Origin of the sequence: Halomonas sp. ATBC28 (assembly GCF_005937175.1) — a bacterium.
Taxonomy (GTDB): domain Bacteria; phylum Pseudomonadota; class Gammaproteobacteria; order Pseudomonadales; family Halomonadaceae; genus Vreelandella; species Vreelandella titanicae.
In genome coordinates, this window is record NZ_VCQL01000017.1 from 55,480 (window position 1) to 113,150 (window position 57,671).

The window sequence follows — 57,671 nt, forward strand, 5'->3', positions numbered from 1 at the left end:
CATGGACATGACATATAGGTTCTCGCCTTCATCTGTTTGTGGCCGTGTGTCCGGCTGTACTCTTTGCCTACGAACGCTGGCCAATAGATGCTTTAGACGCTGTTCATCCTTTGGGCTTAGTCCCGCAACAGCCGCGTAGCGTGTCACTTCACAACGTTGTCGTTCTTGTACAAAAACAGCAAAACCGTAGTCGGGGAAATGGGAGTGTAGGTGGTTTAATGAGTCATCTAACAGGGTATGGATATTGGTCGCACGATTTGCCACCGTCCCGAGATCAAGCAGCGCGTGAAAGACTCGGTTCTGAAACTGAATCTCGCCAATGCTGCGGCCGATCTGACGATTCTGACTGTACGTTATGCGGCCTATGGTTAGAAAATAGATGACTGCCCCCGTCCATTGGTAGATGTCTAAATTGTTGCTCACATAGGGGCGAAACTTGAATCCCGTTAAGGCGCTTCCAATCAAGGCTGCGGTTGTGAAAAGTACGGCTGAAATAAGCATCTTCCGTACTCCGCCGACCACTAAATTGTTCATCAAACAGGCAAGCCCAATGGTGATGGTGGCTAAAACGTAAAAATCCAGCACGCTGCACCAAAAACCAAATAGCAGGCTGTCATAGAGGAGATTTCTGAACTCGGCACGCTTGGAGTTCTGGGCGCTTACAGCAAGCGCATAGGCAACACCGGGCCATAGCAGCAGCAAAATCCCGGGCAGAATAAGTGTCCAGCCGCTACCTTCTACCACGGCAATCCATACGGTGAGTCCGAAGGTATGGCAAAAGGCAAAAATTCGCGGGGCAATTGTCGCCAATGCAAGACGGTGTGTGCGCCTTGATGAATGTTGCATTTGTGAGTCTGTATTCAAAGTTATTTGATTAACAGACTAGCACTTAAGAGGCTAAGAAGCCTTATCCTTAAAATCAGGCGAATAGCGCCTTCATTATCTCCCAGGTTTTAGACTGTTTCAGGGCGTATCTGTTGAATATGGTGAAGCGCTCTCACAACTTGCTAGTAAATGGTTGGCGTGTTCGCGAAGCGCCTCTTTGAGGCCGTCTGGTTTGAGGATGGTAAATTGAAATGGGAGCTGTGCCAGCCAATAGGCAAACCACTCGAAACTATCCGTGCGTGTATGGAGCAGTAGTCCACCTTCAACCTGTTCGAACTGACCTGTACAGAAAAATTGGTTTTCAAAGCCAGCGGACGCGGCATGATCAATGTGTAGCACCAGTGATACTTCATGAGTGGGGCCCCAGGACATGAGGCTTTCGCTCAAAAAATCGGCTGCATCAAAGCGGGTGGGGCGTATGAAGGTACCTGAGAGTAGGTGCACGCCGCTGATGCGATCTAACCGAAATGAGCGCATGGCTCCCCGCAGATGGCAAAAACCGACGGCATACCACCTACCTTGTTGGAAAACTAGCCCGTAGGGGTCGATCTGACGCTCAATCGGATCATGCTGCGGGGAGTGGTAGGTAAGCCCCACGGTTCGCATGGTCTCTGTGGCTTTAGTCAGCGTCTCAAGGGCGCGGTCATCACGGCTGGGTTCGCGCCGGGGTAAGATCACCTGAGTGGTCTCACTGATACCGCGAACACGGCTTTTTAAATTAGCTGGCATCACTCGCTCGAGCTTCGCTTGTACGCTGGCAATGGCGGGCGCTGCGTTTGTTAGTCCCAGCTGGCTAGCGGCCAATAAGCCTAACGAAACGGCGAATGTCTCTTCGTCGGTAAACATCATGGGTGGCAGCTTGAAGCCAGCCACCAATCGGTAGCCACCGTAGCGCCCTTGCTCGGTCACTATCGGCACGCCTATATCTTCCAGCGCCGTAATGTATCGCCGTATAGTGCGCCGATCCACGCCCAGGCGCTCGGCCAATTCAGCGCCGCCCATTTGGCCATTAGCTTGCAGCAACTCAAGCACCGCAAGTACGCGTGTTGTGGGGCCTGCCATTACTGCCTCCCTACTGAAGCCATCGTTAAAGTCTTGCAGAAAAATGCATTGTTGCTTTTATTTAGGGCGGATTCTCACCTATTAACAAACTAATCTGATCTGGCAGTACCTTGTGTCACCGGAAAATTGACTGAAAAAGGAGCCTAATATGTCAGAGCTAACGTTTTACACCCACCCTATGTCCCGCGGGCGCGTTGTGCGCTGGATGTTGGAAGAAGTAGGCATAGACTACTCGGTAAAGGCGATGGAGTTCGATTCAGAGATGAAATCTGAGGACTACTTGGCCATAAACCCCATGGGCAAGGTGCCTGCCATCAAACATGGCAACACTGTTGTGACGGAAGTGGCGGCTATCTGCGCGTACCTGGCGGATCAGGTTCCGGATAAAAAGCTTTCACCACCCCCGCAATCTCCCGAACGTGGAGTTTATTATCGCTGGCTTTTTTTTATGGCGGGTCCGTTTGAAATGGCTACTAGTGCAAAGGCCTACAATTGGAAAATCGACAGCAGCAACATACAGGCCGTTGGTTGTGGCCAAGTGGAAGACAGTATCAATACGCTTGAAAAAGTACTCAGTGAAAACGCTTATATTTGCGGCGATCAGTTTACTGCCGCAGATATATTGGTTAGCAGTTATCTCTGGTGGGAAACAATGCAGGAGAATATCCCACCAAAAGAGGTGTTTAAGCATTACATAGAGCGTATGGAAAGCAGGCCAGCAGCCAAGCGGGCCAATGAGTTGGACGATGAACTGGCTAAGAAAATGAAGCCTTTGTCCGTCTGATGGCTTAATTGCATTACCGCTTTTGTATTAAGTTGGCAATTGCTTTCAAGGTAGATGAACCCTATCTGGTTGCAGTTTTTGCTACAGATAATAGCAGTAAAGCCTCTGGCCAACGGCGTGTGCGGAAGGTATCGGCGCTGGCCAGCCTACCCATATATCGCTACTGTATTCGCCTATGCTAAATAATAAGATAGGGCGCCATTCATGCAAAGCGATATCACCCTCCAGCGGCTAAGAGCTGACGCCCCTAATCGCGGCAGCTGGGGCTTTAAGGGGCGCTTATGATCAGTGGCCGCGCATTACGCTATTTCGATACTGTGGCCCGGTGTCGTTCGCTGCGCCAAGCTGCCGCCCAACTACATATTGCCCCCACAGCGATTAGCCGCCAGATCGATTTACTGGAACACCAGCTTGGCGCACCACTCATCGAGCGTGGCCCCAACGGCATTAGCCTGACGGCGGCGGGGGAGTTGTTGGCTGCCCAGGCGCAGCGTACCCTCCGTGACCTAGAGCGGGTGCAGGAACATATTGCCGATTTGAAGGGCTTGCGAACTGGGCGGGTCAGTTTGCAGGTGGCGGAAGGCGTTGTCGCTGGCTTGCTAGCGCCTACGTTAGCCAAGATGGGGCAGCGCTATCCCCATTTGAGTTTTGATATCGGGATCGTCAGCGCTAGCCAAATGGTGGAGGCGCTGCGCCGAGGCGATGCCGATATTGGCCTGTCCTTCTTTATGCCCCGGCATGATGACATTGTGCCCTTTGCTAGTGCCGAGTTGCATCACCATGCAGTGATGGCTCCAGGCCATCCATTGGCCGCGGCTTCTGAGGTGAGTCTTCACTCCCTGGCAGCGCACCGGCTGATCCTGCCTGATGAATCTTATGGCGTGCGCCAAGCGCTGGAGCGCGCCGCTCATCAGGCCGGGATAGTTCTGGCCCCCACCTTTAGAACCGCTTCACTGGAAACTCAAAAAGCACTTGCCCTTAACGGCGCAGGCGTTCTGGTATTGCCACCGATGGCGGTAGCTCGGGAGTGCCAATTAGGTCAACTCATTAGCATCCCCTTGGCTCCTTCAGAGCTTGAGGCCGCGCGAATTGATCTCTGCGTTTATCGCCATCGCCAGCGCAGCTTTGCCACTGAAGCTTGCCTTTCGCTGCTGGCAAGTGCCCTACAGACACTGCCAGTCTAATCATCCTGAAAGATTTTAAAAGCGAAGAGTGCACACAAAAAGTGGACACGCTGAGGTCAAGATTGAAATAGCAGAAGACACGGTGTGGGTTCATGCTGAGCTTGTTAATAACGTCAGCCTGATAACAACAGCAAAAGGTAATGTGATGCCTGCACTACACCAACTCACCGCCACTCAATTAATTGATGGCTACCGAGCTTATAGGTTCTCGCCAACTGAAGTAGCCAGCGCCCTGGTTGAGCATATCGACGCCTGGGAGCCGCAAATCAATGCGCTGTATGCCTATCAGCCTGATGCGTTCATTAAAGCAGCCGAAGCCTCCACCCAGCGCTGGGCTAGGGGGCAACCTAGCGGCGCGCTAGATGGCGTGCCAATAACCCTTAAAGAGTTGATTGCCACCAAAGGGATGCCAGTGCCGGGGGGAACCGGGCTTGGCGAGCAGCCTGTTGCCACCGAAGACGCTCCCCCCGCTGCTCGATTAGCGGAAGATAACGCTCTGCTGCTGGCGAAAACTACCTGCCCCGACTTTGGCATGCTCTCATCCGGGCTCTCGTCGTTTCATGGTTTGACCCGCAATCCATGGGATTTAGCTTGTAATACCGGCGGTTCAAGCGCGGGCGCGGGCGCTGCCGCCGCTGCTGGGCTTGGGCCACTGCATGTGGGCACCGATATTGGTGGCTCGATACGCCTTCCTGCGGCGTGGTGTGGTGTCGTCGGCTTTAAGCCCACTTTGGGCCGGGTACCGATAGACCCTTATTATGTAGGCCGCTGTGCCGGGCCAATGACCCGAAGCGTAGCGGATGCCGCGCTGATGATGACGGCGCTTACCCGCACAGATCGACGCGATGCGATGCGTCTGCCGCCGGAAACGATTGACTGGATGGATCTGGAGCTCGACGTTAAAGGTTTGCGAGTGGGTGTGATGATGAAGGCGGGCTGCGGGTTACCTTTGGATGATGAGATTCGCCACCACGTGGAACAGGCCGCAAAGCAGTTGGAAGCCGCTGGGGCAACGCTGGTGCCGATGGCGCCAGTGCTGTCCCGAGAAATGTTAGATGGCCTGGATCACTTCTGGCAGGCCCGTCAGTGGGGCGAGCTGTTAAAGCTCTCGGCTAACGAGCGTGAGCAAGTGTTGCCTGCCATTTTAGCCTGGGCCGACGGTGGTGCACACTTAAGTGGCGTAGAAGCAGTGCATGGTTTTCAGCAAACCATGGCGATGCGACGCGCCACCGAAGCCGTATTTGATGAGGTCGATGCGGTGATTTCACCCACCACACCCAATATCGCCTTCCCAGCTGAGTGGCCATCGCCTACCAATGATCCGCGTCGGCCCTTTGAGCACATTGCTTACACCGTGCCGTGGAATATGGGCGAGCAGCCTGCGATCTCGCTTAATGCTGGGTTTAGCCGTTCCGCTAGTTCCGTCAATATGCCGATAGGTGTGCAGTTGGTTGGCCCGCGCTTTGGAGATCACTTTGTGCTGAAACTGGCAAGGCTGCTAGAAACGCGTTTGGCGTTGCCCATGCGCTGGCCGATGCTGCCAGTGATTAACGCTGCAGTTAAATAAGAGGAACACTCATGGAACGTTTATTGGTACTCCCTACCTCCCGGGCGGGCTGGGGTCTGTTAATTGCGTTTGTGGTGCTGGTGCTGGCGGGAACGTGGCCGGTGATTGGTTGGGTAAACAGAGCCACCTTAGTGATGGGGTTGCCTCTGTTAGTGGTGTGGAGCTACCTGGTGATTTTTGCCTGTGTAGTGGTGATGCTGATCGGCAATCGTATTGTGGAGCGAGACGACCATGAATAGCCCTTGGCCACTGTTGATAACCTTGACCTATGTCGCCATTGCCATGGTGATTGGCCTACGCGCCAGAGCAGGGCGTTCCATGAATAGCTTGGAGGAGTGGGGCGTAGCGGGCCGCAGCATGGGGCCGGTGACGCTCTACCTACTGATAGCCGCCGGTAGTGTGAGTGCTTACACCTTTATGGGAGCGCCCGGATGGGCTTATTCCAAAGGGGTGGCGGTGTTTTATGTAGCGATTTACCTCTCGTACCTGGCCCTGGTCGCTTGGTATTTCGGCCCTAAAGTGTGGCAGTTTGGTGAGCAGTTTGGTCACGTGACCCAGGCAAGTGCCATATCCGACCGCTACCAGAGCCCCGCGCTAGGCGCACTGGCGGCGCTTGTTATGGCGATCGGCTCTATTGCTTATGCGGTGCTGCAGACCATAGGTTCGGCTTATATTCTGTTTGTGATGAGCGGCGGTTTGATTCCGATTTGGTTGGGGGTCGTGCTGGTACTGGCCTGCATTGCCGTTTACCTCTATGCCAGTGGTCAGCGGGCGATTGGTCGCACCAATGCCTTTCAAGGCGTGTTGATGCTGATTGTGGCTTGGGCCGTTGGCCTCTGGGCCGTTCATAGCGCCACCGGCGGGTTGAGCTTTGCGGGCGTGTTCGAGCGTATCCAAGCCGAGCATAGCGAGTTTCTCACTCTGCCCGGCGCAGGCGGCGATATGAGCTTTAGTTTCTGGACAACCTCGATCATCGTTTCCATGTTCTCGTTTATGCCGCCGGTGTGGACGCAGTGGATGAGCGCCTCCTCGGCACGAACTATTCGCCGCAGCGCGACGTGGCTACCCACGTATTACGTGGTTATTCTGCCTATGGTCGTTGTCGGCTTTATTGGCATTTTTTCGCTACCTGAATTGGCCCGAGCCGATACCGTGGTACTTGAGTACGCCATGCAGCACTTGCCGGTAGTATTGGTTGGATTACTTGGCGCGGGTACTTTGGCAGCCTCAATGTCTTCCAGCGAGCCGTTTATTCATTCGGTATCGTTGTCACTCAGCAAGGATGTACTACAGCCGGTGCTAAAACTCTCGGATGGCGTTACCGGAAAACTTGCACGGCTGCTGATCCTGCCCATTATGTTCTTGGTGGTCGCGCCGCTCGCAATTGCCGAGCCCGGCAGTTTGGTAATGATTCTGTTAGTGGGGCTCGGGTTTGCCTCCCAGGTGCTGCCTGCCTTTATCGGCATGTTCTTCTGGCCGCGGGCTTCTCGCTTGGGCGTAATGGCGGGGATCGTGGTGGGCTTTCTGATTACCGTGGCGTTTACTACCTTTTGGCCACACCCAATGGGTATTCACGCGGGCTTCTGGGGGCTGATGCTCAATCTGCCGGTATTTGTCGCCGTCTCTTTGATGACGCCTGCTACCCACGCTGAGGTGGTGGAGCGCTTCTTTCGTATTGCCGCTCCACGAGGTTTTACCCAACGGGGACGTCGAGCTGCGGTGTGAGTGCTGACTTAATCTATTCATGGTTATCGACTACCTTTGTACTAAAGTGTTTTTTGCATCAACAAAGGTAATTCGATGAGTCATGCATTGACTGGACATAACCGCCCTCAGCAGGTGATTGAGGCCACCCACCAGGCGAATAACGCCTTACCAACGGCCATCCGCCAAGCCAAGTACGCCAAAATGGCTGCGTCGCCCTACCGCTTTTATCGCGGCAGTAATCATTTGTACTGGAATGATGTATGGCACGATTGGCGTTTTTCCCTGTTTGGTGGCTGGCCGGAGACCCAAACCTGGTTGCAGGGCGACGCCCACGTCTATAACTTTGGCGCTTATGGTCACCACGATGACCAAGTGCGCTACGGCATGGATGACTTCGATGATGCGCTGATTGGCGACTACCAATATGACCTGTGGCGGCTGGCTATCAGCGTCGTATTAGATGCTCGTGAAAATGCTGAGCTGGATCCAAAAGCGATTGATAAAGCGCTTAAAAAGTTAATAGAGGGCTATTACCAAACGCTGGTCGATCACGTTGATAGTCAGCCCGTGCAGGCCGTGACCCTTGATAGTGCAAAGGGACTGCTTAAGCCCTTTATGAGTAAAGTCGCCGATAAGCAGAGCCGTGCGCGGATGCTCGAAAAGTGGACGACCCTAGATGGGCAGAAAGGCCGCCAGTTCGCCGAACGGCCTGGCAAGCTCGCTAACCTGCCTGCGGATGTGGCCAGCCAACTACGCCGCTTAATTGAGCAGGAGTATCAGCAAACGCTACAACACGCTATTAAAGAGAGTGATCCCCACCATTTTCGCGTCAAAGATACGGCACGGCGTTTGGATGCAGGCACCGGTTCGTTGGGTGTCGAACGCTATTACGTCTTGATTGAAGGCGGTGTCGAGCACGAGCACGATGACATCATCCTGGATGTTAAAGAGCAGGTACCTCCAGAAGCATTTCGATTAATGGATAAAAAACAGCAGCAGGCGTGGCGTAAGCTGTTTCCTAACGAAGCCATCCGTCATGCAGCTGCCTTCCACGCCATTGCTGAGCACCCAGATGCCTATCTCGGCTGGCTAACCATGAACGGAAAGGTGTTTTCGGTGCGTGAGCGCTCGCCGTTCAAGAAAGACTTTCCGACCCATAAGCTTTCTGGCGGTAAGTCATATCGAAAACTGGCAAAGCAGTGGGGAGAAATTCTCGCCCGTGAACACCTGCGCGGTGCCCAGGCGCTTAACCAGGGTGACTCAACACGCTTTGCCAAAGCCGTTTGCCAACGATTAAAAGGGCGTGAAGACCTGTTTATTGAGGTGGTTACAACACTGGCGGTGGCTTACGCCGACTGCACAGAGCAGGATTACGCTGTGTTTATTGATCACTTCCTGGCGTCGGGGGCTGCTTAATTAACCAATACCATGAGTGGTTATTGCGGCTGTTGCCTACCGAGCATAAATCCCTGCTCTTCAAGTGTCTCTTCCCATACTACACAGCGGTTACGGCCGCTGTGCTTGGCTTGATAAAGCGCTTCATCGGCAAGGCGCAGCAATTTCTTAGGGTCTTGAGTGTGATCAGGATATGTTGCGACACCGCAGGAAAGCGTGATTTTCCGCAGAGAAGAGCCTTGATGAATAAATGCCTGATGAGCAATGGATGTTAACAGCGCCTTTGCGCGCGTCTCGGCAGCGATTCGGGAGGTAGCAGGTAGCAAGGCAACAAATTCTTCGCCCCCAAAGCGACAGATCACATCCAAATCTCTTAAGTGGTGCCGCAATAACAGGGCGATTTCGACCAGCACGGCATCTCCTGCGTCATGACCAAAATCATCGTTAATCTGTTTGAAGTGATCCACATCCAGCATTAGCACGGAGAGTTGACTGTCATGCTGCTTAACTCGCTGGCAATGGTGCTCGAATGTCGTGTCGAAATGGCGTCGGTTGTGCAAGCCTGTTAATGGGTCTTTGCGTGATAGCCCTTCCAGTTCTTGAACTAACCGGTCGAGGTCGGCAGTTCGCGCTGCCACCTGCTGCTCTAGAGTCTCATTGGCCATGGCGAGCTGTTGCTGTGTATGCCGGTAGTGCCACAGAAAAATAGCCGCGTTCGCTAAAGAAAAAGCCAGTGTGCCGTAGCTCAAGGGCACGATGCGCCAGCTCACAAAGCCGTGGGCGACCACCATATCGGCGAGTAGCAGCGGGGCAAAAAAAGTAAAACTTACTACCAGAAGCCGTTGTTCAAGGGTGAGTTTTTGAAAGCGCATGAGCGCAAGTGCCAGCATGACGGGGAGCGTTAAGGCCAGCATGACATCAAAAATGGGGAAGGTTAATGAAAGGCTCAGCACGCCCAATTGAACCAAACCAATCGCCAGCACCAGATACACCAAGTGAATAACCCAAAGGAGAGTTATCCAGCGCTTAGCGGTGCCCTCCAACCAATAGCTGAGTAACAACCCCAGTGCCACCGGCAGGGTGTAGTAGCTGGCTGCTCGGAGTGTGTCCCAGGCCAATGGCCCATCGGCAATGAGTTGACGGGCTGGGGTCTCCGCAAGCAGCATTAGCCCTGAAGCATAGGCAAACAACGCAATAGACCCGAAACCTCGGCGTTCGGGGCCTATTAACGCGAAAATGGTGGCCAGGATAGCGAGCACCAATACCAAAGCACTCACACCGAGATCCTGAGCAGATTCATGGATAATTTGCTTTAAAACCTCAATGCGTTCCATTACCTGGACTTGGCCCCATAAGCCAATACTGGTGTAGTAAGAGTAAAAGCGAAAGGTGAGCGTCTGACCGGCGGCATTTTCTGGTAGGTCAATCATGTGCCAGGGCCAGCCCGCAAAATCGCCTTTTCCCTGTTCGTCAAATTCACCATATTGATAGATCAGTTCATCGCCTAGATAAACTTGCCCAATCAAGTTGATACTGGTGATAAAAAGTACTGGATCGTTCCAATCACCGGCGGGCACTGTCGTGCGTAACCAGAGGTGTTCGTGCCCGTTGCGGCCAGGCGGGTTCGAAGGAGAGTCAATCGACTGCCACTCTGTCGAGTCGCTTTGCAGCCATTGAGGATGGCTATCGGCATCGTAAGGAGAGTCGCCCCAGCGATACTCCCAATTATGGAGCGGTTTGGGAGAGGTATCAGCTAGTAGGTAGCCTGAATATGCCAACAGTAACGCAAGCGTTAAGAGCAGTAGAGTGCTTCGGCGAATGGCGAACCCACTAGGCGGCATGGTGAACGTCCTAATCTCTTGGTCGCGATCTTGCTATTAATAAGTGCTACATAGGGGCCATCACTAACGACGCTACGTGCACAATAAAAGTGAGGCTGAGCATTAAACGTAGAGTTTAACGAATATGAACCTTACGTAGGTGATGTTTTCTTCAACGCTTGCTAGCGGTTAGCTTCCTGCACTTAACCCAAAAGCCTGGCTACTCGGGCCAGGCTTTGCAAAGCATATAAATACTCAAGTACGCTTTTAGTTACCGCTAGCGGCTCCGCCTACCAGCCCACTGCGAAAATCACTGTCACCGTGATTACGGCTTTTAAGGTGGTTTGCGACAGTATCTTCTGGTGAGCCGGCCATTTCGCGGAACATGCCCATTGAGCCAAGCAGAGCAGAGGACTCGTAGGGTACGAATACTCGCTCACCATTCTTCGCCATATTGGGTAGTACCTTGATATAGCTCTGGCCCAGCAGGTAGCCCACTACGGTGCGCTTATTCTCTTCACTATCGCCAATGGCACTAAGCACCAGTTTAATCGACTCCTGCTCACCCTGAGCACGTAGAATGGCCGACTCTTTGTCACCTTGAGCGTTGAGGATCGAGGATTCACGTTGGCCCTGGGCCATGGCAATCGCCGCTGATTTCTCCCCCTCGGCCTCGGTGACGGTGGCACGGCGCTTACGCTCGGCGGCCATTTGCAGGCGCATTGCGGTTTCCACCTCTTCCGGCATGGCGATGTCCTGCACTTCGACGCGGGATATTTTGACCCCCCATTTAGACGCAGGCTCTTCCATCGCGGCCTGAATCTCATTATTCACTTCCGCACGGGATTCAAACAGTTTATCCAGTTCCATTTTACCGACCACTGAACGTAGCGTGGTTTTGGCCAGTACTTCGACGGCCTGGCTCATATTCTCTACCTCATAGACGGCCCGTTTGGGGTCGATGATTTGGTAGTAGAGCGCGCCATTGATACGAACGGTGACGTTATCGGTGGTGACGACCGGCTGACCGGGGAAATCCATCACCGTTTCGCGGCGGTCAATGCGGGTTTCGTCGGTGGTGATAGCGGTATAGTCCTCACCCATTTTGCGATAACGCAACATGGTGATCGCGCGGGGTTGTTCGATAAATGGAATGATAATGTTAATGCCGCTTTCTAAAACGCGGTGAAAAGAACCTAGGCGCTCAACCACCATTACTTCCGATTGGCGAATAATAATTAGGCCTTTAGAGATGATCAGTACTGCGATCACGACAATAATGAGGCTTATTAATAAGCCGGGGCTTATAGGTAGATCCATGGTTAAGGCTCCTTGCGTTGGGAATTGTCATCTTGAAAGGCTGTGTCTTCAGGCTGATGTAATGCGACTAGCGCAGTGGTGCCTTCAAATCGTTTAAATATGACCAGCGTACCGCTGGGTAGCTCGGTTTCACCGCTTTCAAGTACGCGCAGGCGGTAGAAATCGCCGTTGACTTTAATGCCCGTGGCATCATCAAAATCCCGGCGTAGAGTAGTGTAGCGATTACCTTTTTCCACACCTGTGCCTGTTGTGCCATAAGCAACGCCGCGGGGGGAGAAGCGCGGGCGAATGACCATAATGCATATTGGCAGCAGTACCCCGGTAAAAATAGCCATGCCAAGCAGTTGCCAAGGAAGCGTTAATCCTAGCGCTGTAACGGCCGCTGTTAGCGCAGCGGCAATACCCAGCGCTAGCAGCACCATCGCGCCAGAAGTCAGCTCTGCCAAACTTAATAGTAAGGCGAGTACCAACCAGCTATAAGCCGGGCTCCAGTCCATAGCAGTGTTACTCCGTCGTGAATGCAAGTGTTAATGACAATTCGGTCAGCGTAACCTAATTATGTGAACTTATCTTGCTTAGGTCGCAAGCGTGTTCTTGGGTGCGAGCATATCCTCTGAAGGGTGCTATCCTGCCTGCCTTTAAAGATAGCGAGCATAAAAAAGGAGAAGGGCGTGTTGTCGGGCGTGGTCTATTGGCTGGATATGGCGGGTGTCATCGTGTTTGCGCTTTCGGGCGTGATTTTGGCGTGCCGGTCGCGCATGGATCCTATAGGTATGCTGGTGCTGGCAGCGGTGACCGGCATTGGTGGAGGCACGCTGCGTGATTTAGTGCTCGGTGTAAGGCCGGTGTTCTGGGTGACGGATCCAACCTACCTGTGGGTGATTTTAGCCACCGTGGGTGTGTCGTTGATGGGCTTTCACTATATCCACCGGCTGTCGCGGGGCTTTTTACCGATCGCTGATGCGTTTGGCTTGGCACTGTTTACTGTGATTGGGACTCATAAAGCACTGCTGCTGGGCACGTCTGGAACGGTAGCTGTCTTGATGGGCATGATGACCGGCGTAGCAGGCGGCATGATACGTGATGTATTGGCCCAGCGAGTGCCCATGGTGCTTCGCGAAGAAATTTATGCGACGGCAGCGATGGCTGGGGGAATCGTTTACGTGGCGCTGCATGCCCTGGAGGCGCCGCTAACCATGGCGATTGGCGCCTCACTAAGCGTCACCCTCGGGCTGCGTTTGGCGGCGATCCATTGGCACTTGGCGCTGCCGGTGTTTGCCTGGGTCACGGTGCCACCGAAAACCCATGATGAGGCGGCAGCACCGCTCTCTACACCGCAAAAGGCTAAAGAGCGGGTGAGGATGATTCGCCGTGAGCGCAAAAAACGCTAAGGGCTAATCATTAGAGGCTAATTATTAGGGCTTAGGGAACGGTTCATCTCACGCCAGCGGTCAAACCAGCGGCGGGGTTGAATAACGTGCAAGGTTGGTTCGCTGTCCTCAAGTTCAACCCCTAATCCAAGCACGCCAAGGCGGGCATAGAGCGCGCCGTTTGCGCTTCGGTCTGCCAGAGCGACATCGGAAAGCAGCAGCAGCGGGCCACCAGCGAGCGTCAAGTCGCTAAGGCTGATCTGCTTGCCGCTGATCTCTAGCTGCGCCGTGCCCTCGATGTCGTGCACATTTAGCAGTCGCCCTAACCAGTCGCTATCCCTTGCGCGTGCGAGAAATAGCCGGGCGAGTAAACCGGTATCGCGCATCTCAAGGCGGAGCTGGCTGACGAGACGAATAGGGTCTTCCCACGCCAATTGCGCATCCAACATGGAAAGCGTTACCCACCAACCGGCATCGGCAGAGCCATTTTCACTTTGTCGGCTAACGTTCTCCAAGCGTAAGAATGAGTCATCTGCGTTAAAACGACGCGTTTCCAGGTCGCCGTCGGTTAGGTGTAAGTCGAGATGAACGTCGCCGCGAAGCTGCTGATCCAACAGCACTAACTCTGCGCCGAAGGCGCGCAGAGTTAGTTCGCCCTGTGCGTTTAATCCTTCCAACAGCCATTCGCTTTCCAGGCTGGCTTGCCCATCCAGCAACCTAACACCCGCGCCTTCGGGCAGGTAGCGGTTGTAACGGGTGAAGTCGGGCACCTCGGTAATCGGCAGCGCGATGCGCGTGGTGAAGTGATCGGGCTGGGGAGATTCAAGCACATCGCTAAAACGCTCGGTTTGCGTGGTGAGAGCAAAGTGGCGTCCTTCCAGGTGCGGGCTATCATCGCCTTGGCGACTCAAGGCAAAGCGGGGGATGCCAAGCGAGAGCTGGGCCCGCTCGGTGCTATCCAACTGGGCGGTGAGCTCGCCCCGTCCGGTGGCGAGATAATCTAAAAACGTGACTTCTAACTGGTCGGCGTTGACCCGCAGCCGAGTGGGTGCCAGCAAGCGGTTATCGCGAAAGGCGCCCTGAGAAAAGAGTTGTCCTTCACCCGCGATGGCTAAACCGTGGGCGTCAGGCAAAAACGCATTTAAAAAGCCTAGCCGTTGCACGCTTCCCTCGAGTGAAAATTGCCCGCTTGGTACGTCACCTCTGCGTTGAAAGCGACCATCATTTAGCACCAATATGCTCTCTAAGCGTTCGCTCGGTTGGTCGATATCGGCCACTTGCCAGCTCAACCGGGTGCCGCTGATGTTCAGCGTTGAGCCATCCATTGCTGCCTGCTGAATAGGCAGGAAAAGCTGCATATCACTGGTTAACGTGCCGACTTGTTCGCCATGTTGCCAGCGTGTGGTAAGCCCGTTTCCGGCTAAATGTACCTCTCCGCTGAGCTGTTTTGACGCCATGGTGAGCTGGCCGTGGCTGGCGGCTTTCCCGCTAAGCAACTGCAGTGGCGCGGGGTCAGGTAAAATGGCGCCTAAGTAGGTTTGTAAAACGCTGATATTAGGCAGTTGCGCGGATTGCCAGCTCAATGTCGCGGATGCTTCTTCGCGGGCCTTTTCTGGATCAGCTGGGCTCGATGCCGAGACGTTGATAGCGGCATCGTCAAGCAGCAGACGCTCCTGGTGGTGCAGCGTGGCGTTGGCAAAGTAAAGCGTTGCTTCGATAATTTCTTGTGGCGTTAGCTGGGCATCTAATGAGCCGCCACCTCGGGCAATGAAGCCACGCGTATCTGCCATCAACTCAGTTGCTTGAATACTTAGTTGGGCATCAAAAAGGCGCGATTGGCGAATGCTGGCAGAGGCCTCAATTTGCCCATGGCCGGAAAGACTGATGCCTTCCAGTTCAGAGTTCTCACGTTCAGAATCCTGTCCTTCAGAACTCTCTCCTTCAGAACCCCGTTCTCCTATACCGGGCGAAAGATATCGATCCAGCATATCCAGGCGGGTGATATCGCCTTGCAAGGCGAGTGTCGCTGAGGTGGGAAGGTCGAGTTGATCCAGTCGCTGATTAGGAATTTGGGTCGCAAGGCGTAGCTCGGTATGCTCTGCGTAAGGGTGCGTGTCGGCTAGCTCAACATCGGCCAGCTGCGTTGAAAAATGCAGTTGATCGTTCTCAACCGACAAGCGCACTTGGCCCTCGCCCGTAGCCGTGTGACGAGGCGGAGGGGTATCCGCCAGTATCCAGCGCGGCGAGTCAGTCGGCGCATGTAAACGTTGCTCATCAATCGCTAAGCGTAGCAGGGGCGCGTTCAGTATAAGCTTGCTGCCGGGCTGTAATTCTCCTGCGGTGAGCTCCAGTGCTCCAGTTAGCGCCCCGCGCCCTTCAATGGTTAGCCAGGGCAGGGTGCCTAGGTAGGGCATAAAGACATTCCAGGCATCCGCCTGGGCATCCAACTGAAGCTGCGCTGAGAGCGCTGCTAGTAGGTTGGGGTTCAGCTCGCCGCTGGTAGCGTCGACAGGAGTTATCGAATTGAGCGTTGCATCAGCGTTAAGGTTAATATCACGCACTAAGGTCTCTTGATCACTCAAGCGAACTAAACGACCATTGGTAATGGCGAGGGAAACGTTAGGAATCGCTAGGGTGTCGCGACTTAGCGTGGTCTCCGTTACCTGCAGCTGGCCGTCAGCTTCAAGCGCGATGTCACCAACGGTCAGGCGGCGAATACCCTCGGCATCGAGTGTGTCGATATGCAGTTCGCCGCGTAATAGAGCCATTAGCGAGAGCGAAAGGGTGGCGCGTTCGGCTTCAATTGAGATGGGCAGTGCTTCATCTTCACGAGCGAGATAGAGTCCCTCTACTTCCCAGCGGCCTGGGTGGCGGCTAACGCCTTGCTCCCAGCGGATGTCGATGCCCTCGAATTGTGAAATGCGCTCGGGCAGCCACTGGCTGTTAAGCAGCCAATAGCTGCCCGCCACCCAGGTAAAGAGGATAAACAGTAGGCCAACCAACGCCCTTCGCAGCAGGCGAGGTAGGCGATTTTTACGAGTGTTCGCGTCTGACATAGTGGCTTCCCTAGCAGATAACTCCTGTTGGGGCGTGTTTTATGGCATTATGCGCGGCGTTGGGCAGTGACGGGTTTTCGATTTCAACGCTAGGCAGGCAACAAACGCCATGTTCAATGATTTTTACGCGCAGCGCGGAGAGTATGTAGTGATCTCCGCAGAGCAGGCCAGTCGCTTCGCCAAAGGCGTGGCGGGTGACTACAACCCTATTCATAACCCGGATGCACGCCGTTTTTGTGTGCCCGGTGATCTACTGTTTGTACTGATACTCACAAAGTTTGGGTTGTCGCGGCAAATGGAATTTCGCTTCACCAACATGGTGGGCGCTGATACGCCGCTTAAGTTTAGCGAAGCAGACAACGGTGCACTTCACGTCTGTGATGAGAGCGGCAAATGTTACTTACAGGTGGTGCGTAGTGGTGACATTACCCACGATCCTGCGGTGGTGGAAGCCTTTGCGCGTTGCTATGTCGCGTTTTCAGGCAAAAACTTTCCGCACTATCTCAAACCGCTGATGGAAGAGCACGGGGTCATGTTTAACCCTAAACGTCCACTGGTGATCTACGATAGCATGGGGTTTTCACTCGAGCGTTTGGATGGTTTTGCTCCAGGCTTGACGCTGAATCACTCTTCGCTGGAGGTTCACGGTAAACGCGCCGATGCACTGCTGGAGTTCTCTATTGAGTCCGCCGGAGAGGCCGTAGGGGTGGGTTCCAAAAAGCTCGTAGTGAGCGGCCTTTGTGACTATGACGCCGATGAAATGGCCGCTATTGTAGAAGAGTTCTATCGTCTCAAGGCCGCTTACGAGACGGCCTCGACTTGAACACTGGTACTTAGCATCTTGCGAGGCTAAGTATGGATAAGACGCTTATTGGTCAGGTTTGTCCTGCACCGTCAAGCCAACCGTGGTAATACGGCCACCGAGTGTCGCCAGTACCGCCAGCATGATGCCATCGAGCTGAAGTGAGTCGCCTATCTCCGGTTGGCTGGAGAGTGTATTGCGCAGCAGCGCATCGAGAGTCGTCTGGCCATCCTCCCCTTCGATCAACACGCCATACGAGTGGCGTAAATCGTCTATCCTGGTACTGCCCTTGAGCTTCAGCTCCTGATCGGGCAGCTCGTCACTGACCACGCCCACCGCATCTGAAAAGACACAGTCGATAAACGGTCTCGTCTCTGGACGCAGCACCACGAACAGGTGATCGCCAGCCATTAGCTCTGTCGAGCCTCGCGGGGGAATTACGTCCTTACCCCGGGTAATCATTGCGACGACCGTCGTATCGGGTAGTGCCATTTGTGAAAGCCGCCGACCCGCTGCGCGTGGATGGTCGCTCAGGGTGTACTCCACAATATCGGCATCTACCTCTTCCAGCGCGGTAATCTCAAGGCTGGCCGCCGGTACCGCTGGCGGTTTTTCAGTCAATCCCAGCTTGCGGGCCACCACTGGCAGAGTGGTGCCCTGGATGGTTGCCGAGATCAGCACCACGAAAAACACCACATTGAAGATTAACTCTGCACCCTCCAGCCCAAACATCAGCGGAAAAATAGCCAGGATAATAGGGACGGAGCCACGTAGGCCTACCCAGGCCACTAAACTGGCTTCACGGGCATTGAAGCCGAACAGTTTCATGACCGGCAACACGGCGATTGGCCGGGCAACCAAAATCAGTACCGCAGCAATCACCAGCCCTTCCAGCCATACATCCAGCAGAGACACCGGGTTTATCAGCAGCCCCAATACCACGAACATCACGATCTGGCTTAGCCAGGCGAGCCCATCATGAAACAGGAATGTGCTGCGCTGAAAGGCGATACGGTGGTTGCCAATGAACACCCCGGTCAGGAAAATGGCCAGGAATCCGCTCCCCCCTGCGTTGGCTGAGATACCAAAGGAAAGGAAGCCACACGCGGCCACCATTACCGGGTAAAGGCCCGAGGCCACCAGATGGATGCGGTTAATGATCTTGACCGATGCCCATCCTACGCCAAGCCCTACCAGGCCCCCTACGCCCATCTGCATGACGAAAAGCTCAAGCAGCCCCGTGCCTGGTTTCATGCCATTGACCAGCACTTCCAGCAACCCGACGGTAAGGAAAATAGCCATCGGGTCGTTTGAGGCGCTTTCGATCTCTAGCGTGGATTTCAGTTTTTTATTGATATGTATGCCGGCGTTTCTTAACAGCGAAAATACCGCTGCGGCATCTGTGGAGCCCACGATAGCCCCTAGTAGCAGGCCTTCCAGCAGCGGTAAGTCGAGAATGTAGGCGGCTGCCACGCCGGTGATTAGAGCCGTGATCAACACCCCGAAAGTGGCGAGCAGGGAGGCGGGTTTCCAGACTTTTCGAATCGATGAGGTAGGCGTTTGAAGCCCGCCGTCAAAGAGGATCATTGCCAGCGCCAGCGTGCCTAGGGCATGTGCCCCCGCTGGGTTGTCGAAGGCGATCCCTCCAATACCACTCTCACCGGCCAGCATGCCAATGACCAAGAACAGAACCAGGACAGGTAAGCCAAGGCGGGCAGATAATTTGCTCGATACAATGCCCACCAATATCAAAATGGCAGCAAGTAAAATGAGCTTGTCAACGGGAAACATAAACGGAGAACCCTTCTAAAAAGGTACTGATAGTTTGAATGGCAGCGTGTCTCTAAAGCGGTGCCACTAATGAATAACTGAACAACTACGTAGTTAGCTCTTTGCGAGGATAGGCGGTGCCCGACCGGGGGGAAGAAGGAGGGCACAGCCGCTGGTGTCGTTTGAAACGACACGGCCAAGAATTGCCTGGTGGGAGATAGCTGAATGCAGCGAGGCGAAAAAGCTAACGGGTGGGGGATCGTCGGCTGACCATTCGATGGCCTTCAAAAGCTCTTTATCTACCTGCCGCTTGGTGGCAGCGTTTCTTATTCGTAGCTTGGTGGGGAGTGGCGCGAAAGCGTAGTGACTCGAAAGACTTTTCAGGCTTTCATCGGTCTGTTGCAGCTCGATGAAATGTGGCTTGTAAAACTGTTCGACGGCACCCGATAGCAAGACCAGAAAACAGCCCAGAAGCAGGATCTGGGATGCCCAGAGAGGCGCATGCCCGACGTTTTTTCCATCCCCACCCCCTTGCTGCATCGAGTCTTCCTTGAACAAGCCAACTATGTAGCTGTTATACCTTAGGTGGAGTTGGTTTGCATCAGCCCACCAGTGGCATGACATCCACTTCGACTTCCAGGCGGTGTTCGCCGCCCCCGTTCATGACGCCTTTTAGCGGGGCTACGTCGGCGTAATCTCGCCCCCAGGCCAGTACAGGGTGCTGTTCACTGGCCACGGTGCCATTGGTGGGGTCTAGGGCCAGCCACCCCCATTCGGGAATCCAGGTCGCCAACCATGCATGGGAAGCATCTGCGCCGATCAGGCGTGGCTGCCCGGGCGGGGGCTGGGTTTCCAAATAGCCACTGACATAGCGCGCAGCAAGACCTACCGAACGCAATGCACCAATCGCGAGATGAGCAAAATCCTGGCAGACACCCCGCCGGTTGGCGAGTACTTCGCTTAGCGGCGTTGCGAGTGTGGTAAAGCTGGGGTCGTACTCGAAGGTTTGATGAATCAGTTCATTGAGCGCGAGAGTCGCCTCGACTATTGGCCTGCCTGGGGTAAAGCAGCTGTGGGCAAAGGTGGCCAGCTCATCATTACGGCGAATAAACGGTGAGTCGAGGCGGTAAAGTTGAATGTCAAAACTGTTGTTCTGGCTAAGCTGCTGAGCGACTTGTTCCCACGTCGTTGAGGTGGTGGGTAGCGCTGCTAAGGGGTGTGTACTCAACTGCGTTACCACCGTGACATCCAAGGTTTGATGAACTTCCTCCATGGCGAAATAGAGCACTCGATTGCCGAATACATCGCGGCGCTCCATCTGTACCTGCGGCGTGGGGCTGATCTGCAGTTCCGAGGCACCACAGTGCTGATGCGGCGTTTTACGTGGTAGTACCCGAGCTTCACTATGGCACAGCGTCACGGGGGCGCTGTAGTGGTAGCGGGTGGTATGGCGCAGCGTGTAGTTCATGCATCAGGCTCCATGCTGACTAACTGGCGTGGCCGCTCCACGTGGCTGAAATGACTCTGACTGATGGCTTCAGAAAGCGGGCTTAAGGGTTCAATTAAAGCATCCAGCAGTTGCTCTAAGGCATCCTGTGCCTCCGGTGTATCGGCTAGATGACTTAAGCGATCAATGTCGGCCAGGTGCAGTGCCGCATTGGCCTGAATTAATAGCCGCCGTTCGGCGTTACGGTAGGGCGATGAGCTGCCCGGCAGGCGATCCACCTGTCGTTCAATGCGCTTGAGCATATAGCCCACCGAGCGAGGATTGGTTTCATCGAACAGCAGTAGATCGAGAATCGCCGCAGGGTGAAGCTCACTGCGGTAGCGGCGGCGATAGGCGGTAAAGTTATCGGTGGTGGCGAGCACGACTTCCCACAACGCCAGCCCCGGCGAGTGCGGCGCATTGAGGGTGAGCTTGAGCAGCGAGAGCAGTCCCAGCACGCGATCCAGGAAGCGGCCGATATCCATAAACCGCCAGCCGTAGTGATGGGGCATGGTTTCGTTACACAGCCCGAAGAAGGCGGCTAGCTGAGCAGACAGCCCTTCGCAAGCGCGCCGCGCCGCGCTTGCCCCCAAGCTGGGGTTGAAGGTAGCCATGCGCTGACGCAGTTGATGCACCACCCGCCAGGAGTCATCGCCTAAGTGGTCACGCACGCTGCGTGCGTTGCGCATTAGTTGGGCAAACAGTGGCTGTAAGGCCTGGGGATCCACGTCATCAAACTGCGCCAGTAACGCGGCGCGCTTTAGATCAAAACCAATCAAAGGTGCCTGTAGTCGCTGTTGGTCCTCTTCGTTTAGCGTGGTGATATCCAGTGCCAGCAGAAGTTCATCGAGCAGCTGATCGGCGATCTCATCCTGGTCGTACTCCATTAGCCTCATTAGCGCTTCACGCAGAAGTCGCGCGCGGGTGTCTAAGCGCTCGCCGTAGCGGCCTAACCAAAACAGGCTTTCGGCTACTCGGCTGGGTAGGTCGGTGCCGTCACGGGTGGCCACCACCGGGCCGCGGGCCTGGCGGAGCTGGCTGACATGGGGCTGAGGAGAGGCTGCCGTAACCCAGACATCTTTAACGATGGTGCTGCTTAGTGATGGCAAGCCAGGTTCGCCAACCCAAGCTAAACCACCGGGCATTACTTGGTACTCGCCAGCCGCACTATTTTTAGCAGCAGTGCTGCTTTTGGCAGTGGCATTGGGGGTGCGTGTTACAAAGCAGCGTAGGTTGAGCGTGGTGGGCTCCAGGCGCTGTAGGTGGCTATCAAAAACCGGCGCGGTGGCTGGCTGCGTCGTGGCATTGACGTTGGGCAGCAGCAGGGTCTCACCCAGAAGATGCTCGCACAGCATCGGTAAGTAGTCCGCTAACACCGGGGCTTCCAAAATGCCTACCCCCAAGGCGTTAGATAGCGCCACGCCGCCTGAGCGCATGGCCTGGAGTAGCCCGGGTACGCCCAGCTGCGAATCGCCGCGCAGTTCCAGCGGGTCGCAGTAAGCGTCGTCGCAGTGGCGCAGTATCACATCGACTGGCTGCAACCCCCCCAGGGTGCGCAGCCATACTTGGGTATCGCGTACGACTAAATCCTGGCCTTCTACCAGTGCAATATTGAGGTAATTGGCTAAATAGGCGTGCTCAAAATAGCGTGGGCTCCCCGGCCCCGGCGTTAATAAGATAAGCGTGGGGTTATCGCGATGCTGATAGGCCATGGCGATCAGCGTGCGGTGGTGTAGGTCAAGAAACCCCGCTAGCCGCTTTAAGGGCGCATTGCGATACATATCCGGCAGGGCGCGGGCCATCAGTATACGGTTTTCGAGCGCAAGCCCAGTACCGGATGGCGCCTGTAGGCGGTCTGCCAACACCCGCCACTGGCCCTGAGTATCCTGAATCACATCCACACCGTGGAAAATAATCGGCGCGCGGTCATTGGGCAGCGACTGGTGGCAGGGCAGTAATAAATGCGCTGAGGCAAGCAGCTCTTGGGTGGGGAGTAGTCCAGCCTCAAAGAGCGTTTTGGGCCCATAGATATCGTCGTAGAGGGCGCTCAGCAGACGACTGCGCTGGATTAGCCCCGCTTCTAATGCTTGCCACTGTGGTTCATCAATCACCCAGGGTAGCGGGTCGAGCCGCCACGAACGCCCCTGGGTTTCATCATGCATATTGAAAATTACGCCGTTTTCAGCCAGTAGGCGCTGAATCTCGTCATGCTGCTGGTGACGACCCGTCGGGCCCAGGCCCTCCAATGAGCCGAGTAAGCTCTGCCAGCCAGGGCGTAACTGCCCCTGGCCATCGAGCATGGCGTCGAACGTGCCGGGCTGTCCCTTGCCTAGCTGGTGTAAGTAATCCTCAATGAGCCCGTTAGCCACGGGCGCGAGAAGTGAGGGAGAGACAGGGGCCGTCATTATCCTTGTAATCCTAAGCAGTAGGAGGCGGATTATCCTGCACTAGTCGCTAAGAGAAAAGCATTAGCTAGGCGTCCAGCGCAGGTCGAGGGTCTGCGGCAGTTCCAGGCTGGGGGGTTCCAGCTTGGGAACCTGATGGCCATGACTATGGCCGCTGTCACTAAAACGCCCCAGTCTTCGCGCTTCGGCTTCAAACGCATTGACCGGGAAGGTATCGAAATTACGCCCTGTGGGGTGCACTACGTAGTAAGTACAGCCCGCGACTGAGCGCTGGTTCCAGGTGTCGATCACATCAAACACCAGCGGCGCGTGAATGGGGATCTGCGGATGCAGCGCCGAGGGCGGCTGCCAAGCGCGGTAACGCACCCCGGCCACCGATTCGCCGTTTCTGCCGGTAGCTGAAAGGGGCACCCGGCGGCCGTTGCAGGTCACCACATAGCGGTCACCGCTCATGCCACTCACCTTGACTTCCAGGCGCTCCACTGAGGAATCCACGTAGCGGGCAGTGCCGCCAGCTGAGGCCTCTTCGCCCAATACATGCCAGGGTTCGATGGCTTGGCGCAGCTCAATATCCAGCATGGGGGTGTGCAAGCGTCCGTGCAGCGGGAAGCGAAACTCCAGGAAGGGGGCGAACCACTCTAGATCAAAATCGAAGCCGTGGTGGCGCAAGTCACCCAGCACGTCGTCAAGGTCGCTCCAGAGGTAGTGGGGAAGCATCCAGCGATCCTGCAAGGCGCTGCCCCAGCGCACCGGTTTGGCTCGGTAGGGCGTTTTCCAGCAGCGGGCTACCAGTGCGCGGATCAGCAGCATCTGCATCAGCCCCATGCGGGCATGGGGTGGCATCTCAAAGCCGCGTAGTTCCAGTAAGCCGAGGCGACCGCTGTCGCTATCCGGCGAGTAGAGTTTGTCGATACAGAATTCGGCGCGGTGAGTATTGCCGGTTAAGTCGGTGAGCAGGTGGCGCAATAAGCGATCGACCAGCCAGGGCTGCACCACTTCGCCTTCGGGCATTTGCTGTAGGGCGATCTCCAGCTCATAGAGGGCTTCATGGCGAGCTTCATCCACCCGCGGCGCCTGGCTGGTGGGGCCAATAAACAGACCCGAAAACAGGTAAGAGAGACTCGGGTGGTGCTGCCAGTAGGTGACTAAACTGGCGAGCAGGTCCGGACGACGCAAAAACGGTGAATCGTCAGGCGTCAACCCGCCCAGGGTGACATGGTTGCCACCGCCGGTACCGGTGTGGCGGCCATCGAGCATAAATTTTTCAGTGCCCAGGCGGGTTTCCCGTGCTTCAGCGTAAAGCCGTTCGGTTTGTGCCACCAGGGTTTGCCAACTGGCCGCAGGCATAATATTCACTTCGATCACGCCTGGGTCGGGGGTGATCATAAAATTTTCCAGACGCGGATCCCGAGGGGGCGAGTAGCCCTCTATCATGACCGGGCAAGCGAGTTCCTTGGCGCACTCCTCAACGGTGCTAAGTAGATCCAGGTAGTGCTCTAAGCCGGTCAGCGGGGGCAGGAAAATATTTAGGCGACCATCCCGTGGCTCCACACATAGGCTGGTGTGAATAACATTACTTTCCCTATCGCTGTTTGCCTGGGGCTGCTGTTGAACGGATTCGCCCTCGGGGTGTGATGGGCTCGGGTGGCTTGAGCGCCCCAAGCGTTCGGCATCACTGATATGCAGCTGTTCGGCGTTGCGGCGGGCAACTTCACCGTGAATATCACCCAGTTCAGGCCGAGGAGCGAACAGCGATTCAGGCTGCGGCTGCTCCTCTGGGTCAGCCCAGGGAAGCGTTGAAAGGGGTAAGCGTAGGCCCATGGGCGAATCGCCGGGCACCAGAAATAAGTGGTCGCGCTTGAGCGGCCAGCGGCCGCTCTCCCAGCGGTGGGCTTGGCTGATCGAGTGGCGCAGCGGCAGGGCGTAGCCCACGACTTCGTCTAACCCCTGCTCCAATAAGCGAGCTAAACGGTGGCGTTCGGCGTCATCTTTTAGATTGGCTTCGCGTGGGTCGACATTGACCGGCAGCGATTGCTCTTTCCAGAGGTAGTAGTAGGCATCTTCATACGCCGGAATCCAGTAGCGCTCAGCCACGCCCAGGCGTTCGCTAAGTGCTTTGGTAAAGCGTTGGGCAGTGGTGTCATCCACGGCTACCTTGGGGGCGCCTTCCATACAAGCTAGCCATTTTGGATCTCGCCATAGCGGCACGCCATCTTTCCGCCAATAGCAGGCCAGCGCCCAGCGCGGTAACGGTTCACCGGGGTACCATTTGCCCTGCTGTTGCTGAATAGCGCTGCCGGGCGCATAGGCGGCTTGCAGCCGGGTTAGCAGTGCCTCGGCGCGCTCGCGCTTGTGCTCACCTAACGCTTCGGTATTCCACTGTGGGCTCTCCATATCGTCGACGGATACAAACGTGGGTTCGCCCCCCATAGTAAGGCGAACGTCCTGCTGTAAGAGTTCAGCGTCCACTTGGTCGCCCAGCGTGCAGATACGGTGCCACTGTTCATCGCTATAGGGCTTGGTGACCCGTGGGTCTTCATGGATGCGCTCGACCTCCATGGTCACATCAAAGGTGACTTCACACTTATCCGAAAATCCGGTGATGGCCGCGGCGCTACCCGTCGTCGGAGTGGCGGCGAGGGGAATGTGTCCTTCGCCAGCGAATAGACCTGAGGTGGGGTCAAGGCCTACCCAGCCGGCGCCGGGCAGGAAGACTTCGGTCCAGGCGTGCAGGTCGGTGAAGTCCACCTCGCTGCCGCTCGGGCCGTCCAGCGCTTTAACATCTGACTTGAGCTGAATGAGATAGCCGGACACAAAACGAGCGGCGAGGCCCAGATGGCGGAAAATTTGCACCAGCAGCCAGGCACTGTCGCGGCAGGAGCCGCTGGCGAGTGTCAGCGTCTCTTCGCAGCTCTGGACACCGGGCTCCAGGCGCACTAGGTAACCGATGTCATTCTGCAGACGTTGATTAAGCGCGACCAGAAAATCGACGGTGGTAGTCGGTTCACGGGGAACGGCTTTGAGCCACTCCATCAGCCGTGGCCCTGATTCGGTTATTTCAAGATAGGGGCTTAGTTCTTGGCGCAGCGCTTCTGGGTAAGCAAAGGGAATCGTTTGCGCAATGTCGTCCAAGAAGAAATCGAACGGGTTAATCACCGTCATCGGGACGATTAGCTCGACGGCAATGGTTAACTCTTGGCGCGGTTCAGGGAACACCACGCGAGCATTGAAGTTGCCGAACGGATCCTGTTGCCAGTTTAAAAAGTGGTCATCGCCGGAGAGTTTGAGCGAGTACGCTTCGATATGAGTACGGCAGTGGGGCGCTGGGCGCAGTCGAATAACATGGGGCGAAAGACGCACCGGGCGGTCAAAGTGGTAAGTCGTACGATGATACAAGGCAACGCGAATGGTCATGAGCCACCCTCAAAAGAACCGTTATTAACCGGCTGGTCGGTTGGGTTAAGGAATAACCGAACGTTTCGCAAGTATCGTTCCACTTTTACTTTTTTGCAGCCGCTATCTTAACTAAGACGTTTAACTAAAGTGGAAAGCGCTTTGCGCACCAATTTGACGCCACTTTTATGCACCAATGCGGCGCATAAAAGCGCTTTAATTTTCTCGTGCTCTCTGTCAAGTAGCGTTTAAGTAAGTGAACGTTGAAATATCGCAAAAGATGGTACGCATTTTGCTCTCAATTGTTTGATTGTTTTGCACGCGGCAGGCCTACACTGAGCATTGAGGAAGTTGCCGCTTCCACCCCAGCGCCAGGAGAGCGCCCATGAGCCAAGTGAATTGGAATAACTATGCGTGTCGTGATTACTACGATGAGCTGATGGCCGCTCCCGGTCAGCCACGCGAGTCAGCGGGTGAATTGTGCAACATGTTGGCAAGGTTTAGCGCCGAGGAGTTAGCGGAGCGAAAAACCGCGGCGGAGATCGCTATTCGTACCATGGGGATTACCTTCACCGTCTACTCTGAAGGCGCGATGATTGACCGTGCCTGGCCCTTTGATATTGTGCCGCGAATCATTCCCGCCAGTGAGTGGCGTAAAACCGAGGCAGGCCTTAAGCAGCGCGTGCAGGCGCTGAATCTATTTATCGATGACCTTTACCATGATCAAAAAGTCATTAAGGACAAAGTACTGCCCGCCGAGGTGCTGGCACAATCGGTTAATTTCCGCCCCCAGTGTGTTGGCATTAACCCCCCTCACGGCGTATGGGCTCATGTATGTGGCTCTGACCTGGTGCGCGATGGCGACGGGACGCTCTACGTGCTGGAGGATAACTTACGCATTCCTTCCGGTGTCTCCTACATGCTGGAAAACCGCAATGTCACCAAGCGGGTACTGCCGGAGTTGTTCGCCTCAGGCAAGATTTTGCCCGTTGATGACTATGTGGCTCAGCTTTACGACATGCTGGCGGCGATGTCGCCAAGGCCAGGTGATGACCCCCAGGTAGTGGTACTGACCCCCGGGATCTACAACTCTGCCTATTTTGAGCACGCCTATCTTGCCCAGCAAATGGGCGTCGAGCTGGTGCAGGGAAGTGATCTACTCGTTGATGACGATGATGTGGTGTACATGCGCACCGTGGAAGGGCTACGCCGGGTCGATGTTATTTACCGCCGTGTAGACGATGAGTTTCTCGACCCGGAAGCATTTAACCCGGAATCCATGCTGGGGGTGGCGGGCCTAATGCGCGCCTGGCGGGCGGGGAAAGTAGCACTTGCCAATGCTCCGGGGGCCGGCGTGGCGGACGATAAGGTCGTTTACGCCTTTGTTCCCGCGTTGATTCGCTACTACCTCGATCAAGAGCCGCTGATCCCCAACGTGCCCAGCTACCTGTGTATGTTCGAGGACGATCGCCGCTATGTACTCGACCACCTGGATGAATTGGTAGTGAAACCGGCCAATGAGTCGGGGGGCTACGGCATGCTCATTGGCCCACGCTCAACCAAAGAGACCCGCGAAGAGTTTGCCCGCTTGATTAAGGCGAACCCGCGCAACTATATGGCTCAACCGACCCTGGCACTGTCGACCACGCCTACGCTGGCGAATGGATTACCGCAGCCGCGCCATGTGGATTTGCGCCCCTTCATTCTTTCGGGGCCAGAAATCCATGTCACCACCGGTGGACTAACCCGCGTGGCATTGATAGAGGGTTCGTTGGTGGTGAACTCTTCTCAAGGTGGCGGCAGTAAAGACACCTGGATTGTAGAAACCGACGATAAGGCGGCAGCGGCCGCGGTGAAAGGAGCCTAACGCCATGCTGTCACGCGTTGCAGAGAACCTCTACTGGATGGCGCGCTATATTGAACGTGCGGAAGACACTGCCCGTTTGCTGAGTGTCAATAGCCACCTTATGCTCGATTTGCCGGGTCGCTTACCGCTCGGTTGGGCACCCCTTATCGAAATGACCGGCAGTCTGGAAGCCTTTACCGCACGCCATAAAGACTTTGATGAACGCAATGTGGTGCACTTTTTATGCGCTGATACTGACAATGATATTTCGATTATCTCTGCGCTTGCCAGTGCCCGTGAGAACCTCAGAACCACTCGGGATGTGGTGCCCCGGGAGATTTGGGAAGAGGTTAACCAGCTCTATCTGAGCGTGGCTGATCATGCCGAAAACGGTGTTAGTCCACGCCGTCGCGATAGCTTTCTCAAAAGCGTCATCCGTAGCTGCCAGGCGTTGACGGGCCTGATTGAAGGCACGTTAAGCCATGGCCCTGCGCGTACCTTTATTGAGCTGGGGCGTCAGTTAGAGCGGGCCGATATGACTACTCGCATCGTGGATGTGCGCTCTGCCAGCCTGCTGCCGCAAAACCCTGAAGAGCTACTGCCGTTTGAAAACCTGCAGTGGATGAGCGTACTCAAATCGCTCACCGCCTACCAAATGTACCGTCAGCAGGTACGCTTACGCGTTCGGGGCCCGGATGTGCTGCGCTTTTTGCTGCAAGATCCTAATCTGCCACGCTCCATTGCCTGCAGCTTGGAGACGCTGGGCCATGAGCTGACGCTACTGCCAAGACAGGATCGACCGGCAGCGACCGTTTCACTGGTGCGCGCCGATGTGGTGGATGCCGATATTCAAGCGCTGGCCCACTCACCCAGCAAGCTGCACCTGTTTATCGACGAACTGCAGATCGGCTTTGCCGCTATCCACGATACGCTTAGCGCAACCTACTTTGTGAATGACGACAGCGTGCCCCGCGTTACCCAAACTCAGAGTCAGAGCCAGAGTCAAAGCCACGCGGGGGATAACGATAACGACTAACCAGTGGTGGAGTCGCTTTCTAGCGGGCTGGCGGCCTGTACGATTTGATGCAGGTACGCCAGCTTCTCGCGCACCGCCGGGGCAAGCACCCCTGGGGCCAAATCGAGCAGGCCCATATCCCGGTTGAGCTCATTCACTGCCATCCCTACATGATGAAAGGCAATCAGCATGCTCTCCAGACTGCCGTCGTACTCAACGTGGGTAATGCCCATGTGCAGTGCGGTATCCAGTACGGCGACCATGTCCAAGTAATAGGCGAACGTTTCGGCAAAATCCTCCCAAGGGTGCATGGTGGCGTAGGCGGAGATGAAGCGGTTGGGCCAGTCGCCGGGGGCTCCCTGCTGGTAGTAACGCTCTAACGCTTCGGTATAGCTTGGCCGGTGGTGGTTGCCAAATACTGCACGACACGTTTCTTCATCGCGATCCTTAACCAATAGATCCCAATAGTAGTGGCCGATCTCATGGCGGAAGTGGCCAATCAGCGTGCGGTGGGATTCATTCATATCAACCCGCAGGCGCTCGCGTTCAACGTCGTCGGCTTCTTTGACGTTGATGGTGATGTGCCCCGATGCATGGCCGGTATACACCTTCTCCTGCTTGGCGGTGGAGCGCCATAAGCCCTGGTCGGGCAGGGCATCGGCCATAAATGAGAAGCTTAACGGCACACTAATGTCATCGTCTTTGGTGCCGTGGGGAAGTTTAAGTAGATCCAGAGTATGAAAAAGGCGCCGTTTCGCTGCCTCTAGTGCCGCCCAGCGCTCGCGATGGCCGGCAATAGTGAGATTGGGTATTACTTCATTGTAACGGCAGCAGTCGCAGAGTGTGTCTGCTTGGCCGTGCTCCATCACTACTAGGCGATTGCACACATTTTCAACGGCGTAGTTGTGGCACTTCAATAGCGCCGTATTGCAACCTGGGTGGGTACAGCGATAGCCGCCGTTATCCAAGGGCTCAATGGCCACGATATTGCTACAAGCAGGGCACCAACCTACTTCTGACTGACAGGCAAGGCAGTGGGTATTTTCGTAGAACAGCGGATTGCCACAGCGGCAGCTAAAGGTCTGCATAGATAATTCCCTGTGTTTAAACACGAGCTTTCGCCGTGGGCGATCCGCAAGCCTGCGGCGCACTGATTAGCCGAAGCATAGCCAGCGCGGTATCACAATGGAAAGGCTAATTGACGTTCTGGCGTAGATTTTGTTTACTCATGAGATACTTGGTTGACGTTAACGTCAACTTGCTGCTATACCCTGTGTACTTGTCTTACCGCGATGCGTTTTAAAAACAGCTTTTTTTAATACTTGCAACCATAACAACCACAACCATAAATAGGAGCAACGCTATGTCCGTTCGCGAAATTCCCATGTATATCGATGGCCAGCCTGTCCAGTCACAGAGCCAGGAGTGGCGCGACGTGGTCAACCCTGCGACGCAAGAAGTAGTGGCTCGAGTGCCATTCTGTACCGCTGACGAAGTAGAACGCGCTATCAGTAGTGCCAAAGAAGCGTTCAAGGAGTGGCGTAAAGTGCCGCTGGGGAAGCGCATGCGCATTATGCTCAAGCTGCAAGCGCTGATTCGCGACAATACCGCTGAACTCGCGGCACTGATTACTGAAGAGCATGGTAAAACCCTGCCCGATGCGGAAGGCGAAGTGGGTCGTGGTCTGGAAGTGGTAGAGCACGCTTGTTCGATTACTTCGTTGCAGTTGGGTGAATTAGCCGAAAACGCTGCCAACGAGGTAGACGTTTACACCATGCACCAGCCGCTGGGGGTGGGGGCTGGGATTACCGCCTTTAACTTCCCGATTATGTTGCCCTGTTTTATGTTCCCGCTGGCGATTGCCACCGGAAATACCTTTGTGCTTAAGCCCTCCGAACAGGATCCCAGCTCCACCATGCGCTTAGTGGAGCTAGCCCATGAAGCGGGTATCCCAGCGGGCGTGCTCAACGTAGTGCACGGTGGCCCGGACGTGGCCAATCAAATTGCCGATCATCAGGATATCAAAGCGCTCTCGTTCATCGGCTCTACCCATGTGGGGTCGCTGCTGTATAACCGTGCAGCAGCAGCGGGCAAGCGCATGCAGGCGATGATGGGCGCCAAGAATCACTGTGTGGTTATGCCTGATGCTAACCGTAGTCAAGCGATCAACAACCTGCTGGGCTCAGCTTTTGGCGCTGCGGGCCAACGCTGCATGGCTAACTCGGTAGTAGTGCTGGTGGGCGAGGCGCGTGAGTGGCTGAGCGATATCGTTGATGCGGCGCGTGAAATGAAAGTCGGCCCGGGCACCCAGCTCGATGCGGACTTGGGCCCGCTGGTGTCACCTGCTGCCCGTGATCGTGTACTACGTTTAATCGATGCAGGGGAGAAAGAGGGCGCCAAACTGATGGTTGATGGTCGCAAGGTTCAGGTAGAGGGTTACCCCAACGGTAACTTCGTGGGGCCGACCCTGTTTGCCGATGTAACCGCCGATATGAGCATTTATCGCGAAGAGATTTTTGGCCCCGTGCTGTGTGTGGTCAGTGTTGAAACCCTGGATGAGGCGATTGCCTTTATCAATGCCAACCCTAACGGCAACGGTACCTCTATCTTTACGAACTCGGGTTGGGTAGCGCGCCGGTTTGAAACCGATATAGACGTTGGCCAAATTGGTATCAACGTGCCAATTCCGGTACCGGTTGCCTATTTCAGTTTCACCGGCTCGCGGGCTTCGAAACTAGGTGATTTAGGTCCTAACGGTAAGCAGGCGATCGCGTTCTGGACACAAACCAAAACCGTAACGGCACGTTGGTTTGAACCCGAGAATGTTTCCAGCGGTATTAATAGCACGATTTCGCTGGGTTAAACAAAATGGCGCTAACTGGCTCCGCTTTGAGCGGGGCCAGTTGCTAAAGGGGGCGGTTAACCGCCTGGCAAAACTTCAAGCCAGGCGGCTAGCTTAAAAGTTATCAAACAGCGGGAGGCTCTCTTCAAGCAGTTGCTCAATGGGGCCGAGTTGGCTTTCATGCAGCACAAGCAGCGACTCTCCCTGCATGAAGTGTTCAGCGGGGGGGACGAGTAGAGCAAACTCACCCTCTTCAAGGTGAAACTCATGTATTTCGCGCATTCCCAGCGGAGTTACACACTGCGTGCAGCGGTAGGTGTCATCTTCGCCATAAATCAGCCGATGGTACATTTTAAACAGCGTATATAGTGCCAAACCACCCTCAAAGGCTGGCCAGCGCGCAGGGGTCTCGCGAATATCGTTGGTAAGGTTTTGCCCTTCGGCTTCGGCGTCTGCAATTGCATTGGCGAGTGGGGCAGCAAGAATGGCGCTTTTGTCGGCAGGTAGCGGCGTGTTGTGCTTTGAGGCGTGTTCAAAAGCTTGTACCGCGCGCTTAAAATCAGGTACTCCACCCAGGGGGTAGTCGACATGCTGTAGGTCTTCGGGCTCAAACCCGCCGTTTTCCCAGCCATGGATAACACGAAGGGTCATCTGATCACGCTTCATTGGGCGGGCAAGTAGCATATGCAGCATGATACGAATGTGCAGCTGACGCTCATGGGTATCATTTTCAAATGCTCGGTAAGGGTCAGTAAACAGCTCGTTTAGACGACCGGGGGTATGTTCCTTGGCTTCGTTATGGCTCATGACAGTGTCCCTTTGAACGAACTGTTTATTAAGAGTAGCGCATGTTTTTTTGTCACAGAACGAATCTTCAGTATGGCGATTAGGGCGGCTTAATAAAAGCCTCGTAATTTAGCTTTTTGTTACGCAACCGCTAAGCCGTTTTTATGAGATGGCTAAACTTAACAATAAAGAGGTGAGCATGTCTTCATCATTAAGTCGTTTTAACGTACCTGAAACATTGGATGACCTGCCTGACGATATTCGCAGTACCATTTTGGCCGTTCAGGAGAAAGCGGGTTTTGTGCCCAATGTCTTTTTGATGTTGGCCCATCGCCCTGCGGAGTTTCGGGCTTTCTTTGCTTATCACGATGCGTTGATGGAGCGCGAATCAGATACCCTCACCAAAGCCGAAAAAGAGATGATTGTAGTGGCTACCAGCGCGCGTAATCGCTGCCTATATTGTGTGGTTGCTCACGGGGCACTGGTGCGCATTTACAGTAAAGACCCGCTACTCGCTGACCAAGTGGCGATCAACCATCGGGTGGCGCCGATTAGCGAGCGCCACCGGGTGATGCTCGATTTCGCCATGCACTGTGCCATCGATGTGGGTGAAATGACCGATGAATGGCTTGCCCGCCTGCTGGAAGTAGGCTTTAGCCAAGAGGATTGCTGGGATATAGGCGCGATCGCGGCGTTTTTTGGCTTGTCGAATCGGTTGGTTACCCTGGCAGGTACGCCACCCAATGAGGAGTTCTACCTGATGGGGCGAGTGCCTCGCTAAGAGGCGACCAGCGCCCCTTAACTTTACTAAGCTATGATTTTGATTGAGAATAGTTCTTGAGACAGCGCTTCGAAAAGTACCCAAAAACGTACTTAGAAAAAGCGCTTAGCAAAACACCTACATTCACTGTCGCCAGGGGAGCCCTGCATAAAAGGGCTGAGATGCGGCTACGCAGACCCTGGAACCTGATCCGGTTCGTACCGGCGGAGGAAGTGCGACATGCTTTACCTAACGTTAGCCGTGCTTGGTGCGGCGCTGTGCTGCTTTGCTTACTTAGGCCTCCGGGCTCGCTGGGTGAATGGCCCACTTGATGACTATGTCACCGCCCGTAACTCGCAAACGGCATCTACCCTGGGGCTCTCCTTCCTTGCCTCCGGCATGGGCGCATGGATTCTCTTTGCTCCTCCTGAAATCGGCGCCTTTGTTGGCCCGATGGCCCTGGCAGGCTATGCATTAGGCTCTGCGCTGCCGTTTATCGTCTTAGGACTGTATGGGCCGAAGATTCGCCGGGCGCTGCCCGAGGGGCGCAGCATCGCCGAGTTTGCCGAAGCGTGCTATGGCCCTGGTGTAAGGCGCTGGGTAACGCTGGTATCAATCGCCTATATGGCGTGTTTTTTAGCTGCCGAGCTAACCGCTATTGGCGCCATTACCGCGCTGCTTTCCGATGTGCCCCCCGCACTGGTGATTATTGGCGTGGCGCTTACCACGCTCATCTATACTGCGGCAGGTGGTCTACGGGCCAGCCTTGCCACTGACCGTTGGCAGGCGTGGTTGTTACTGGTACTGCTGTGTGTGGTCGGTGGCATGGCCCTATGGCGGCTTCCCACTATTCCCAACGAGGCTGCGCTTTCTGCCATTCCCATCACCAGTGCGCTCAGCGTAGCGTTAACGCTAGTGATCGCGGTTACCGCGGCCAATCTCTTCCATCAAGGCTATTGGCAGCGCGTGTGGGCCGCTCAAGACGATCAAAGCCTGGGGCGCGGGGCATGGTTAGGTGGCGCAATGACGGTAGTCGTCGTCATGGTGATTGGTGGTCTGGGTGTATTGGCCGCGATGAGTGGTGTGCCATTAGGCGAGCCGCCGATGCCATTTTTTGCCCTGTTAAGTGATGCTCCTGTTTGGCTGACGCTACCCGCCTTGGTATTAGCGGTGACCTTGGTGGCCTCCAGCGTTGATACGCTGCAAAATGGTATTGCCTCGTTGGTGGTCGCGCGCAGCGAGCAGCAGGGCGTATCACTGGTGGCTGCCCGCTGGGTGACAGTGGTAGTAATGGTACCGGTGGTATTAATTGCCTTGCAGGGGTTGTCAGTACTGCGTCTGTTTTTGATTGCCGACCTGCTGTGTGCTGCCATTGTGGTACCTGTGCTGTTGGGCCTGTGGCAACGAATGACGCCACTGGCCGCCATTGTAGGTGGCATCGCGGGGCTGCTGGGTGCCATTCTCCCAGGGTGGTTAAGCCAAGGAAGCTTGGTCGCCGGGATGGTGGCCGCCAGTTTTCCGGGCAGTGTCCCTACCTTGGGGCCATTCGTCGGGGCGTTAATCGCCTCAACGCTGGTGAGTGTGCTGTTAGCCTACTTAACGCTAGCTATTCGCAAGGACATCCATGATTCGAACTCTTCTGACTACCCCTGAAGGTGAGACCCACGAGGGGGATGAAAGCCTGTTGGCTGTCTGGCAGGAGACGCCTGGCAGCCATATCTGGATCGATATGCAGGGCGAGTCCCAACAAAGCGAGCGGGCGATTTTAGAGGCGTTTGAGTTTCACCCCATGGCGATTCAAGATGCCCACAAAGAGCGCCATCCGCCAAAAATTGAAGAGTTTGATAATCACACCTTGATTATTTATCGTGGCATCTCCTCCTTTGATGCCGAACTAAACTATCTGCCTCAACAGGTCTGTTTCTTTGTGGGGGAGCGATTTCTGGTCACCCTCCATCCCGGCCAAGCGCTCTCCATAGAACGGCTATTCAACGAGCACGGTAAAGCCTTGCTGGCCCATTCGCCGGAACATGTCGCGCTGCGGGTGATGTATATTTCTGCGGGCTTTTATATCGATAGCCTGCTTGAGTTCGAAACGGCGTTAAGCGATCTGGAAGACGAGCTGCTGGAAAATGGTAATGATGTGCTAATGCGCAAGATCATCACTTACCGTTCCCGGCTGGTTAAAATGCGCCGCATCTTTAGCTACCACCAGGGGATTACCCAAGAACTCACCGCTTATGACTATGAGCATTTACCGCGGGAAGAGAGCGAAACCCTGCACGCCATCAACGATGTAGCGGATCGCTTCGAACGCCTCTACACATTGACCCAAATGTACTACGACATTTGCGGTGACCTAATCGATGGCTATATCTCTATTTCCTCCCACCAGCTAAATATCACCATGCGGGTGCTCACGGTGATTACCGCGATTTTTGTGCCGCTCACGTTTATTGCCGGGATTTACGGTATGAACTTCGAAAATATGCCCGAGCTGCGTTATCAGTATGGCTACTTTTTTGTCTGGGGAGCCATGTTGGGTATTGCGGGAGTCATGATTTGGCTATTTAAGCGCAAGCATTGGTTTTAAGGACAGGTTTTAAGGACAGGTTTTAAGGACGGGGTTTAGTCTCCCCATAGAACGACTCCAGGAAACAAAAAGTTGACCCATGCATAGGTGGTCGGTGGCTGAGTGTGGCATCCTCTCCAGCGACCAAGACTATAAGGCATAAAGCCGTCGACTAGCGTTTTCACTGGGAGTTGTTCCATGACGATTATGATTATCGGGCTGCTGATTTTTTTAGGCAGCCACTCTGTACGTATCTTTGCTGAAAACTGGCGTCAGCAGCAGATTGCGAAACACGGCGAAACCACTTGGAAAGTCGCCTATTCGGCGGTATCCATCGTTGGCCTGGCCATTGCTATATACGGTTTTGGCCAGATGCGCCTTGATCCCATCTATATCTGGTACCCGCCAATGGGAATGCGCCATGCGGTGGCGCTGCTGATGGTGCCGGCCTTTATTATGCTGATGGCGGCATACATTCCGCATAACGCGATTAAGGCCAAACTTGGCCATCCGATGATGCTGGCGGTGAAAGTCTGGGCTTTTGCTCACCTGCTGGCCAACGGTCGCTTGGGTGATATTATCTTTTTTGCTGCCTTTCTTATCTGGGCTATCCTGGCGTTCAAAGCCGCCAAAAAACGTGGCCGTCTTGCACCGCCCGCGCCCATCAGCACCCATAAAATGGCCACCATTGTTACCGTACTCGTCGGCTTGGTAGCGTATGTGGTGTTTGCCTTTTACTTGCACACAGTACTGATTGGCGTCCCTGTTTTTAGCTAATCTATTTTTAGCAGTTTGACGTTAGCCCAACCTAGGAGTCACTCCATGGCCGAGACAACACACACGGTGCCCACCACAATGGCTGCTATGCTTTTGATCGGACATGGCGGTATCGAAAAGCTGGAATACCATCAGGATGTCGCCACGCCGCAGCCCAAGGCGGGCGAAGTGCTGGTGCAGGTGACCGCCACGGCGAAGAACAACACGGATCGCAAGGCGCGTGAAGGGCTGTACCCTACCAAGGACAAAGGCGATGTTACCTCCTTTGCCATGGGTGGTACGCCAACCTTAACTTTCCCGCGTATTCAAGGCGCTGACGTCGCAGGCCGCATAGTGGCGGTGGGAGAGGGCGTTGACGCCGGGCGCATTGGTCAGCGAGGTTTGCTGGATTTTAATATTTACGCCGATGAACGCCGTGATATTAATCTAACACCGGATTACTATGGCCATGGAGCCGACGGCGGCTTTGCTGAGTATATCGCTGTGCCTGCTGATCAGTTTTATCACGTGCCCAACCCCGAGCTTCACGACGCTGAATTGGCCTCAATGGGCATGTGCTCTTATCAAACGGCTTACCACATGATGACTGCCGCCAAGGTGAGTGCTGGCGAGCGTGTGCTGGTCAGTGGTGCTAGTGGCGGTGTGGGCACCGCGCTCATTCAGCTCTGCCGTATTGTGGGAGCGGTTCCGTATGCCGTTAGCCAGTTAGATAAAGCCGAGGCGCTCAAAGCACTAGGCGCAGAAGCGGTCATTGATCGTGGCGACCTGCCGACGTTTGTTGACCGAGTGCTGGAAACCACAGGCGGTAAGCCAATCGATGCGGTGATGGACTTGGTCGGCGGTGAGATGACCAACCTGTTTATCGACACCATGATTGTCGATATGCAGGGGCGTAAGAGCTACCCCCGTCTCTCCATTGCTGGTGCCAGCGGTGGCAACCTTAGCGAAATGATGTGGACCCGCGTGTACCTTTACCAAGTACAGATATTTGGCGTTTCCCATGGCACCCGCGAAGAGGCCGAACAGCTGGTGGCGTGGATTCGCAGTGGGGAATTAAATCCGGTACTTCACGCCGCTTTTAAGCTTTCTGACCTGCATGCCGCCGAGCGCTATTTTGTTAACCGGGGCAGCAATTATCTGGGCAAAATTGTGCTTGTTCCCGATGCTCAGTGGGCATCTCACGGTGCGCCGTTCGCCCTTGAAAATCCTTCTTCTGCCGTTTAGGAGCGCCGCTAGTGCATAACCTTCATACCATCCAGCTAATGGACACTCATGCCGGTGGTGACGTTAGCCGTATCGTCACAGGGGGGATTGATATTCTGCCTGGCGCCACCGTTCGCGAGCAGATGGAGTACCTGCGTGATGACGCCGACGGTTTGCGCCACCTGCTGCTCGAAGAGCCCTACGGCATCCCGGAAATGTCGGTCGACTTGTTGGTGCCGGCCACTCACCCTGAGGCGGTGGCGGGTTACATCATTATGGAAGTGATGGGGTACCCTATTTACTCTGGCTCCAACACGCTGTGTACCGCCACGGCCGTGCTGGAGAGCGGCATTGTGCCCAAGCAGGAAGGCATACAGCGCTTTAAGCTTGAAGCGCCGGCGGGGCTAGTGCAAATCGAAGCGAAGGTGCATAACGGTGTGGTGGAGTCGGTTACTTGTGGCGGCCTTCCCAGCTATATCGATACCTATCGCGATACGATTCAAGTGCCGGGGATTGGCGAAGTCACCTATTCGATCGCCTATAGCGGTGGCTTTTACGCCTTGGTCGATGCAACCGAGCTGGGCTTTAAGTTGGTGCGTGATGAGGAGCGCGCACTTTCAGAGTGTGCCTACAAAATTGTTGAGGCAATAAAAGCGCAGCGGGGCTTTTCTCACTACACTCTGGGCGATGTGGGGCCTCTGCCATTTTTGCACTTTATGGGGCCTGAAGAGCAGATAGGGGAGGGGTATACACGTTCACGGTCAACGACCTACGTTCATCCAGGCGTTATTTGCCGCAGCACAACGGGCACCGGCACCTCGGCACGTCTAGCGCTAATGAACTACGAAGGGCGTTTGAATGTAGGTGATAAGCTAGAGACGGTGTCACTGCGTGAGACGGGGTTTATCGGCACCTTCATTGGCACCCATCAGGAAGGGGCTTACCAGGTAGTGGAAAATACCATTACTGGCCGCAGCTATGTATTGGCCCACTCGGATATTGTGATTAACTGTGATGACCCGATGGTCGCGTGTGGCGAGCTACACCATATCTTGCGCGACCGTCACTCGCCGGAAGCCCTGCCTTTAGAAACATAGCCCCTAGAAACATAGCCTTCGGCTATTAAGCGTTCCCATACCGGGGTCTTTTCGGCCTCGGTCATGCTGCCCCAAACCGCAATTTCATCCAGCGTGCGACCACACCCTTCGCACACCGATGTTGTTGGTTCAATCTGACAGATTTGTATGCAGGGCGAAAGGGGGCGCTGAGCAGGAGGTGCGGCGTCTTTAGTCATTAAGAGGCCGACACCTTACCGCGCAGCGATTTAATTTTGCCCTTACGGGTTTTGTGATCGACGCGGCGGCGCTGTGAACCTTTGGTGGGCTTAGTGGCACGGCGTGCTTTTTGCTGCTTGGTGGCACTCTGTATCAGTTCTTTTAAGCGTGCCAACGCATCCTCTTTATTCAGCTCAAGCTTACGATGGCTCTGGGCTTTAATAATCACCACGCCATCTTTACTGATGCGCTGATCGGACAGCGCCATTAAGCGCTCTTTGTACAGCGGTGGCAGTGTTGAGCTAAGAATATCGAAGCGCAGATGTACCGCTGAAGCGACTTTATTGACGTTCTGGCCGCCCGCGCCTTGGGCGCGAATCTGGCTAATATCAATCTCCCAATCAGCCAGGGTAACATTGCTAGAAATGGTGAGCATTAATGATCCCTGTGTTACTCGTGAACCCATAAGGCTAGCACAATTGGCATAGTGGTGGTGCTCGTTAGGTACTTAGCTCAAGTTTTAGCGTGCCTAATTAACTGGCTAGATTGTTGACCGGCTGGCCATTGATGTAGGCCAGCAGGTTACTAAACGCATCGCCAAAGTAGAGTTCGTAGCTATCCTTTTCCACATAGCCAAGGTGTGGTGTGGCGACCAGATTGGGCAGTCCCAGCAGTGAGTTTTCGAATACAGGTTCTGCATCGAATACGTCTACCGCAGCTTGACCGGGTCGCCCGACTTTTAGTGCTTGCTCCAGCGCCCCAGGTGCCACTAGCTGAGAACGGCTGGTATTCACCAACAGAGATGTGGGTTTCATCTGGTCTAGGGTTTCAGCGTTGACGATACCGCGAGTATCGTCGTTTAAACGAAGGTGTAGGCTGAGCACATCCGCACGCTGGAACAAATCAGCCTGATTTTTGGCTACCTCTAGTCCAGCATCTGAAGCGCGCTGGCGGGTGCCTTCTCTTCCCCACACCAGAACGTTCATTTCAAATGCCTGGCCATAGCGCGCTACTAAGCTGCCGATTTTGCCATAGCCAAAAATGCCTAGGGTGCGGCCTTTAAGGCCCGTGCCTAAGGTACGCTGCCAACGGCCCGCTTTCAGGTTCTCGACCTCTGCGGGTATATGGCGCATCGCGGCAAGCACCAAGCCCCAGGTTAATTCTGCCGCCGCATAGGGCGAGCCAGTTCCCGTCATGACAGTGATGCCATGACGGCGGCAAGCCTCCATATCCACGTGCGCTGCACCGCCACCTGTTTGGCTAATGACTTTCAGGTTGGGCAAGCGTTCAAGCAGGGCGGCCGTGATAGGCGTGCGTTCACGGATGAGTACCAACGCCTCGGCATCCTGAAAGCGCGCGCTCAATGCATCCAGGTCAGTAAGCGTATCGTGATAAACCTTTACCTCTTGACCTTCTAGCTGCTTGAAAGCGTCTAAACTGCGCACACAGTCCTGATAATCATCAGCAATGACAATCTTCATTGAATCGGTTCCTTGCTGGGCAGCATATGTTTGTAAAACGCGTCTATGCTGGCAATGCTGTTGTAAAGTGATAGCTGTTATAGGTTGATAATACGCTTAAACCCATTACTCAGGAGTCAAAAATGAGCGACTACCTATTGGATGATTCCCCACTAAGCCCAGGGGTTATTTATCGGTTGCTGTCGGGCACTGTTTGCCCCCGGCCTATTGCCTGGGTGTCTACCCAGAATAAGCTAGGAAATGCCAATTTGGCGCCATTTTCCTTTTTTAACGTGGTCAGCGTGAATCCACCGGTGCTGGCGTTTTCTCCACTGCTGAATGGTAGCGGTGAACTTAAAGATACCGTGCGCAATTTAAAAGAAGTACCTGAATGTGTCGTACATGTGGGCAGTGAAGGGTTGATAGAAGCGCTCAATACCACTAGCGCCAGCTTGCCGCCAGGAGAGGATGAGTTTGCGCTGGCCGACCTTGAAAAAGCTGAAATGCCTGGGGTCAGCGTGCCACGCATTGCCAACGCTCCCGTGGCCTTTGGTTGCAAACTGTTCGATATGATTAGCTTTGGTGACCAGCCGCTAGCAGGTACTTTGGTGCTGGCTCAGGTTGTCTCCATCCATATTGACGATTCGCTGTGGGATGGTCGCCATGTAGATATGGATCGACTCAAACCTGTTGGTCGGCTTGCAGGCAGTGATTACATCCGTATCAGTGACCGTTTCGCCATCGAAAGACCTGCTTAAAAGCATAATTTTGCGCTAATGGCGGGCATGATATCAACTGTTACAATCTAAGTAATATTTGTTACTTGGTAATCGACGATAATTAATCTTTAGTCGTATATCCTCCCGCCGATAGAGATAAGAACTGGTTGGTGATTTCGAACGCGTGCGATGTTAACCATTGCACGTATTCGCTATTGCCATTTATGTAGTGGGGAAATGATCTAGCCAGCAAGGAGCAGGTCAATGCAACGATTGGGAATCGGGTTATTAACAAAAGCCTTGTCAAAAAAGGCCTTATTAAGAATATACTTATTAAATATAGCATTAGCAGTTGGGATGTTTGTTCCACTTCTTGCGCAGGCAGAGCTGAGTTTCGGTATTGTTGCTCCTTCCAGCGGTGGGGCCGCACCGCTAGGATTGGGTATGCAAAAAGGTATCGAGACCTACTTTGCCGAGGTCAACGAGGCAGGCGGGGTTAATGGTGAAACCCTGGCGTTAATTGCCCGGGATGATCAGTACAAACCGCTGCAGGCCGCCAGTAATACCCGACAGTTGATTCAAGAGGATGAAGTGCTCGCGGCGATCGGAAATGTCGGCACTCCGACGGCCACCGTTACTATTCCCATCTTTAACGAATATGAAACGCTGCTGTATGGCGCTTTTACTGGCGCGGGTGTGCTGCGCAAGACGCCGCCTGACCGCTACGTGATTAACTACCGGGCAAGCTATGTACAAGAAACCGCCGCCATGGTGGACGGGCTGTTGGAGGCAGGTGTTTTGCCCGAGGAGATCGCCTTCTTTACGCAGAACGATAGCTTTGGCGATGCAGGATACAATGGCGCCACCCAGGCATTAACTGCCCATGGCGTCGACAATATCGCGGCACTGGCCCATGGTCGCTTTACGCGCGGTACACGCAATATTCACCAGGGCTTAGCGACGATTCTGGAAGCACCAGTAACACCTCGCGCTGTTATCATCGTCGGTACTTACGGCCCCGCAGCGGACTTCATTCGTGAAGCGAAAAATGACTTGCCAGATACGGTATTTCTGAACGTCTCCTTTGTGGGCAGCCAAGCCCTTATGGAAGAACTGGGCGATCTGGCCGAAGGCGTCATTATTACCCAAGTCGTCCCTCCGCTAAATGCTGACCTACCCGCCGTTGAGGCCTACCGCAAAGCGCTGGAAACCCATGCCCGTGGTAGTGAGCCTGACTTTATTTCCCTGGAAGGTTATTTGGCGGCAAAACTCTTTGTTGAGGGCGTAAGAGCGGCCGGTGCTAACCCTGACCGTGAGGCGATTGTGGATGGTCTGCTTGGGTTGGGCTCGGTTGATATTGGTTTGGAAGAGCCGTTGAGCTTGGGGCCAAATGACCATCAAGCCAGTGATGCGGTATGGCCAACCATTATTAAAAACGGCCGTTTCGAGTCGGTGGAATGGGCAAGCCTGTTGCCCTAAAGCTTACGTTACCTGTCTGTCCCCTGACACAAGTGAAAACAGATAATGAAAAAGACCTTAAGTATTCGAGCGATGTTGATCAGCCTGTTTTTGGCTGCAGTACTAGGCGCTGTGGTGCTGGCGGCAACCGGTTGGGTGACCAACCAACGGCTAATCAACTCCCAGCGTTATATTACCAATGATGTGTTGCCGCTTCAGGATGCCAGCATGGGCATGGTGTTAACCATGGGGGCATTTGGTCAACGCCATGCGGATTTGCTGGCCGCAGGGAGCGTGAATGACCTCAACGAGGTCACGACTCAATCGGCATTGGATGCACGTTTTCGTGATGCACGGAAAGGCCTTCAGGGGGTCGATCAAGCGCAAGGGCTGAGTGACCTGGATAGCCATTATGAGACGTTACTAGAAGGCGATACGGCGCTGGAAGCAGTGCGCCGTGAAGAGCTGAGCCTACAAACCCAGATGGCCGAACGCATCAGTGCGATGCAGGCGCTTATTTCTCAAGTGATGCTGAGTGCTGAAGATATTGCCGGCCGTACGGCGCTGGCACAGGTTCGCAGTGACCGCGAACAGCGCGAGTTAATGGAAGCCTGGCGCGAAGATGGCATGACCACGTTACCGACCCAATTGCTCGACAATATGTTTACCGCGCAAGCGGATATTGGGCGCCTGAGTGGTAATGCACGCATGGCATTAGCGCAATTGTCAGATCTTGGCCGCCAGATGATGCAAACGGATAGCGCCGATGCGCTGGTTAACTTGCGCCACAATGAAATTGCCCAGCAGGTGGGGCTTGCTCGCCAATCTCTGGCGGCGATCGCCGACGCGCCAAGCACCGAAGTAGATCAGCGCGCGCTAATCAGTGATTTGGATGCTGTCATCGTAGAGTTGGATGGGTTGATGGTATCCGATGACAACGCTGTCTATGAGCTGCGTTTACAGCAGCTAGAGTTAAATGCCCAGGTGCAAGCGGCACTCACTAATGTTGCCCAGGCCATGGCGCAGATGCGAACGGCGCTAAGTGATGTCGAAGCTTACACCGTTGCCCAGGCAGGTAGTGCGGCAACGCAAGCAGAGACCTTAGCCAACGCTGGTCGCTCGTTACTGATCATGGTCACACTGACCGTCATCGCGCTGCTTGCCATCTTTGGCTGGCGTACCATGGTGCGTGTATTGGGCCCGCTAGTGGCGATGCGCCAGCAAATGGAAAACATCAGCGGAGCCGCAGGGGAAAACGCTGACCTTTCTAAGCGACTTGAGCTTAAGCGCAATGATGAAGTGGGCCAAACTGCCCAAGCGTTTAACAACATGATGAATACTTTTGAAGGCATGGTGGCACAAATTCGTGAAAGTGCCGAAGCCATCGCGGCCAGCAGCCGACAAATTGCCGCCGGTAATGAAAACCTCTCCCAGCGTACTGACCAGCAGGCAGCATCGTTGGCGGAAACGGCTTCAAGCCTCGAGCAGATCACGGCCACGGTGAAACAGACCGCTGATTACGCTGACCAAGCCAAAGACGCTAGCGGTAATGTTGATCAGCGCGCCCGTGCCGCTGGTGAGGTATCAACGCGCACCACGGCGGCAATGGGTGATATCCGCGAGGCGAGCGAAAAGATTACCTCGATCATCAAAGCCATTGACGATATCGCTTTTCAAACCAACTTGCTGGCGCTCAACGCTTCTGTTGAAGCGGCGCGAGCGGGTGAGCAGGGCCGTGGGTTTGCCGTAGTGGCCCAAGAAGTGCGCAAATTAGCGGGACGTAGCGCCGACGAAGCGGCCCAAATTCGTCATTTGGTAGACGACAGTGTCGCCAAGGTAAGCGAGGGTGAGCAACTGGTAAACGCCTCAAGCAAACACCTGCAGGAAATCATTGATAGCCTGGGAGAGGTGACGCGCTATGTTACCGAGATTGCTGGGGCGACCCATGAGCAATCTGCTGGTATTGATCAGATCAACCAGGCAATTTCGCAGCTGGATCAGGTGACACACCAGAACGCCCGCTTGGTGCAAGAAGCGACGACTGCCAGCCATACGCTGGATGATCGTGCCGGTGATATGCATTCACTGGTAGGGCGCTTTCGGGTCGGCGACGCGGCAGGGCAACGGCATCTAGCGCTTCCGCAGCAGGAGAAAGTGACTCAGTAGTAAGCAATTACTACCTATTGTCGGAAAGCGCTTGCTAGTCTCATCTAACACGCCCTGCGTGTGCTCAAACACTCGATCAATAACCATAAGATAACCAAGAGGAGCACTGAGATGAGCAGCAAGCGCATTTTAATGATCACCGGCGATTTCACTGAAGATTATGAAACCATGGTGCCATTTCAGGCACTTATGGCAGTCGGCCATCGTGTCGATGCAGTTTGCCCCGGGAAAGCCTCGGGCGATACTGTGGCGACGGCGATTCATGACTTCGAAGGCGATCAAACCTATTCCGAAAAGCCCGGCCACCGTTTTGCCCTGAATGCCGATTTTGCCAGCATTAATCCCGCCGATTACGATGCCTTGGTAGTGCCTGGTGGACGTGCACCTGAATATCTTCGTTTGAACAAAGAGGTGCTAACCATGGTTCAGCACTTTTTTGAGACCAATAAACCCGTGGCGGCGATTTGCCACGGCGCTCAGCTATTAGCCGCTGCAAAAGTACTGGAAGGGAAGCAGTGCTCCGCTTACCCGGCCTGCCAGCCGGAAGTAGAGCTTGCGGGTGGCCACTTTGCCAACCTGGAAGTGACCGATGCGGTAACCGATGGCAACCTGGTCACCGCCCCCGCATGGCCTGCCCACCCAGCCTGGCTGGCGCAGTTTATGGCGCTACTGAATAAGTGAGCTTGGCCCACTAACCTAACGAAATTTGCGCCCAGCACCCGCTGGGCGCTCTTGTTTGCTGTGCCAATAATTGCCGCTATGCTCTAATCAGAGGATTCCTGATAATGCGTGTGGTTACGAACACCCCGAGAGACAGCGCCTATGTGTAAACTGTTTATTCAAGCCGACCCAGAGCTGTGGCGCAGCGCGACACACTCGCTGCGTATCGATGGCATGGTTACCAGCGTGCGAATGGAAAATTACTTCTGGCACATTCTCGAAGAGATTGCCCAGCGTGATGGAATGAACACGGCCCAAATGATTACCCGGCTTTATCATGAATCTATCGACGCCGGGCACGACTTGGGTAACTTTACCTCGTTTTTACGCGTTTGCGCTCTGCGTTATCAAGCGCTTCAATTGACGGGTGATATTCCTACCCAGCATCAAGTGCCTATCGCCACCCTGGATGCTGAGCAAATTTTAGCGCGTGAGGGCGGCAAAACGCGCGACCCATTGCATTAATAAGAGAGAGTAGGGCGATTATTGAAACGGTCACTCAAGTCGCGCTTCCAGCGCCGTTAAAAATTTTTCAATACGCGCTGCGTTGGTGCCCACGTCGCTGGCACCCAGACGTGATGCCGAGCGCATATCCACCTGTACTCCGTTCTCAAGCTCGGTTAGGCGAATGACCACATCATCCTCAAAGCCAAACCAGCGCGTGGTCGCGGTGGCTTCTATGTGATTGTCGGTAATTCGCGCGATCCGCCAGCCAGCCTCTTCGGCCTCAGCTTGTGCAGCAGCGAGTACCATTTGTGGGGCCTCGTCCAAGACCAGCGGCTTGATATAAGGGTAGGCTGCTTGCTGCTGCTGAGCGGTGGCATCGCCCGGGTAGTCAACCGCGTTAGGCGCCGCTTCTCGTGCGTCAGCTAACGCTTCAAAGACAGGAGGGTTCTGCGTATCGGTGGTGATGTCGTGAATCGCGGGCACTTGTTGAGCGCGTTGCCAATGCTGCCAGGGTACGTAAAGCAGTGCAGCAGCAGCGACGATAACCAGCGTGGCTATTAAGGCGGGCCTAGAGCGATGAACCAGCAGGCTAAACAGTAGCGTGACAATACTGACCGCGACTGCTCCTCCAGCGGCATAAACGCCGTTACGGAGTAAGTTGAACGCCTCGCCTAGGCTGATAAATTCGCCCCGATAAGCAGGCCCGGAGCCCGCCATCATTAGGGTCGCCACCGCTAGCAGCAAAATGGCTAAGCCAGCTAGCACGCCTGGCCAACGGCCTCCACGAGGGCGTACCGTTGTTAGTCGCGTTACCATGTTCTCTCCTTATCACAGCGTATTTCGCTATTCTTAGCACAACTATTTCTTAGCACAAACACTGGGTCAATGGGCAATGTGAACGTGTTAAAACCTGACGATAGGATATATATGACCGATAACGTAGCCGCTCTTCGCCAGCTACTGCTTAGCGCACCGCGTGACGCCCTGCCAATGACATATCAGCAGGTGGCTAGCGCGCTAGCGCTAACACCGCCGCGGACTATCGCTCAAGTCACTCAGGCGTTAGAGCAGTTAATGCGCGAAGACGCCGCACAGCAGAAGCCTTTCATCGCAGCACTGGTGGTCAGCCGGCGAGGCGGCGATTTACCTGCGGCTGGCTTTTTTGAACTAGCCGTCACCTTAGGCCGCTTTCCTGCGGATACCGCACAGCACGAGGCCGCTTACCGCGCTGAGTTTCAGAGTGCTCTTGACGAGCGTGAGAACGCAGATAAAAACGCTCAGCCTTAAGTTTCGCCACGCTGGCTAGGCGTTTTTCGCAGTGGGTCAAGCAACGGGCCAAGCCCATTATGATCAATTTCGTGCATCAGATGCAGCAGTTGGCCAATTTCCCCGGAGGGAAACCCCTCCCGAGCGAACCAGTTTAAATAAGGGCCGGGAAGGTCAGCGATAAGCCGACCCTCGTACTTGCCAAAGGGCATGGTACGCGTCACTAGCTTTTCCAGATCCTCTGGTTTCATGCAGTTACTCCTTTGATATTGAACGAAACATTTTAGGCGCCATTATCAGGCCGCTGAGCGATTTCGCCAATCAATTGGGCCAGCGCCCGGGCGGGTTCGCTCAAATGGCCGCTACTGGGATGTATCAGCCCTATGTCGCGGTGAAAGGTGCGTTCGCCTAAATCAATCGCACGCACTTTCGCTGGCCAGGGTTGCTGCGCAATCGCTTGGGGCACCAGAGCAACGCCTACCCCTTTGGCGACCAGTTTAACGATGGCCTCTAGTTCATCCACTTCGCATACTTCACGTACATTGCAGTGATTGTCACGCAGAAAGCGTTCGACCTGCCGTCCCCCAAAGGAAGCACGGTCGTAGCGGACAAACGGCTGGTGGGCGATCAGCTCCTGCCAGTGATCGCCCTCAATATGGCGCGGCACGATTAAACGAAATGGCTCGTGGGCAAGGGGCGTCCAGCGTAAATCGCTGTGCAGTGAAAAGGGCGGGCGAATAATCACCGCCATATCCAGCTCCCCAGCGTCGACTTGATTCACCAGCTCCATGGAGAGCCCAGGCACCACGCGGGTGCGGCATTCGCTATAGGCGTGATGAAAGCGCGCCAGCGCATCGGGCAGTAGCGAACGCTGTATGGACGCGATGGCCCCAATGTTGACCCGTTGAGTGGTGGCTTGGCCTGCAGTCGTCGCACCCAGCGCGCTGTAGAGGGTGAGCAGTGCATGAGCTTGCTTTAACGTTTCCTGCCCACGCTGCGTCAAGATGGCGGCACGCCCTTTACGCTCAAACAGTGGGATACCCAACTCTTCCTCGAGGCGTTTCATTTGTGCGCTTACCGCCGCTTGAGTCAGGCCAATTTTATTGCCCGCTGCGGCAAAGGTGCCTTCCTGTGCTACCGCAATCAGCGTTTTTAGCTCACGGATCATTGATCAATCCTTTTTGTGAATCAGCTAAATAGTTATTGATTTTATTTTCCCATGAGCGGCCCTAGGATTAATACAGCGGGGCTGCATAAAGTGCCCGCTAACCCTCATAAAACCCAATAATGTGGAGAATGACCATGAGCCTTTCACCCTTCCATCTGGCGATTCCCGTTTACGATGTGGCGCTGGCGCGGGCGTTTTATAATGATGTGTTTGGCCTGGAAGAGGGGCGTTCCAGCGAGCAGTGGGTCGACTTTAATTTCTTTGGCCACCAACTGGTCATTCATGAGCAGCCCAAAACGCCGGGGCAAGAGAGCGCCCACACTAATCCGGTAGATGGGCACAACGTCCCGGTGCCGCACTTTGGCGTCATATTAGCGTGGGACGAGTGGGAAGCCCTGGCCGAGCGCTTGAAATCGCGCGATACGCAGTTTGTGATCGAGCCGTATATTCGCTTTAAAGGCGAAGTAGGTGAGCAGGCCACCATGTTTCTGCTCGACCCCTGCGGAAATGCCCTGGAGTTCAAGGCGTTTAAAGATATGAGTCAGGTGTTTGCTAAATAAGCCCTGCATTAAATCTCGTTTTAAGCGCGTAACGCTTGCTCCTGGCGGCGATGCTGAAGCGGGGGCTCGCCAAAGTAGCGCTTATAGTCACGGCTAAACTGAGGCACGCTGCGGTAACCCACCGCCGCAGCGGCCTGATTGACGTTGTGATTATCCTGCAGCAGCAACTGCTGCGCTTTGATTAGGCGCAACCGCTTTAAGTACTGAGCCGGTGATGAGCGGGTAATTTGCTTAAAGTGCTGGTGAAAAGTCGAGGGGCTCATATGGGCCTGTGCCGCCAACTGCTCCACGCTAAAGTCGTCGGCAAAATGGGTGTGGAGCTTAGACAGCACCTGCACAATGCGTGAATAGTTACCATGCCCCAGTACGAGCGCCCGTAAAGCGGGACCCTGTTCTCCCTTCAGCGCTTCAAACACCACATCGCGAATGCGAGCGTTGCCCATTGTGTTGCGCTCAATGTCAGCATGTAGCGCGTTGGCCAAGCGCAATACGGCCTCCTGCATGCCCTCTGTCATGGCCACCGAGGCCATCGGCAGCGGAGCCAATGCGTTATGACCGGCATCGCCCATGGCCGTCACCATCTCGCTTAACAGCGCCGGATCCAGGCGTACCGATATACCCAGTAACGGGGCTTCCGGTGAGCCGTGAGTTTCGCACTCAAAGGGCAGTGGTAGCGTTTGCACTAAGTAGTGGCCGGGGTCGTAGTGGATTTCGCGATCACCCAGATAACCCATTTTGCGCCCTTGGGCAATGATGGTCAGGCTCGGCTCATAGAGCAGTGGCGTACGTACCTGATGGCGGCTTAAACAGAGTAACGACACGCCGGGTAGCTGCGTGTTATTGATTCCGTCGCTTTTAACCAGTGGCGCGATAACGGCAGCCAGCGCATTGCCAGCCTGAGCGGTGGAGGTCATGAGGGTTTCTCTCGGGTTTCTGGTGGTTTTTGTATAATCATAACGATTTATGGCTATTTTTTGTTATTTTATTACGTTTTGTCGGAGTATTTGGCAAAAATGACGTAGCTTCGTTCATCGCTATCACCACTGAATAGGCCAATACTATTGGCATGCCTCGCATGCGAGGGAAATGTCTGCTGATTTATACGGCAGTCTTTTGCTGATAAGGAGTTTCACCGATGAGCCAAGCATTATCCTACGCCGCATTTGCCAACGATAAGCCCTTAGCACCGTTTACTTTTGATCGTCGTCAGCCGCGCCCCGATGACGTAGCCATCGAAATTCTCTACTGTGGTGTCTGCCACAGCGATCTGCATTTTGCTCGCAATGACTGGGGCATGAGCCAGTATCCCGTCGTACCTGGCCATGAAATTGTCGGACGCGTGACCTCTGTGGGCGATAAAGTATCGCGTTTTAAAGCCGGTGACCTGGTGGGTGTCGGTTGCATGGTCGATTCATGCCGTACCTGTGCTGCCTGTAAAGATGGCGTAGAGCAGTACTGCCTGGAAGGCTTCACCATGACCTACGGCAGCGAAGATCGTCAGGATGGCACCCTAACCCAGGGTGGCTACTCCGATTCCATCGTGGTGAGCGAGCACTTTGTGCTACAGATGCCTGATGGTATTGATCTGGCCTCAGCGGCGCCGATTCTATGCGCCGGTGTAACGACTTACTCACCGCTCAAGCATCACGGCGTGGGCAAAGGCCATAAAGTCGGTGTGATCGGTATGGGTGGCTTAGGCCACATGGGCGTTAAATTGGCCAAAGCGTTGGGCGCTGAAGTCACGGTGTTCACCCGTTCCGACGCCAAGGTTGAAGAAGCCAAGCGTAACGGTGCAGACCACGTGGTGGTTTCCAGCGACCAGGCACAAATGGATGCGGTGGCTGAAACCTTCGACTTCATGCTCGACACCGTACCTGTCCAACACGATCTAAACCCCTACCTAACGTCGTTGAAGTATGACGGTACCCATATCATTGTCGGCTTGTTAGAGCCCATTGAGCCTGCTATTGAAGCGTTCAATTTGGTCTTTAAGCGTCGTGTGGTTGCCGGTTCACTAATTGGTGGCATTGCGGAGACTGAAGAGCTGCTCAAGCTGTGCGCCGATCAGGGCATTACCTGTGATATCGAGATGCTCGATATCAATAACATTAACGAAGGTTTTGAGCGCATGGAAAAAGGCGATGTGCGCTATCGTTTCGTGATTGATATGGCCACGCTAAAAAACAGTGCAGCCTAAATAACGGATTGTCTAGCTGCCTATCTATCCACTCAGGTAGGTAGCTGGAGCAAAACAAAACGGCCCGAGTCCTGCAGAGGACTCGGGCCGTTTTTCTAGCTAGCCACTTTAGCGCCTGAGGCGTTTCAACTTCGTGGTTGGCGTGTGACTCTTGCTGCCACCACGCCGGGCAAGAGCATCAAGCCTGCTAACAGCCAAGCTGGCCAGCTACCCAAGCGGGTGAAAGGCGTTAGACCCTCCATGGCGTAAAACTCACCGGTGAGCGTGGTTGTCTCAAACTGCGGCGCGCGTTCAACAATGCGTCCACTGGAATCAATAATAGCGGTAATGCCATTGCTGGTGGCGCGAACCACATAGCGTCCATTCTCTAGCGCGCGTAGGCGTGCCATCTGCAGATGCTGGTGGGGGCCAATTGAGGCGCCAAACCAGGTGTCGTTAGACACCGTCATGATGACACCGCTGTCTTGGGCTCGGCGGGCGACTAGCTGTGGGTAGATGATCTCATAGCAAATGGCGTTACCAATATGAATCCCGGCGGCCTGCATCGGTGTTTGCTCATGCTCACCTTTGGTAAAGGTCGACATGGGCAGGTCAAAAAAATCAATCGCCCCGCGGAGTACACTCTCCAGCGGCAGGTACTCACCAAAAGGCACCAGGTGTTCTTTCTGGTAGCTGCCCTCTACGTCGCCGACGCCAATCACGCTATTGAAGTAACGCTCCTGCTCGTCGCGCTGAACGATGCCGGTGAGCAGAGCGACGTCGGGCGGTAGGTTCGCTTGCACCCGCTCCAGCACCGGGCGAGCCTGGGTCTCCATCATTGGCAGGGCGGTTTCTGGCCAGATGATCAGGTCAACCTCATCGGCGACTTCGCGGGTGAGGTTGCTATAGGTATTCGCCGCCGTGCGCTGCCCTTCGGGCGTCCACTTCAGCAACTGCGGCAGGTTGCCCTGTAGCAGTGCCACGCGCGTGGGCTCGTCCACAGGCGTGGTCCACTGATGGGGGAGTGCCAAGGGAATTAACCAAATAGCCGCCAGTGGCGCAAGTGTCCACCACTGACGGCGCAGCAGTAGTTCAGCGCCAAGCGCACCGCTAAGTGCGACCAGCAGCGAGAGCAGGTAGACGCCGCCAACGGGTGCCCAGGCAGCCAGCGGCGAGTCGACGTAGCCAGAGCCCAGCAACAGCCAGGGAAAGCCGGTAAACAGGTAGGTGCGTAGCACTTCGCCCAGTACCCAGGCGCCAGCAAAGCTGATAAACGCAAGCCGGGCGGAGGTGAAGCGCCGGTAAAGCCAGAAAGTGCCGGCAAAAAACAACGCCAGAATCGTCACGAACAGCGCGGTTAGGAAAACGGCTAGCGGTACACCGGTATAGCCATAGTCGTGGATAGAGACGTACACCCAGGAGGTGCCGCTGGCGAACAGTGCCACACCGTATAACCAGCCCTTCAGGGCCGCCTGGGCGGGGGTTAAAGTGTGCAGGCCCACATAGAGTAAGCCAATGGCCACCGGGCCCAGCCACCAAAGCTCAAAAGGAGAAGCCGTTAGGGTGGTGAAACCGCCCGCCACCAGGGCGGCAAGCAGCTGTAACAAAAACGCGGGGGGTAAACCCATAGCGATAACCTATCTACGGTAAAGTGCGAGGGAGTGGATAGAAAATAGTGTGACAACAAGCGCCTAGGCTGGCTTGTTCTCCTGGTCATCATCCTCTTCGTCATCGCGGCGGGTGTCGCGATAGGCTTCGAGTAGACGGATGCGTCGGGTGTCGGCATTAAGAATCACAAACCGCCAACCGCCCAGAATGGTGTGTTCGCCGCGCCGCGGTAGATGGCCAAACTGCTGCATCACCAGGCCGCCAACGGTATCGAACTCATCGTCAGAGAACTCGGTGTCAAAGCGTTCGTTGAAATCTTCGATGGGGGTCAGCGCGCGAATGGCGTAGCGGCCATTCTCTATTTCGCGGATATCGTCCTCTTCATCGGTATCGTGCTCATCTTCGATGTCGCCAACGATCTGCTCAAGAATATCTTCGATGGTGATAATGCCCGCGGTGCCGCCGTATTCATCCACCACCACTGCCATGTGATTGTGGGTATCCCGAAACTCTTTGAGTAGGCTGTTTAGCCGTTTTGATTCAGGGATAAACATCGCCGGGCGCAAAATGTCGTCTAACTTGAACGCATCACGCTGGGCCTGTGTCTGGGAGAGCAGGGGAAGTAAATCTTTTACCAGCAGGATGCCCTTTACATCATCCAGGTTTTCACCAATCACCGGGTAGCGGGAGTGGCCGGTTTCCTGAATCAGCGGTAGGTAGCCGTCGCTGGTTTGATCCAGCGCAATGGCTGAGACCTGGGAACGGGGGATCAACACCTCACGAACCTGCTGATCGCTGATCTCAAGAGCGCCTTCGATGATCATAATGGCGTCTTGATCCAGCTTTAATTTCCCTGCGGTATGGCGTAAGAACGTCATCAACTCATCGCGTGAGCTGGGTTCGTCATTGTCTCCGGAAAGGGCGCCAAAGAGTTTCTCGAGCCAGGATTTTTGATTGGGGTTGCTCGATCGGTCTTCGCTCATGCGTCAATTCTCTCGTTTGCGGGCAGACAGTTGCTATCTCGTTGACGACATCGTTATATAAACCATGTCGTCAGGTAGCTGTTTTATCACTGAAACGGGGGATAGTACCAGATTAGTTGTTACGTGATTTAACGCACTCACCGCTAAATAATAAAGAGGTAAGGGGCTAAGCGTGTTCGCTATTGAGCGGGGGGCTGTCAGCATACGGATCAGGAATGCTTAGCTCGGCTAACAGCTCGCGCTCAAACTGCTCCATTTCCTCGGCCTCGTGATCATCAATATGATCGTAGCCCATTAAATGCAAGATGCCATGCACGACCATATGGGCGTAGTGGTGCTCGATCGACTTGTTTTGCTCGTTGGCTTCTTTGGCCACCACGGTATGGCAAATCACCAGGTCGCCGAGTAACGGTAAATCCACACCCGGCGGGCTCTCAAAAGGGAATGACAGCACGTTGGTGGTTTTGTCTTTGCCGCGGTAATCACGGTTGAGCGTTTGGCTTTCAAGCTCATCCACAAAGCGAATAGTCACTTCAAGACGCTGATCGTCAGGGTGGTGGGCAAACACACAGCCCACCCAATGGGTGAGCTGTGACAGGCTGGGTAGCAGTGGTTCGTCAATCGCCGCCTGACGATCAACGATGACTTCAATGGCCTCGCTCATCGCGAACTATCCCATGCGTCTTCGCGTGCCTGCATACGTGCGTCACGCTCTTGCTGGCGTGCCTCGCGGCGGGCACGCTCTTCCACTTCCTGCTGGGATTCGAACATATCGTAGGCTTCGATAATGCGCTGTACCAGCGGGTGGCGTACCACATCCTTGGCGGCAAAGTGGGTGACGCCGATGCCTTGAGTGTCTTTCAACACGTCGAGCACCTGAATCAGCCCTGAACGCTGGCCTTTGGGGAGATCGACCTGGGTCACGTCGCCGGTAATCACGGCGGTGGAGCCAAAGCCAATCCGGGTCAGGAACATTTTCATCTGCTCCGGGGTGGTGTTCTGGCTCTCATCCAGAATGATGTAGGAGTTATTGAGTGTGCGGCCACGCATATAGGCCAGCGGGGCAATCTCAATCACCTGACGCTCAATCAGTTTTGCCACCTGCTCGAAGCCAATCATTTCATACAGGGCATCGTAAAGGGGTCGCAGGTAGGGATCGATTTTCTGGGCCAGGTCGCCGGGCAAGAAGCCAAGTTTTTCACCCGCTTCCACCGCCGGGCGCACGAGCAGGATGCGGCGTACTTCCTGTTGGTTGAGTGCCTCAACCGCGGCGGCAACAGCGAGGTAGGTTTTACCGGTACCCGCAGGGCCAATGCCGAAATTGATGTCGTGTTCACGGATACTTGATACGTAGCGCTGCTGGTTGAGCCCGCGCGGTTTGATCATGGTGCGTGGGGTGCGCATGATCACTTCATCGCTGCTGCCGACGCCGTCAGCTTCCTCTTCTAGCGCTTCAAGCCCAGACTCTTGCAGGAACAGGTGCACAGTGTCGGCCTCAAGCTCGCTCGCCGCTGTTTCGCGATAGAGGTGTTCCAACACGTTCGCCGCTGCTTTGATGCGGTTGGCTGGGCCCGCCAGTTGGAACACATTGCCCCGGTTGCGCAGCGTCACATCTAGGCGGCTTTCAATCAGCTTCAAATGCTCGTCCTGCTGGCCGCAAAGGCTAGCAAGGCGCTGCGGATCATTGGGTTCAAGGCTTAAGGTGATGATGCGATTGGCCTGAGGTGTTGGCTGGCTCAAGAGTGGGGAACCCCTCGTTAGTGTGTGTATCGTTCAGCTTACTGCCCCACCAGAAGCGGGGCAATGATCTATGCTAACTGAAAGGTACTTTATACAGTACGGTGCCGAGAGCAGGTTTCCGCGAGGGCGCTGTGAACCCTTCCTTGGGCGCTACTTTTGCCATCTGACCGCCATGGATGGCGGAAATGCCGGAATTGTTGGGAACCCTTTCCGGCCCTGGCAAAAGACAACCTGTTCTCGCACTCGTTATCGGGCATTTATAAATGCGTTAAACAATCAATAGCGCTCAGGTGAGGCAAGCTCACCGCGTAGCGAATTGGGAAATGCTTCGGTGATCTCTACATCGACAAAGTAGCCGATTAGTTCGGTGGGGTTGGCAGCGCGGAAGTTAACCACCCGGTTATTCTCGGTACGCCCTGAGAGCTGGCCGGGGTCACGCGGCGAAAAGCCGTTAACCAGTACACGCTGTGTGCTGCCAACCATGAGGCGGCTAATTTGCGCGGTTTGCTGGATAATCCGCTCTTGTAAAATCGCCAGGCGCTGCTTTTTGACACTCTCCGGTGTTTCATCCGGCAGGCCAGAAGCAGGTGTGCCGGGGCGTGCGGAGTAAACGAAGCTGAACGAATGATCGAAGCCGATTTGATGAATTAAATTCATCGTCGCTTCAAAATCTTCTTCTGTTTCGCCGGGGAAGCCGATGATGAAGTCAGAAGAGAAGCTGATGTCCGGGCGGTTGGCGCGGATGCGCTCCATCTTTTCAATGTATTCGGCCGCCGTATGCCCGCGCTTCATGGCAGTAAGAATACGGTCTGAACCCGACTGTACCGGCAGGTGAAGGTGGCTCACCAGCTCAGGGATATCGGCAAAGGCGTCAACTAGGCTGTCGGTAAACTCCACCGGGTGTGAGGTGGTAAAGCGGATGCGGTCAATGCCCTCTACCGCCGCAACACAGGCAATCAGTTCGGCCAGGTCGATTTCATCGCCAAGCTGGTTTTCACCGCGGTAGGCATTGACGTTCTGGCCCAACAGGTTGATCTCGCGCACGCCCTGGTCGGAAAGGTGAATGACTTCATCCATCACCGCCTCAAAGGGGCGCGAGACTTCTTCACCGCGGGTGTAGGGCACCACGCAGAAGGTGCAGTACTTTGAGCAACCTTCCATGATCGACACAAACGCCGTTGCGCCATCGGAAGAGGGCTTGGGCAGGTGGTCGAATTTTTCGATCTCTGGAAAGGTGACATCTACCGCCGCAATCTGATTATTGCCACGGGCATCCAGCATTGAGGGTACGCGGTGCAGGGTTTGCGGCCCGAACACCATGTCCACGTGAGGCGCGCGCTTGCGAATGGCTTCGCCTTCCTGGCTTGCCACGCAGCCGCCCACGCCAATCACCAGGTTGGGATTGGCGTCTTTAAGTTTTTTCCAGCGTCCCAGCTGATGAAAAACTTTTTCCTGCGCTTTTTCGCGAATCGAGCAGGTGTTTAACAGAATGACATCGGCTTCACGCTCATTATCAGTGAGTTCGAGCTGGTGAGATTCGCCGAGTAGATCCGCCATGCGGGAGGAGTCGTACTCGTTCATTTGGCAGCCGTGCGTTTTGATGAAGAGCTTCTTCGCCATCGGTACCTGTCATCTATGAGTCGTCGGGGGACGAGGATGAATGGAGTGTTGTCGTGCGGTCGGCAGTGATAGTGCCCGAACCGCTGTCGTTAGTTGGCGCATTATACGGATACAAGAAACCAGCGGCTAGCGTTCATCCATAATCGATACTTGACCCTCACGATTCTATGGGTATACTACGCACCGTGTTTGAGCAGTTCCTCGATAGCTCAGTTGGTAGAGCAAATGACTGTTAATCATTGGGTCGCAGGTTCGAGTCCTGCTCGAGGAGCCAATCACTTGCTGGAAGTTATTAGCAATTTTGGTTTCGCTTTAAACACGATAGCGTTTGAAAAGACAGCGCTTATGAAAAGATAGCTTAAGCTGTTCCTCGATAGCTCAGTTGGTAGAGCAAATGACTGTTAATCATTGGGTCGCAGGTTCGAGTCCTGCTCGAGGAGCCAAGCTGTTCCGCTGTCAATATCTGTATTAACTGCCTTTTTTACGGTATACCGTCTTA

50 protein-coding genes, 2 tRNA genes and 1 riboswitch (1 of these 53 running past the window's edge) are annotated in these 57,671 nt (G+C 54.9%); of the genes, 27 read left to right on the plus strand and 25 right to left on the minus strand.

The window, feature by feature from the left end:
• Positions 1-846 carry the 5' portion of a GGDEF domain-containing protein gene (locus tag E0L35_RS18590; RefSeq protein WP_171051192.1) on the minus strand. Its footprint begins 675 nt before the window's first position, so 846 of the gene's 1,521 nt are visible here — the first part of the coding sequence; its start codon is at positions 844-846; its stop codon lies beyond the left edge, outside the window.
• 117 nt (positions 847-963) lie between these two features.
• A complete protein-coding gene (locus E0L35_RS18595; protein ID WP_138801088.1) occupies positions 964-1,947 on the minus strand; it encodes a YafY family protein in 984 nt (327 codons plus the stop codon).
• Positions 1,948-2,095: 148 nt separating this feature from the next.
• Between E0L35_RS18595 and E0L35_RS18600 the strand changes: the two genes are divergently transcribed.
• The 6 genes from E0L35_RS18600 (at position 2,096) to E0L35_RS18625 (ending at position 8,605) form a co-directional block, all read left to right on the plus strand.
• Positions 2,096-2,731 (plus strand): glutathione S-transferase family protein, encoded by a 636-nt coding sequence (locus tag E0L35_RS18600; RefSeq protein WP_138801089.1) that lies wholly within the window; start codon positions 2,096-2,098, stop codon positions 2,729-2,731.
• A gap of 281 nt (positions 2,732-3,012) precedes the next feature.
• The gene (locus E0L35_RS18605) at positions 3,013-3,915 is read left to right on the plus strand and encodes a LysR family transcriptional regulator (RefSeq protein WP_138801090.1); all 903 of its coding nucleotides are present in this window, start codon (positions 3,013-3,015) and stop codon (positions 3,913-3,915) included.
• A 145-nt stretch (positions 3,916-4,060) separates the two neighbouring features.
• Complete coding sequence (locus tag E0L35_RS18610; protein ID WP_138801091.1) at positions 4,061-5,482, plus strand: amidase; 1,422 nt, start codon at positions 4,061-4,063, stop codon at positions 5,480-5,482.
• Positions 5,483-5,493: 11 nt separating this feature from the next.
• Complete coding sequence (locus E0L35_RS18615) at positions 5,494-5,721, plus strand: hypothetical protein (protein ID WP_027960159.1); 228 nt, start codon at positions 5,494-5,496, stop codon at positions 5,719-5,721.
• Complete coding sequence (locus tag E0L35_RS18620; protein WP_138801092.1) at positions 5,714-7,207, plus strand: sodium:solute symporter family protein; 1,494 nt, start codon at positions 5,714-5,716, stop codon at positions 7,205-7,207. Before E0L35_RS18615 ends, E0L35_RS18620 begins: the two co-directional genes overlap by 8 nt.
• A 75-nt stretch (positions 7,208-7,282) precedes the next feature.
• Positions 7,283-8,605, plus strand: coding sequence for a DUF2252 family protein (locus E0L35_RS18625; RefSeq protein WP_027960026.1), 1,323 nt, complete (start codon positions 7,283-7,285; stop codon positions 8,603-8,605).
• A 20-nt stretch (positions 8,606-8,625) separates the two neighbouring features.
• Here the strand turns inward: E0L35_RS18625 and E0L35_RS18630 are convergent, their stop codons facing one another.
• From E0L35_RS18630 to E0L35_RS18640, 3 genes are all read right to left on the minus strand, one after another.
• Positions 8,626-10,425 carry a GGDEF domain-containing protein gene (locus E0L35_RS18630; RefSeq protein WP_138801093.1) on the minus strand — a complete coding sequence of 600 codons (1,800 nt, stop codon included), beginning with the start codon at positions 10,423-10,425 and terminating at the stop codon, positions 8,626-8,628.
• A 246-nt stretch (positions 10,426-10,671) separates the two neighbouring features.
• Complete coding sequence (locus tag E0L35_RS18635) at positions 10,672-11,724, minus strand: SPFH domain-containing protein (RefSeq protein WP_138801094.1); 1,053 nt, start codon at positions 11,722-11,724, stop codon at positions 10,672-10,674.
• Positions 11,725-11,726: 2 nt separating this feature from the next.
• On the minus strand, positions 11,727-12,221 hold the full coding sequence (locus E0L35_RS18640) for an NfeD family protein (RefSeq protein ID WP_027960029.1): 495 nt from the start codon (positions 12,219-12,221) through the stop codon (positions 11,727-11,729).
• A gap of 177 nt (positions 12,222-12,398) precedes the next feature.
• Here E0L35_RS18640 and E0L35_RS18645 point away from each other — a divergent pair, with 177 nt between their 5' ends.
• Positions 12,399-13,115, plus strand: coding sequence for a trimeric intracellular cation channel family protein (locus E0L35_RS18645; protein ID WP_082116921.1), 717 nt, complete (start codon positions 12,399-12,401; stop codon positions 13,113-13,115).
• Between the two features lie 17 nt (positions 13,116-13,132).
• On the opposite strand, the gene E0L35_RS18650 is transcribed toward E0L35_RS18645, so the two are convergent.
• Positions 13,133-16,150 carry a hypothetical protein gene (locus tag E0L35_RS18650; protein ID WP_138801095.1) on the minus strand — a complete coding sequence of 1,006 codons (3,018 nt, stop codon included), beginning with the start codon at positions 16,148-16,150 and terminating at the stop codon, positions 13,133-13,135.
• A gap of 109 nt (positions 16,151-16,259) precedes the next feature.
• Between E0L35_RS18650 and E0L35_RS18655 the strand changes: the two genes are divergently transcribed.
• Positions 16,260-16,973 (plus strand): DUF3581 family protein, encoded by a 714-nt coding sequence (locus E0L35_RS18655; RefSeq protein WP_138801096.1) that lies wholly within the window; start codon positions 16,260-16,262, stop codon positions 16,971-16,973.
• Positions 16,974-17,018: 45 nt separating this feature from the next.
• Here the strand turns inward: E0L35_RS18655 and E0L35_RS18660 are convergent, their stop codons facing one another.
• The 5 genes from E0L35_RS18660 to E0L35_RS18680 form a co-directional block, all read right to left on the minus strand.
• On the minus strand, positions 17,019-18,743 hold the full coding sequence (locus E0L35_RS18660) for a potassium/proton antiporter (protein WP_041158258.1): 1,725 nt from the start codon (positions 18,741-18,743) through the stop codon (positions 17,019-17,021).
• A 93-nt stretch (positions 18,744-18,836) separates the two neighbouring features.
• Positions 18,837-19,262, minus strand: coding sequence for a hypothetical protein (locus tag E0L35_RS18665; RefSeq protein ID WP_138801097.1), 426 nt, complete (start codon positions 19,260-19,262; stop codon positions 18,837-18,839).
• Between the two features lie 61 nt (positions 19,263-19,323).
• Positions 19,324-20,190 carry a transglutaminase family protein gene (locus tag E0L35_RS18670; RefSeq protein WP_022522531.1) on the minus strand — a complete coding sequence of 289 codons (867 nt, stop codon included), beginning with the start codon at positions 20,188-20,190 and terminating at the stop codon, positions 19,324-19,326.
• A complete protein-coding gene (locus tag E0L35_RS18675; RefSeq protein WP_138801098.1) occupies positions 20,187-22,613 on the minus strand; it encodes a circularly permuted type 2 ATP-grasp protein in 2,427 nt (808 codons plus the stop codon). The genes E0L35_RS18670 and E0L35_RS18675 overlap by 4 nt, the downstream gene beginning before the upstream one ends.
• A gap of 63 nt (positions 22,614-22,676) precedes the next feature.
• On the minus strand, positions 22,677-26,027 hold the full coding sequence (locus E0L35_RS18680; RefSeq protein WP_138801099.1) for a transglutaminase family protein: 3,351 nt from the start codon (positions 26,025-26,027) through the stop codon (positions 22,677-22,679).
• Positions 26,028-26,391: 364 nt separating this feature from the next.
• On the opposite strand from E0L35_RS18680, the gene E0L35_RS18685 reads away from it, so the two are divergent.
• Positions 26,392-27,873 (plus strand): circularly permuted type 2 ATP-grasp protein, encoded by a 1,482-nt coding sequence (locus E0L35_RS18685; protein WP_009288211.1) that lies wholly within the window; start codon positions 26,392-26,394, stop codon positions 27,871-27,873.
• Positions 27,874-27,877: 4 nt separating this feature from the next.
• Positions 27,878-28,888 (plus strand): alpha-E domain-containing protein, encoded by a 1,011-nt coding sequence (locus E0L35_RS18690; protein WP_022522535.1) that lies wholly within the window; start codon positions 27,878-27,880, stop codon positions 28,886-28,888.
• On the opposite strand, the gene E0L35_RS18695 is transcribed toward E0L35_RS18690, so the two are convergent.
• A complete protein-coding gene (locus E0L35_RS18695; RefSeq protein ID WP_138801100.1) occupies positions 28,885-29,955 on the minus strand; it encodes a putative zinc-binding metallopeptidase in 1,071 nt (356 codons plus the stop codon). The two genes, E0L35_RS18690 and E0L35_RS18695, sit on opposite strands and share 4 nt — an antisense overlap.
• 275 nt (positions 29,956-30,230) lie before the next feature.
• On the opposite strand from E0L35_RS18695, the gene E0L35_RS18700 reads away from it, so the two are divergent.
• Positions 30,231-31,730 (plus strand): CoA-acylating methylmalonate-semialdehyde dehydrogenase, encoded by a 1,500-nt coding sequence (locus E0L35_RS18700; RefSeq protein WP_138801101.1) that lies wholly within the window; start codon positions 30,231-30,233, stop codon positions 31,728-31,730.
• Positions 31,731-31,823: 93 nt separating this feature from the next.
• Here the strand turns inward: E0L35_RS18700 and E0L35_RS18705 are convergent, their stop codons facing one another.
• On the minus strand, positions 31,824-32,516 hold the full coding sequence (locus E0L35_RS18705; RefSeq protein WP_138801102.1) for a hypothetical protein: 693 nt from the start codon (positions 32,514-32,516) through the stop codon (positions 31,824-31,826).
• Positions 32,517-32,694: 178 nt separating this feature from the next.
• Here E0L35_RS18705 and E0L35_RS18710 point away from each other — a divergent pair, with 178 nt between their 5' ends.
• The 6 genes from E0L35_RS18710 to E0L35_RS18735 all read left to right on the plus strand — a co-directional run bounded on the left by E0L35_RS18710 (position 32,695) and on the right by E0L35_RS18735 (position 38,904).
• Positions 32,695-33,276 (plus strand): peroxidase-related enzyme, encoded by a 582-nt coding sequence (locus E0L35_RS18710; protein ID WP_138801103.1) that lies wholly within the window; start codon positions 32,695-32,697, stop codon positions 33,274-33,276.
• A 124-nt stretch (positions 33,277-33,400) separates the two neighbouring features.
• Positions 33,401-33,506, plus strand: a riboswitch (TPP riboswitch).
• The gene (locus tag E0L35_RS18715) at positions 33,496-34,908 is read left to right on the plus strand and encodes a sodium:solute symporter (protein ID WP_138801104.1); all 1,413 of its coding nucleotides are present in this window, start codon (positions 33,496-33,498) and stop codon (positions 34,906-34,908) included. (Overlaps the previous riboswitch by 11 nt.)
• On the plus strand, positions 34,880-35,848 hold the full coding sequence (gene corA / locus E0L35_RS18720) for a magnesium/cobalt transporter CorA (protein WP_138801105.1): 969 nt from the start codon (positions 34,880-34,882) through the stop codon (positions 35,846-35,848). The genes E0L35_RS18715 and corA overlap by 29 nt, the downstream gene beginning before the upstream one ends.
• A gap of 177 nt (positions 35,849-36,025) precedes the next feature.
• Entirely contained in the window at positions 36,026-36,604 is a 579-nt protein-coding gene (locus tag E0L35_RS18725) for an NnrU family protein (protein WP_138801106.1), read from the plus strand.
• A 45-nt stretch (positions 36,605-36,649) separates the two neighbouring features.
• Positions 36,650-37,828, plus strand: a complete 1,179-nt coding sequence (locus tag E0L35_RS18730) for a zinc-binding dehydrogenase (protein WP_138801107.1) — start codon at positions 36,650-36,652, stop codon at positions 37,826-37,828.
• An 11-nt stretch (positions 37,829-37,839) separates the two neighbouring features.
• Entirely contained in the window at positions 37,840-38,904 is a 1,065-nt protein-coding gene (locus tag E0L35_RS18735; RefSeq protein ID WP_171051193.1) for a proline racemase family protein, read from the plus strand.
• Here E0L35_RS18735 and E0L35_RS18740 read toward each other — a convergent pair.
• The 3 genes from E0L35_RS18740 to E0L35_RS18750 all read right to left on the minus strand — a co-directional run bounded on the left by E0L35_RS18740 (position 38,871) and on the right by E0L35_RS18750 (position 40,562).
• Complete coding sequence (locus E0L35_RS18740; RefSeq protein WP_138801108.1) at positions 38,871-39,101, minus strand: DUF1289 domain-containing protein; 231 nt, start codon at positions 39,099-39,101, stop codon at positions 38,871-38,873. The genes E0L35_RS18735 and E0L35_RS18740 overlap by 34 nt on opposite strands.
• Positions 39,101-39,517, minus strand: a complete 417-nt coding sequence (gene arfB / locus E0L35_RS18745) for an alternative ribosome rescue aminoacyl-tRNA hydrolase ArfB (protein ID WP_138801109.1) — start codon at positions 39,515-39,517, stop codon at positions 39,101-39,103. The genes E0L35_RS18740 and arfB overlap by 1 nt, the downstream gene beginning before the upstream one ends.
• Before the next feature lie 97 nt (positions 39,518-39,614).
• Entirely contained in the window at positions 39,615-40,562 is a 948-nt protein-coding gene (locus tag E0L35_RS18750; protein WP_138801110.1) for a D-2-hydroxyacid dehydrogenase family protein, read from the minus strand.
• A 122-nt stretch (positions 40,563-40,684) separates the two neighbouring features.
• Here E0L35_RS18750 and E0L35_RS18755 point away from each other — a divergent pair, with 122 nt between their 5' ends.
• The 5 genes from E0L35_RS18755 (at position 40,685) to E0L35_RS18775 (ending at position 46,069) form a co-directional block, all read left to right on the plus strand.
• Complete coding sequence (locus E0L35_RS18755; RefSeq protein WP_138801111.1) at positions 40,685-41,299, plus strand: flavin reductase family protein; 615 nt, start codon at positions 40,685-40,687, stop codon at positions 41,297-41,299.
• A 318-nt stretch (positions 41,300-41,617) separates the two neighbouring features.
• Entirely contained in the window at positions 41,618-42,739 is a 1,122-nt protein-coding gene (locus E0L35_RS18760) for an ABC transporter substrate-binding protein (RefSeq protein ID WP_238326088.1), read from the plus strand.
• 45 nt (positions 42,740-42,784) lie between these two features.
• Positions 42,785-44,884: a methyl-accepting chemotaxis protein gene (locus tag E0L35_RS18765; RefSeq protein WP_138801113.1), complete on the plus strand. Its 2,100-nt coding sequence runs from the start codon at positions 42,785-42,787 to the stop codon at positions 44,882-44,884.
• A gap of 111 nt (positions 44,885-44,995) precedes the next feature.
• Positions 44,996-45,565 carry a DJ-1/PfpI family protein gene (locus tag E0L35_RS18770; protein ID WP_022522546.1) on the plus strand — a complete coding sequence of 190 codons (570 nt, stop codon included), beginning with the start codon at positions 44,996-44,998 and terminating at the stop codon, positions 45,563-45,565.
• Between the two features lie 141 nt (positions 45,566-45,706).
• Positions 45,707-46,069 (plus strand): ribbon-helix-helix domain-containing protein, encoded by a 363-nt coding sequence (locus tag E0L35_RS18775; RefSeq protein ID WP_022522547.1) that lies wholly within the window; start codon positions 45,707-45,709, stop codon positions 46,067-46,069.
• Between the two features lie 30 nt (positions 46,070-46,099).
• On the opposite strand, the gene E0L35_RS18780 is transcribed toward E0L35_RS18775, so the two are convergent.
• A complete protein-coding gene (locus tag E0L35_RS18780) occupies positions 46,100-46,867 on the minus strand; it encodes a DUF1499 domain-containing protein (protein WP_009288227.1) in 768 nt (255 codons plus the stop codon).
• A gap of 111 nt (positions 46,868-46,978) precedes the next feature.
• Here E0L35_RS18780 and E0L35_RS18785 point away from each other — a divergent pair, with 111 nt between their 5' ends.
• The gene (locus tag E0L35_RS18785; RefSeq protein WP_138801114.1) at positions 46,979-47,338 is read left to right on the plus strand and encodes a hypothetical protein; all 360 of its coding nucleotides are present in this window, start codon (positions 46,979-46,981) and stop codon (positions 47,336-47,338) included.
• On the opposite strand, the gene E0L35_RS18790 is transcribed toward E0L35_RS18785, so the two are convergent.
• Positions 47,335-47,568, minus strand: coding sequence for a DUF3820 family protein (locus tag E0L35_RS18790; protein ID WP_022522550.1), 234 nt, complete (start codon positions 47,566-47,568; stop codon positions 47,335-47,337). The genes E0L35_RS18785 and E0L35_RS18790 overlap by 4 nt on opposite strands.
• Before the next feature lie 32 nt (positions 47,569-47,600).
• Positions 47,601-48,485 carry a LysR family transcriptional regulator gene (locus E0L35_RS18795; protein WP_022522551.1) on the minus strand — a complete coding sequence of 295 codons (885 nt, stop codon included), beginning with the start codon at positions 48,483-48,485 and terminating at the stop codon, positions 47,601-47,603.
• Positions 48,486-48,619: 134 nt separating this feature from the next.
• Here E0L35_RS18795 and E0L35_RS18800 point away from each other — a divergent pair, with 134 nt between their 5' ends.
• Positions 48,620-49,045 (plus strand): VOC family protein, encoded by a 426-nt coding sequence (locus E0L35_RS18800; protein ID WP_022522552.1) that lies wholly within the window; start codon positions 48,620-48,622, stop codon positions 49,043-49,045.
• Between the two features lie 20 nt (positions 49,046-49,065).
• Here E0L35_RS18800 and E0L35_RS18805 read toward each other — a convergent pair whose 3' ends face one another.
• Positions 49,066-49,959, minus strand: coding sequence for an AraC family transcriptional regulator (locus E0L35_RS18805; protein WP_138801115.1), 894 nt, complete (start codon positions 49,957-49,959; stop codon positions 49,066-49,068).
• Between the two features lie 221 nt (positions 49,960-50,180).
• Here E0L35_RS18805 and E0L35_RS18810 point away from each other — a divergent pair, with 221 nt between their 5' ends.
• Entirely contained in the window at positions 50,181-51,242 is a 1,062-nt protein-coding gene (locus E0L35_RS18810; RefSeq protein ID WP_138801116.1) for an NAD(P)-dependent alcohol dehydrogenase, read from the plus strand.
• 125 nt (positions 51,243-51,367) lie between these two features.
• Here the strand turns inward: E0L35_RS18810 and lnt are convergent, their stop codons facing one another.
• From lnt to miaB, 5 genes are all read right to left on the minus strand, one after another.
• Positions 51,368-52,849 carry an apolipoprotein N-acyltransferase gene (lnt, locus tag E0L35_RS18815; RefSeq protein ID WP_138801117.1) on the minus strand — a complete coding sequence of 494 codons (1,482 nt, stop codon included), beginning with the start codon at positions 52,847-52,849 and terminating at the stop codon, positions 51,368-51,370.
• 63 nt (positions 52,850-52,912) lie between these two features.
• Positions 52,913-53,812, minus strand: coding sequence for a transporter associated domain-containing protein (locus tag E0L35_RS18820; protein ID WP_022522556.1), 900 nt, complete (start codon positions 53,810-53,812; stop codon positions 52,913-52,915).
• A gap of 166 nt (positions 53,813-53,978) precedes the next feature.
• On the minus strand, positions 53,979-54,476 hold the full coding sequence (gene ybeY, locus E0L35_RS18825; protein ID WP_138801118.1) for an rRNA maturation RNase YbeY: 498 nt from the start codon (positions 54,474-54,476) through the stop codon (positions 53,979-53,981).
• Positions 54,473-55,552, minus strand: a complete 1,080-nt coding sequence (locus tag E0L35_RS18830; RefSeq protein WP_009288233.1) for a PhoH family protein — start codon at positions 55,550-55,552, stop codon at positions 54,473-54,475. The genes ybeY and E0L35_RS18830 overlap by 4 nt, the downstream gene beginning before the upstream one ends.
• A gap of 276 nt (positions 55,553-55,828) precedes the next feature.
• Entirely contained in the window at positions 55,829-57,172 is a 1,344-nt protein-coding gene (gene miaB, locus E0L35_RS18835) for a tRNA (N6-isopentenyl adenosine(37)-C2)-methylthiotransferase MiaB (protein ID WP_138801119.1), read from the minus strand.
• 198 nt (positions 57,173-57,370) lie between these two features.
• On the opposite strand from miaB, the gene E0L35_RS18840 reads away from it, so the two are divergent.
• Positions 57,371-57,446 (plus strand) — tRNA-Asn (locus E0L35_RS18840).
• Positions 57,447-57,539: 93 nt separating this feature from the next.
• Positions 57,540-57,615 (plus strand) — tRNA-Asn (locus E0L35_RS18845).
• The last annotated feature ends 56 nt before the right edge of the window (positions 57,616-57,671 follow it).

Coding starts and splice junctions, on each gene's coding strand:
- E0L35_RS18595 (WP_138801088.1), bottom strand. CDS start 1,947: ATGGCAGGCCCCACAACACGCGTACTTGCGGTGCTTGAGTTGCTGCAA.
- E0L35_RS18600 (WP_138801089.1), top strand. CDS start 2,096: ATGTCAGAGCTAACGTTTTACACCCACCCTATGTCCCGCGGGCGCGTT.
- E0L35_RS18605 (WP_138801090.1), top strand. CDS start 3,013: ATGATCAGTGGCCGCGCATTACGCTATTTCGATACTGTGGCCCGGTGT.
- E0L35_RS18610 (WP_138801091.1), top strand. CDS start 4,061: ATGCCTGCACTACACCAACTCACCGCCACTCAATTAATTGATGGCTAC.
- E0L35_RS18615 (WP_027960159.1), top strand. CDS start 5,494: ATGGAACGTTTATTGGTACTCCCTACCTCCCGGGCGGGCTGGGGTCTG.
- E0L35_RS18620 (WP_138801092.1), top strand. CDS start 5,714: ATGAATAGCCCTTGGCCACTGTTGATAACCTTGACCTATGTCGCCATT.
- E0L35_RS18625 (WP_027960026.1), top strand. CDS start 7,283: ATGAGTCATGCATTGACTGGACATAACCGCCCTCAGCAGGTGATTGAG.
- E0L35_RS18630 (WP_138801093.1), bottom strand. CDS start 10,425: ATGCCGCCTAGTGGGTTCGCCATTCGCCGAAGCACTCTACTGCTCTTA.
- E0L35_RS18635 (WP_138801094.1), bottom strand. CDS start 11,724: ATGGATCTACCTATAAGCCCCGGCTTATTAATAAGCCTCATTATTGTC.
- E0L35_RS18640 (WP_027960029.1), bottom strand. CDS start 12,221: ATGGACTGGAGCCCGGCTTATAGCTGGTTGGTACTCGCCTTACTATTA.
- E0L35_RS18650 (WP_138801095.1), bottom strand. CDS start 16,150: ATGTCAGACGCGAACACTCGTAAAAATCGCCTACCTCGCCTGCTGCGA.
- E0L35_RS18655 (WP_138801096.1), top strand. CDS start 16,260: ATGTTCAATGATTTTTACGCGCAGCGCGGAGAGTATGTAGTGATCTCC.
- E0L35_RS18660 (WP_041158258.1), bottom strand. CDS start 18,743: ATGTTTCCCGTTGACAAGCTCATTTTACTTGCTGCCATTTTGATATTG.
- E0L35_RS18665 (WP_138801097.1), bottom strand. CDS start 19,262: ATGCAGCAAGGGGGTGGGGATGGAAAAAACGTCGGGCATGCGCCTCTC.
- E0L35_RS18670 (WP_022522531.1), bottom strand. CDS start 20,190: ATGAACTACACGCTGCGCCATACCACCCGCTACCACTACAGCGCCCCC.
- E0L35_RS18675 (WP_138801098.1), bottom strand. CDS start 22,613: ATGACGGCCCCTGTCTCTCCCTCACTTCTCGCGCCCGTGGCTAACGGG.
- E0L35_RS18680 (WP_138801099.1), bottom strand. CDS start 26,027: ATGACCATTCGCGTTGCCTTGTATCATCGTACGACTTACCACTTTGAC.
- E0L35_RS18685 (WP_009288211.1), top strand. CDS start 26,392: ATGAGCCAAGTGAATTGGAATAACTATGCGTGTCGTGATTACTACGAT.
- E0L35_RS18690 (WP_022522535.1), top strand. CDS start 27,878: ATGCTGTCACGCGTTGCAGAGAACCTCTACTGGATGGCGCGCTATATT.
- E0L35_RS18695 (WP_138801100.1), bottom strand. CDS start 29,955: ATGCAGACCTTTAGCTGCCGCTGTGGCAATCCGCTGTTCTACGAAAAT.
- E0L35_RS18700 (WP_138801101.1), top strand. CDS start 30,231: ATGTCCGTTCGCGAAATTCCCATGTATATCGATGGCCAGCCTGTCCAG.
- E0L35_RS18705 (WP_138801102.1), bottom strand. CDS start 32,516: ATGAGCCATAACGAAGCCAAGGAACATACCCCCGGTCGTCTAAACGAG.
- E0L35_RS18710 (WP_138801103.1), top strand. CDS start 32,695: ATGTCTTCATCATTAAGTCGTTTTAACGTACCTGAAACATTGGATGAC.
- E0L35_RS18715 (WP_138801104.1), top strand. CDS start 33,496: ATGCTTTACCTAACGTTAGCCGTGCTTGGTGCGGCGCTGTGCTGCTTT.
- corA (WP_138801105.1), top strand. CDS start 34,880: ATGATTCGAACTCTTCTGACTACCCCTGAAGGTGAGACCCACGAGGGG.
- E0L35_RS18725 (WP_138801106.1), top strand. CDS start 36,026: ATGACGATTATGATTATCGGGCTGCTGATTTTTTTAGGCAGCCACTCT.
- E0L35_RS18730 (WP_138801107.1), top strand. CDS start 36,650: ATGGCCGAGACAACACACACGGTGCCCACCACAATGGCTGCTATGCTT.
- E0L35_RS18740 (WP_138801108.1), bottom strand. CDS start 39,101: ATGACTAAAGACGCCGCACCTCCTGCTCAGCGCCCCCTTTCGCCCTGC.
- arfB (WP_138801109.1), bottom strand. CDS start 39,517: ATGCTCACCATTTCTAGCAATGTTACCCTGGCTGATTGGGAGATTGAT.
- E0L35_RS18750 (WP_138801110.1), bottom strand. CDS start 40,562: ATGAAGATTGTCATTGCTGATGATTATCAGGACTGTGTGCGCAGTTTA.
- E0L35_RS18755 (WP_138801111.1), top strand. CDS start 40,685: ATGAGCGACTACCTATTGGATGATTCCCCACTAAGCCCAGGGGTTATT.
- E0L35_RS18760 (WP_238326088.1), top strand. CDS start 41,618: ATGTTTGTTCCACTTCTTGCGCAGGCAGAGCTGAGTTTCGGTATTGTT.
- E0L35_RS18765 (WP_138801113.1), top strand. CDS start 42,785: ATGAAAAAGACCTTAAGTATTCGAGCGATGTTGATCAGCCTGTTTTTG.
- E0L35_RS18770 (WP_022522546.1), top strand. CDS start 44,996: ATGAGCAGCAAGCGCATTTTAATGATCACCGGCGATTTCACTGAAGAT.
- E0L35_RS18775 (WP_022522547.1), top strand. CDS start 45,707: ATGTGTAAACTGTTTATTCAAGCCGACCCAGAGCTGTGGCGCAGCGCG.
- E0L35_RS18780 (WP_009288227.1), bottom strand. CDS start 46,867: ATGGTAACGCGACTAACAACGGTACGCCCTCGTGGAGGCCGTTGGCCA.
- E0L35_RS18785 (WP_138801114.1), top strand. CDS start 46,979: ATGACCGATAACGTAGCCGCTCTTCGCCAGCTACTGCTTAGCGCACCG.
- E0L35_RS18790 (WP_022522550.1), bottom strand. CDS start 47,568: ATGAAACCAGAGGATCTGGAAAAGCTAGTGACGCGTACCATGCCCTTT.
- E0L35_RS18795 (WP_022522551.1), bottom strand. CDS start 48,485: ATGATCCGTGAGCTAAAAACGCTGATTGCGGTAGCACAGGAAGGCACC.
- E0L35_RS18800 (WP_022522552.1), top strand. CDS start 48,620: ATGAGCCTTTCACCCTTCCATCTGGCGATTCCCGTTTACGATGTGGCG.
- E0L35_RS18805 (WP_138801115.1), bottom strand. CDS start 49,959: ATGACCTCCACCGCTCAGGCTGGCAATGCGCTGGCTGCCGTTATCGCG.
- E0L35_RS18810 (WP_138801116.1), top strand. CDS start 50,181: ATGAGCCAAGCATTATCCTACGCCGCATTTGCCAACGATAAGCCCTTA.
- lnt (WP_138801117.1), bottom strand. CDS start 52,849: ATGGGTTTACCCCCCGCGTTTTTGTTACAGCTGCTTGCCGCCCTGGTG.
- E0L35_RS18820 (WP_022522556.1), bottom strand. CDS start 53,812: ATGAGCGAAGACCGATCGAGCAACCCCAATCAAAAATCCTGGCTCGAG.
- ybeY (WP_138801118.1), bottom strand. CDS start 54,476: ATGAGCGAGGCCATTGAAGTCATCGTTGATCGTCAGGCGGCGATTGAC.
- miaB (WP_138801119.1), bottom strand. CDS start 57,172: ATGGCGAAGAAGCTCTTCATCAAAACGCACGGCTGCCAAATGAACGAG.